Below are 57,347 nucleotides of genomic sequence, written 5' to 3' on the forward strand. Positions count from 1 at the left end.
GTAGCTATGTCGGGAGCGGATAAGCGCTGAAAGCATCTAAGCGCGAAACCGACCCAAAGATGAGACTTCCCACTACGATAAGTAGGTAAGACCCCAGGAAGATGACCTGGTCGATCGGCCCGAGATGTACACGCCGTGAGGCGTTCAGTCGACGGGTACGAATCGGTCGAGGACTTGACCTTAATCATGCGCAATGACTATAGTCCAGAAAGTTTAATTTGATGCAGCGGGACTGGGCGACCCCAGTCGTCGGCGGCTCTGCCGTCGGTAACGACGTGGGAACCGTCCGTAGCGGAAGCAAATCAAATTTTCTCCTCTGTGTAGTTTTTAAGGAACGAAGAAAGTTCATGGCAATAGCTATGGACTTTTTGATTTTTAAATCTAAAAAAGGAAAAAGACTGAAAGCGGCGGAGAAATCTTCACTTAGATGCTTAAAATACCTACATAACTGTTTCTCGAACGAGACAACTTACTTACGGGATAGTCCACAGGTATACACCATGAAAGCCTCAGGAATGCTTGTGGATAATCTCCGAACTCGTTACGCTCGTTACTCGTTAGAAGTTAATCTAGCTTAAAATGGAGGGTGATGTGGGTATGACAGTCGGTTCGCAAGTCAAACAAACGGTGGCTGGTTTGAAAAGTGCTGTTGGCAGCTTGGAAAACTTCGCTATCCAGACCCAAAACCAAAACGCAAAACAGGTGTACAGCCAAGCAGCTCAACAAACCCAGAATATCGTCAATCAACTAGAATCGCGGGTAAAAGAGATCGAAAAAGAAGAACCCCAATACAAAGGTTTCTAATAGGGGATACTTTTTAACACCGATATAGGCCGGATCGAAGGATCCGGTCTTCACTATATTCGGATACAAAATATTGGCAAAACGTTACCTTAACCATGTGTTTAGGTAAGCATGTGTTTAGATAACTATGTCATTAGATTAGTTTCACTCGAGGGGAAGGAATATTATGACGGTTGCAAGTCAAGTGAAAGGAACGATAGCTAGCCTTAAGGGAGCGAGAGCCACCCTGGAAACCTTTACAATCATAGAAGAAAATCAAGAAGCGAAAGATAGATATGGTCGTAATTTAAACCGTTTAGACCGAGTGATTGGAGACATGGAAAAACGGCTTCAAGTGCTGGAATTTGAAGAGCCGCAATACAAGGGCTTTTAAGGACATTCTGAGGTAAGGAGTTTTTTCCATGCCGGAATGGTTGATGATTCTGATTCGATCAGTCCTCTTATTCGGATTGACGCTGGTGGGTGCTCGCCTGCTTGGCAAGCGCCAGTCTGGGCAGCTAACCTTTTTCGATGTGGTGACCGGAATCGCCATCGGTGTCATTGTGGCCCTTTTATCGCTGAATCTGATGAGGAACATGCTTGGTGGGATTATAGCCTTGGTGGTCTGGGCTGGTTTTCCGATTGCCCTTCATTACCTATCGATGAAGTCCAAAACAGTCCGAGATTTTGTGCTAGGGAAAGAAACGATCCTCATTAATCACGGGAAGGTCCTTGACGATAAACTGATGGAGGTCCGACTTACTCCCGAAGATTTACTGAGCCAACTTCGCCGGAAGAATGTTTTCAGTTTCGCTGATGTGGAATTCGCCGTAATGGAGCCTACGGGCGACATCAGTGTGTTGCTCAATAAAGAAAAACAACCCATCACCCCGAAAACCCTGGAGCTGGATGTAGGGCGAGAAAGCGTCCCTCAGACTGTGATCCTGGATGGCGTCATGATGGATGAAGCATTAACGGCGATGGGATTCAACCGGGGATGGTTACACACAGAGTTAGAAAAAGTCGGCGTCGCACCAGAAAACGTTTTTATCGCTCAAGTAGATTCAACAGGCCAACTTTACCTGGATTTGTTTGATGATGCGATCATACTTCCTAAACCGAAGACAAAAGAACTGCTTTACGCAACCTTGAAAAAAAGTCAGGCCGACTGTGAACTCTTTGCGTTAAGCACACAACAACCCCGTGCCAAGCAAATGTACTCCGATTCGTCGCAGATATTGAACGAAGTGGTTCAAGACCTCGAACCATTGCTGAAACGATAACTAGTCCGTTGAAATTATTATCGTTGTGACGGTTAGCATTGACGGGTAAGGGGAGCAAAGATGTCCAACAAAAAGAAGAAAAAAATGACGCCTGTCCAACAGGAATACCACGATTTCTCTAAAGTACGGGAACCCAAACGACCGGTTCTTCGCAACTGCCTATGGGCCTTTTTTGTGGGCGGCTTTATTTGTTTGCTCGGCCAGTTTATTCAGGACTTTTTTCTCTGGAACTTCGAGTTCACCGAGAAAACAGCGGGAAACCCAACGGTGGCGATTATGGTCCTTCTGTCCACCTTGCTGACCGGTATTGGTGTCTATGATCACATCGCCCAACATGCAGGTGCCGGGACAGCCGTACCGGTAACTGGCTTTGCTAACTCCGTTGCCTCGGCTGCCATCGAACACCGTACCGAAGGCTATGTGCTGGGGGTTGGGGGAAATATGTTTAAACTCGCCGGTTCTGTGATCGTTTTTGGTACCTTTGCCGCTTTTGTCGTCGCGCTGGTTCGAACGACACTGGCGCTTCTGGGAGGGAGCTGACATGCTGCAAGGTCATCAGAGTTGGGTTTTTCCCAACCGTCCGGTAATCCGAAGTGTCGCAACCGTTGGCGGTCCATTTGAGGCGCAGGGACCTTTGGCGGAGGATTTTGATCTGCTGCACGGTGATCTGTGGCTCGGTCAAGATAGTTTTGAAAAAGCCGGTAAGAAGATGATGGAGGAAGCTTGTGAAATCGCCGTTCAGAAAGCCGGCCTTCAAAAGCAGGATATACAATTTTTTTTAGCCGGCGATTTGTTGAACCAAATCACACCCAGCAGTTTTGCTGCTCGCACACTGGCTATCCCCTACTTCGGTCTGTACGGAGCTTGTTCCACGGCTATGGAAAGCCTGGCTTTAGCCGCCCTGTTTGTGGACAGTAAATCGGCACAGTATGTGCTGGCCGGTACCAGCAGTCATAATGCGGCCGTAGAAAAACAGTTTCGCTATCCCACCGAGTACGGCGGTCAAAAGCCGCCAACGGCACAGTGGACAGTGACTGGCGCTGGCGTAGCCATAGTATCGGATAAAGGGGAAGGGCCGGTTATCACCAGGGCTACCATCGGACGGATCGTCGACATGGGCATTTCCGATCCCTTCAACATGGGGGCTGCGATGGCACCGGCAGCGGCAGATACGATCACAGCTCACTTTCGGGATTTTGATGTGGGCCATCAAGAATACGACCTTATCGCCACCGGGGATTTAGGCAAAGTTGGCTACCGCATTTGTGTCGATCTGATGCAAAAGCATGGTGTCGAACTTCCTGAAGATAAGTATACCGACTGCGGCTTGCTGATCTACGATATGGAGAGACAAAAGGATGTCCTGGCTGGCGGCAGTGGCTGTGGCTGCTCGGCCACAGTGACCTACGGACATATTCTAAACCGGTTGAAACGCGGTGAGTTGAATAAGGTGCTTATCGTGGCTACAGGCGCCTTGCTTTCTCCCTTGTCGTTTCAGCAGAAGGAATCCATTCCCTGTATTGCTCATGCGGTAGCCATTGAGAATGTGCAATAGGAGGGACCGTCGTTGCAAGTATATTTATGGGCTTTTGTCGTCGGCGGCCTGATCTGTGTCATCGGACAATTGATGCTGGATGTGGGTAAACTTACGCCAGCCCATACGATGAGTACGCTCGTTGTCGCCGGTGCCGTTCTTTCAGGTTTAGGCCTCTACCAGCCGCTCATCGATTTTGCCGGTGCGGGGGCGACTGTTCCGATCACCAGCTTTGGAAATGCGCTCGTCCATGGCGCGATGGTGGAAGCAAACGCTGTAGGGATTATCGGTATCTTAACAGGTATCTTTGAGGTGACGAGCGCCGGCATTTCGTCGGCCATCATCTTTGGCTTCCTCGCGTCACTTTTATTTAAACCTAAGGGATAAGGAGATCAAGATTGAGTATAGTTCCGGGTATTGATACTCGTTTGGTGGTTGAAATGAGGTTAACATCGTGCGAATATCTGAACGTCTGACAACAGTCAGGATAAGGATGTGCCTTTCGCTAGTCATTTTTGTAATGGCCGTAACAGTCGGTTGTGCCCCGCAGCAACAACGGCTGCTTACGCCGCCATCCATCTCGAGTCAGAAGCCGATGATATATCCCGCTGTGGCGGCGGAAATCAAAGAGGCTGTGAAAACCGTGGATGGTGTGGAGGATAGCACAGCCGTTGTCATTGATAAGGACATATCGACAGCCCTTAAGGTTACCGGCTTTGACCGGTTACGCTTAAAGACAATCCGTGGAAGCATCGAAAAAAAGCTGAAGGAATCCTATCCGGGGTATGAAGTCCACGTCACAACAGACAAAAAAATGTTCAAGCAATTGCAGCAGATAGAAAAGCAGGAAGGCGGCTCTCCGAAAGAAGTGCCGCCGGAGATCATCGAGAATTACAAAAAGATTTTGAAAGAGATGGCTGTACCATAGATGACTACCATAGGGTAAGCCCAAATCAGGCGAGAGCCTTGAGGCTTCTAAAATGAAAAACTCCCCAGACTTCAAAAGTCTGGGGAGTATGTTAGCTGTACGAATAAGTTCAATTACCAGTTGCTGCGACGGGAAGAGAAGCAATCGCGGCAGTATACAGGCTTGTCACCACGGGGTTGGAAAGGAACGGTGGTTTCAACGCCGCAGGAAGCGCAAGTAGCGGGGTACATTTGACGCTCTTGACGACCATAACCGCTGTTGTTGCTGCTACCACCCATACGGGCTTTGCGGGCAGCGCGGCACTCGGGGCAACGGCCAGGTTCGTTGGTGAAACCTTTTTCAGCGTAGAATTCTTGCTCGGAAGCAGTGAATTCGAATTCACGACCGCATTCTTTGCAGGCTAATACTTTGTCTTGAAACATGAGAAATCCTCCTCGATATTCTTTCGCCCGTGCTAAGGAAGTGACCAGACCTAAACTTCCCTTAGCCACTGGGCAATCGAGAAGGGTTGTCGTTCCGTAAGCAAAACCGAGCCATGTATAAGTATAACCGAATCATTGGAAAATAGCAAAGAGAAAATGTAACGAAAGTTACGAAATAAACGATAAAAAGGCTAGACTCTAAAGCGGTCCACTTCTTGCTGCATGCTTCCTGCCATTTGGCTTAAATTATCCGCGTAGGTAGCGGCCTGTTGCGTCGATGACAGTTGTTTGTGCATGACTGTAACGGCTTGTTGCGCGCCTATGGACGTTTCTTCAGCGCTCGCTGCCATCGTGGAAAAGATATCGAGAATATTGTCTTTCTCTAACTTCATTTTAGTAAAATCCTGTTGTACCTCTTCGGTTTTCTGGATTACGGCAGCGATAGCCGGAAGGACATCGTGAAAGAGTGTTTCTGTTTCCTGCACCGTTTTTGTCTGAACCGTATTGACGGAATAAGCCTGCTGGAGAGCTTCATCCATGGCTTCCACGGCCAGTTTGGACTGATTTTGCACGTTTCCAATCAACACTTTGATATCGTTCGCCGCTTTGACCGATTCTTCGGCAAGCTTTCGCACTTCTTCGGCGACGACGGCAAATCCTCGGCCATGTTCGCCGGCTCGAGCAGCCTCGATGGAGGCGTTCAGGGCAAGCAAATTCGTTTGGCTTGCGATCTGTGTAATCGTTTCTGTGATCGAACCGATCTCGCGGGACATGGCGTTCATGGCGCCGATCACGTTAGAGACACGATGACCGGAACGAGTCCTGTCTTCTGAACGGGCCGTCAATGTCCGCACTGTATCCAACACCTGATTGCCGAGATGGTGCATGGTAACGGCTACCTCGCTCATCTGATGAGTATATTCCCAAACAACGTCAATCGTCTTCGAGAGGTCGCCCAGTCGAATGACACCTGTTTCTAAGTCTTTGGCTTGTGTATCTGCATTCGCCGCGATGGAATGGATCGTTTCGGTGGTTTCATTCACATTATCGCTTGTATCGGCGGTAATCTGGGCGAGTGCTGTAGATGATTCGAAGACCGTTAAAGAGGCTTGTTTAATTTGCTCCACCAGCGCTTTTACACCGGCTTGCATCGTCATCACGGCATGGGCTAATTTGCCGATTTCGTCTTTTCGCGTGAACAGGTGCGCAGGGAGCTTTTGTGTAAAATCACCGGAACCGATTCGTTCCATTTGTTCCATGACGAGCACGAGGGGACGGCTGAACTGGGTGGCCACAGTGACGGCAAGGGCTAACGCGAGGAGCGAAAATCCGAGAACCACCGTTGTGATCGTGGTTTGCATGGACGTGGCGCTATGAAGCAATTCATCTTTTTCAATCACGGCAATATATCTCCAGCCCAAATCGGGTGTAGTCTGTATGTTAGCGATGAAAGTCTTGCCGTCTTGATTAAATTCGAAGTGCCGGTTATCGGTGCGGTCCGGTAAATCAATGAACGCCTCGACGTTCATTTCCGTGATCGGTTTAAAATTTAGCTCCGGTTTTTTAGGATGGGCCAGAATGGTCCCTTTTTTATCGGTCAGAATCACATAGCCTGTTTCTTTGACTTTTATGTTTTTTACAATATCGGTAAGCCCCTTCAAACTTACGTCTAAGCCTACAACACCCCTAGCATTATGGTGGTCATCCTGTAAGGCAGTGACGATGCTGAAAACCACATCTTCTCCTGTGGAAAGTAGGTATGGATCGGTGACTACTACTTTACCCTTATTCTCCATCGCCTTTTTGTACCAGGAACGACTGCGGGCATCGTAACCAGCTTTGCGGTTGGATGGAGGCCATTGCACATAGCCGCCATTCGCTTCACTGCCCAGGTAGGCGGCCGTTGTCTTGGGATGAGATTTGGCGAATTGCTCGAGAAGGCGATATATCATCGCCTCTAAAGGATCATTTTCGAGGGGGTTCATTTTCACCAAGCCGTTGGCATCGCCTTGTTTATCGATGTAACTGGTGATGCGCTGCTCGGTCTGCTTAAGCAGGGGATCCGTCGAGAGGAAGTATGTATCATCTTTGATGCTGTCAATAAAGAGATTGACGGCATTTTCAACTTGCTGCATTTCCCCTGATGTAGCCGCAAGGAATTCTTCTTCCACCTGCTTCGTCAATGTACTTTTCACGATATAACCTACGGAGAAGAGGGGGGTGAGAGTGACGAGGAGAAAGGCGACGATCAGTTTGGTTCGAATCCCCCAGGACGGACGCTGAATTTCCACCATAAAACCTCCTTTACCAGCCCTTGTTTATTCTCACCCTTGACACAATCCTATTGGCAAATGCGTATATTGCACCGAATAATCCTGAGGGACGGTGCATGCATGAAGGCGACTCAAGGTAACTTGGAATCAGTCATCCGCATTGGCATGAAAGCGCCAGACTTTACGGCGGTAACAACCTTCGGAACGCTTCGATTTTCTGACCTTGCAGGTAAATGGGTGGTCTTCTTCTCCCATCCCGGCGATTTCACACCTGTCTGTACGACGGAATTTATCGCTTTTGCCAAGTACAGTCCCTATTTCAGCCAGAGAAATGTACAGCTTTTAGGGTTGAGCATCGATAGCAATCCAGCCCATCTGGCTTGGGTACACAACATCTACCAAAACACAGGTGTTCAAATTCCCTTCCCCGTCATCGCTGATCGTTCCGGTGAGATCGCCCGGCTCTATGGGATGATTGCGCCGGATGTGAGCGCTACGGAGACGGTACGGAATACGTTTATCATCGACGATCGCCAAAACATTCGAGCCAATCTGGCTTACCCTCTTACCAACGGCCGAAACATTCCGGAAATCCTCCGCCTTGTCGATGCCTTGCAGACAAGCGATCGCGAGGGAATAGTTACACCGGCGAACTGGGTACCCGGACAGTCGGCACTGGTACCGCCGCCCCGAACCTATAGGGAACTGTCGGAAAGAGAGAAAGGTTCCCCAGGGTTGCAGTGTGTGGATTGGTACTGGTGTTACAGGCAACCGGCTTCCCATCCAGTTCCTTGCGCAGAGAGGGACCGAGCAGATAGTTCATTAAAGAAGGAAGGGTAATAGTCAAGCACCATTGCCTTGAAAAATCCACTCATATAAACTGGATTGGCGGCAAGAAAGTGTTCTTAGGAGGTTCCTACGGGCCTCACAAGGACATTTTCTTTTTGGTTACAGTGAATTCGGATTTCATGGACAACCTGTTCCACGAGAAGGGGTAAGGCGGCTGCTACCGGCGGGGATAGCCCGATGCTTGGGTGGCAATCAAGGGGCTCCGCACCGATGATGGTCACTTGGGAGGGAAAGCCCGTATGTGAACGGGCTAGTGCGATGACATCGGAAAGGGCGATGCCGTGGGCTGTGCGAAAACTATCGGTGCCTTCGGATATGTCATCCAAGTCTATACGATATAAGCTACCCGGTGGTTCGTTTCCTAAGAGCGCATCGATGACCAGTAAACGGCGGGACCGGCTGATCTGTTCCAGGTAGAACAGGAGGGAGGTGCCTCCATCGACGATGTCGATTTTCGGTGGATGGCGAAAAGGGAGCAGCTTTTCTGCGGCGTAAACGCCCAATCCGTCATCGCCCATCAAGAGATTTCCTAGGCCGAGAATCAATAACTCACTTTCCGGCGCTGGCTGACATCTTCTGCTCATGGCTTCACTCCCGTCCCTATCGAAATCGCAGTATCGTTTCCCGCCATGCACCGCCGAGTGGTGAGACTCCCCTAGCCGAATTGTCTTGGTATTTTTATATACGATCCAAACATAAAAATACCGAGAGCCCGGAAAAAAGGGAGTGCGATGATGGGATGCGAAAAGAAGAATTCGTCCACTTATGCCGTAACTGGCCTGTTCAAGGCGGCTATTCGCTGGCCGGAGCTGTAGTTCCCTTGGTTCGGACGTACCTGTTCGGAAACCACCGGCGAAAACTGCCCGTGATCTGGCTGGAGATGAACGACAGCGGTGACAATAACATCTCTTTTTTGAATGCCACTTCGCCCTACGTGGGACAAGTTTTTACATATATGATCGACCTCTTATACAGCAACCCCTTTATGGCTGCTCAAGGACCGGACGCTCTACAACTGCTCACGAATGCAGCGCGAGAATACAGCGGAAAATTCACCCTTGTTGTGGAAGGAGCCGTGCCGACCAAAGCGGACGGCTTATATACAGTCATCGCCAGGACGCCGGAACGGCCCCTCACTGCCTGGGAGATCCTGCGATGGTTGGGCCCATTGGCGGAATACGTCCTCGCTGTCGGTACCTGTGCCAGCTTCGGCGGCCCCTCGGCCGCCCGGCCCAACTTGACCGGAAGCCGGCCGATCCAGGATGTGCTGCAGCGGCCAGTCATCCGGGTGAGCGGTTGCCCCGTCAACTCTGATTGGTTCGTGGGAACCTTGGCCCACTTGATCCTCTACGGTATGCCTGAAGTAGATGACCAGGGGAGACCGACGTTGTTTTATAGGGATACAGTTCACCGCCATTGCCAGCGCCGTTCTTACTTTGGCCAAAAAGTCTTCGCGGAAAAATTGGGCGATAAGGAATGCATGTATTCCGTCGGCTGCATGGGACCGGCCACATTGGCCGATTGTCCCTACCGGCAATGGGTCGATCATGTGAGTTGGCCTGTCAAAGCGAATACCCCTTGTATCGGCTGTACAAATCGAGACTTTCCTGATGGCTCAACTCCCTTTTACCAGTCCTTGGCCCAAAAACGTCCCAAAGAAGGAGGGCGCTCATGAGCCGGCAGCGCATCATGTTTAGTCCTGTCACCCGTTTAAGCGGTTTGCTCTCGGTGGAAGTTTTTTTAGAGGGAAGATGGGTCGCTGAGGCCAATGCCAGCGCTACCTTGTTTCGGGGATTCGAGTGGATCATGCGCGAACGCCATGTGACCGATGCAGTCTACCTGACCCAACGGGTCTGTGGGATCTGCTCGACCTCCCATGGGGCGGTGGCCAGTTACTTGCTTGACGATCTGTTAGACAACAGCATCCCTGAGCAGGGACAGTATTTACGCAATATCATGTTCGGTGCCGACTTCCTGCAGAACCACATTCGGCATTTTTATCTCTTCAGCTTGCCAGACTTTGTTCGCATGCCCGACCACCCTCCGTTTCAACAGCAAAACCTGGCAGACGCCCGTTTTGACAGTGTGACCACTCGACAAATGGTGGCCCATTACTTCGAGGGGATCAAAGCGTCCCAGAAATGCCATCAGATCCTGGCCCTCTTCGGCGGTAAGGCACCTCATCAACACAGCTTTGTTCACGGCGGCGTGTCCGTAGCCCCCACGGCCGATAAGGTGGCGACCGCCTTAGCGTTGCTTCAAGAAGTGAACGACTTTGTACAAGGCTGCATGGTTCCAGATACGGAACGAATCGCCCAGACTTATGGCGATTACTTTCACATCGGGGAAACGCCCCGGCGGATGCTATCCTTCGGGCTCTTTCGCTTCGGTGAAAAAAATGAACAGGTGCTCTGGCGCAGCGGCCTGATCAAGGAACAGCAAGTAACCGTTCCCCAGATCCCCTTCATCAAAGAAGAGGTCACGCATAGTTGGTATAACCGCAGTCCTGAGGTCAGCCACACGCCGGAAGTCTACTCAGTACCTCAAAGCTCGGAAAACAACGGCAGTTCTGAAACGCATGAGATGATCCCGGATCCTTATAAAGGGCAGGCCTATTCCTTTGTCAAATCGGTGCAGTACGCCGGCGAGACTTATCAAGTAGGACCGCTGGCGAGGATGCTCATCAACGGATTCTATCGCGGTGGGACGTCCACGATGGACCGCATATATGCCCGTACGCTGGAAACGGTCTTAATCGTCGAACAGATGAAAGAGTGGTTAGGCCGCCTTATACCAGGACCCCCGCCCATCCAGCAGAATCGAGAGCCTGTGAAAAAAGAAGTGGTGGCGGTGACCGATGCCATGCGGGGCGCCTTGCTCCATCGTGCTCAGGTGAAGGGCGAGCAAGTGAGCCGCTATGACATCATCACGCCGACCGTATGGAACTTTTCCCCGAAAGATGGGCGGGGCCAACGAGGGCCTGTGGAAAGCGCTCTTGTTGGTACCGAAATTCCCCGGCCCGATATGTTATTTACGGTGTTAGGGCGGATCGTTCGATCCTTTGATCCCTGTTTGAACTGTGCCACCCATGTCATGGACATAAAAAATGGATCCCCTTTCATTAGGGAATCCAAGATGGTTGAAATGTTCCGTTAGTAGGGTCATGGGCTTACTGCAGAGAGCGTTTTCGACTCGGAGCGAAAAAGTGCTCTTTTTTCTTGGCGGTAACATGGAAAAACAGGTACAATGAGACTAGATCCAATAAGGAGGTGAATTCCCCGATTTTCCGTGTGAATTGGGGAGAAAATGCGCTTATTGACCCGTTCGGATTTTGACGGTTTGGCTTGTGCTGCGCTGTTGATTGAACTCGGAATGGTAGACTCCTTTAAGTTTGTTCATCCGAAAGATGTTCAAGACGGCTTGGTTGAGGCGAATGAAAATGACATCGTAGCCAATGTGCCCTATGCGCCCGGCTGCGGCCTCTGGTTTGATCACCACGCCTCCGAAGAAGAGCGCGGTAGCTTACAACAACAATACAAAGGGATGTCTCGTCCGGCTCCCTCCTGTGCCCGGGTCATCTATGATTACTACGGCGGTCGGGACAAGTTTGGCCCCGATTTTGACGCTCTCATGGCGGCGGTGGACAAGGCCGATTCGGCTCAGTTCGCCATCGACGAAGTGCTCGATCCTTCTGGATGGGTTCTCCTTTCTTTCATCATGGATCCCCGAACCGGTCTCGGTCGTTTTCGCAACTTCACCATCAGCAACTATCAGTTGATGGAGAAACTGGCCCATGATATCCGGCATAAAACCATCGAAGAGATTATCGAAGATCCGGATGTGCAGGAACGGATCGGCTTGTACTTTGAGCAGACCGAACTGTTCAAGAATATGGTGACGGCACACTCCAAGGTACATAAGAATGTGCTCGTGACCGACCTGCGTAACGCCGATCCGATCTATTCCGGCAACCGTTTTATTCCGTACGCATTGTTCCCGGAGGCCAACATCAGCGTTTGGATCGTCAACGGAAAGCTCGGCAACTGCGTCTTTACCTGCGGGAAGTCGATCTTCGACAAGTCTTCGCCGGTGAACATCGGTTCGATCATGTTGAAATACGGCGGCGGAGGCCATTTCAACGTCGGTACCTGTCAGGTGCAGAATGAAGAGGCCGAAGAGACGCTAACGAACATCATGGAACTGTTTTCGGACCGGTAAAAAGCTAGGTGGTAAAAAATCTAGTACACAAAATAGCCTCTTGATGAGTGCCTATGCTCATCAAGGGGCTATTTTTTATCGATGTTGCCATAGCCATGCGGTTTCGACAATCGTAGACAAATCAGTAAACTTGGGCTTCCAGCCGAGTTCGGCGACGGCCTTAGCGTTAGAGGCGACCAAAACGGCGGGATCTCCAGGACGACGGGGTTCTATACGTACGGGAATAGGATGCCCAGTGACGCGGCGAGCGCTTTCTATGACAGACAGAACGGAAAAGCCCTGGCCATTACCGAGGTTACAGACGCCAGAGGGTTTCCCGGAGAATAGCGCTTCGATAGCCAGCACATGGGCATCGGCCAGATCGGATACGTGGATATAGTCGCGGATACAAGTGCCGTCTTCGGTAGGATAGTCATTTCCAAAGACGGATACAAAGTCCCGATGACCTTGAGCGACTTTTAGGATGTTTGGAATGAGATGCGTTTCCGGGTCGTGACTCTCACCGCTTCGTCCTTGCGGATCAGCCCCGGCTACATTGAAATAACGTAGGGCCATCCACTTCATCCTGTGGACCTTTTCAAACCAAGGCAGCATCTGCTCGATAAGATGTTTGGACAAGCCGTACGGATTGGTGGGCCGGATCGGATGCGATTCCGGGATCGGCACATCTTGAGGTTCGCCGTAAACGGCCGCCGTCGATGATAACACGAAATAGGGGATCTTATGTTTCGCCATCGCAGATAGCAGGACCGCCGACTGACTGGTGTTGGCCAAGAAGTATTTCCCCGGATCTTGCATCGACTCGCCGACGAGGCTTTTTGCAGCAAAATGCAACACGCCGTCGATGGGATAGTCATGAAAAATCTTTTCGAGCAATGAGGAATCTCCTACGTCTCCCTGATAAAAGGGAACTCCATCAGGAACCAGATAAGCATGACCTGTCGTCAGGTTGTCCAAAATGACGACGTCATGGCCTGCGGCTTGTAAAGCGAGGACCGTATGGCTGCCGATGTAGCCGGCACCGCCGGTAACGAGAAAACGCATAAAAAACCCCCACTATAATTCAGATGGATGATCGTTCACCATCATTATTGCTTATTTCACACATCATAAAAAGTAATTTTACAGCCTTCGCTCAAAGGGGATAGGATAAACCCAAAGAACGGAGGTAGTTTTACATGAATCAAAGTCGATTTATCGGCGGTCTGCTTTTGACCGCCTTGCTTGCCGCCGCCGCGCAGATGATGGCCCGTCTCCCTTTGCTCAGCATCTTCGGGGTCATGGTGACAGCCATCCTCCTTGGATTAGCTCTGCGGGCGATCGGCGAAGCCGTGGTCACACCGCTTAGCCCCGGAATTTCTTTCTCCGCCAAGTATGTGCTTCGAGTGGGCATCATCCTGATGGGGGTACGGCTCAACATCGGCGACATCGTGGCAGCAGGTTGGAAGACCATCGTACTCGATGTGATGGTCATCTTGTTCGCGATTTCAGTCATCCTTTACCTAGGCCGGAAGATGTGCCTGGAACCGAAATTGACCGCTCTCATCGCTGCAGGGACAGGCGTTTGTGGCGCCGCAGCCATTGGTGCTGTTGGGCCGGTGATCAAAGCCAAAGACGAAGAAGTGGCCCTTTCTGTAGCCATCATCGCACTGCTCGGTACACTATTTACCGTGATTTATACGGCTCTGCTGCCCATTTTAAACTGGTCGCCTCATGAGTATGGCCTATTCGCCGGAGCGACCTTGCATGAAATCGCCCATGTGGTGGCGGCGTCAGCCCCGGGCGGCCCCGTGAGCAGTGACACGGCCTTATTGGTCAAGTTAGGGAGGGTTGTCCTCCTGGCGCCGGTGGTGATGGTTATGGACTGGCTGTACAACAAGCGCTCCCAGAACCCCAGCCTTGCGAATCCAGGCAAACGGGTGATACCCTGGTTCGTCCTCGGCTTTCTCGGCATGGCTCTGTTAAACACCTATCATGTATTCACTGCGGACACGGCCCAAAAGATCATCTCAACGAGTGTCTTCTTGCTGGCCATGGCCATGGCCGGCATGGGACTGAATGTGCATATCGCCGATATTCGACGAGTGGGCCTGATGCCGATGGTCGTGGGGATAACGGGCTCAGTCTTACTCAGCCTTTTTGGACGAGGGCTCATCGTCCTCCTCGGCTTGTAAACGAGCGGGATGAAGGGATGGCGGGGGCGATAGCTTTTCAGCGACGAAAGCGAGGAAGCGGTCGACGGCGAGGGTCGTAAACTTTTCCTTGTGGTAGAACATGGTGAAGGACCGTAGAATGGGGCCTTCTTGGACAGGCAGGAGTTGGAGATCTCCCCGGCATACTTCATCAGTCACTGCCAATTTAGAAATGACCGAAATCCCCAGGCCTGCCTTGACGGCTTCCTTGACCGCTTGGGTGCTGCCGAGTTCCATGACCACATCCAGCGTTGCCCGAGAGTGCCCGTGCATTTCTAAGAACTGTTCAAAAAAACGACGTGTACCCGACAGGGGTTCTCGCAGGACCCACCGGGCCCGCAGTAGTTCGGCCAAAGAAATGGCTTTGTCCCCTGACTGCTCGCCCCCGGCGGGAGCGATGACGACCAGTTCATCGCCGCTGCAAGGTAGACTGACGAGCAGCCCGGGTAGTGGGTCCGGTCCCTCGATAAAGCCGATATCCAACTGACCTGCCATAACCATGGCAGTAATCTGTTCGGAATTATAGACGTCCATAGCGATGTTCACTTTGGGATAGGCCTGGCGAAACTGCACGAGCAGTGCTGGGAGAACGTATTCGCCGATCGTTAAACTGGCACCGACACGTAAACGGCCGCTCACTTCGCCGGTCAGGTCTTGCATGGTATGGTTTACTTTTGTATAGAGCTGGTCCAACTCGACGGCGAAGGGATATAAAACCTTTCCCGCGGTAGTGGCCATGATGCGGCGGTGAAGCCGGTCAAAGAGCTTAACATCGAAGTGGGCTTCCAGATTTTGAATCTGCTGGCTGACGGCCGACTGGGTCATATGCAGTTCCTGGGCAGCGCTGGATATACTGTTTTTCTCCATCACTGTCTTGAAGATAAAAAGTTGCGTGTCGAGCACGGTCATTTCCTCCCTACGGTAAAACCAAAAGACCGGAAACTAATGAATCTTCGTAAAATCGTTTGCCAAATCGAGCTTGCCCCCAAAAGGGATCGGTAAGCTTTGATATTTTCGACATAGGTCGACAACAAATCTTTACTTGCAGTAAAGAACAACGTATCATCAAACCAAAACGGCTTTTTCTAGCAGAAGGCGCCTGGCAGAAGGGCGATGGAGGCCGATGGGTTTGAAGGCGAATCTCTCATGGGGGCAGTTTCTCCCCCAACAGATCACGAAACGTATTTTATATTCCATGGTCGTTTTAGTAGTCCTGCACACCGTGATTTTAACAGGCATCGTCCATTTAGGTTTTTTGAAAAAAGAACGCTTCGAACGGATGAAAGACCTGCAAACGGTGACGGCTGAACTGGATCAACGCCTTTCTGAACAGGTGATCCACCCGGAAAGCATAAGAGGAGATTGGGAAGAACGCTCCTTAATTCTTGAAAAAACACTGCGGCCAGAAACGGAAGCGCTTTCGCAAATGTACCCGGGATTAGTTATTGGATACTATTCCAATGCGCTAGGGCGAACCGTAGCGTATAGCGAACGTCATGAGTATCATATCCGCGTCATCGATTACACCTTGGGTTTACATCCCTTATCTTTTTTAAACAATTTGAGGATGGTGAGGGAACTGCCCGGCTTTGACCTGGAAACGGTCAAACCGGATATACCTGTATTTGATAATTGGCGTAACGATCCGATGATCTACATCTCCCATTCCGTATACCGGGAGGGCTGGCTGGTCGGCTACTGTTGGGCAGTCGTGAAGCCTGATGATTTTCATACGGCCGTGCTGCTGCGGACTGCCGAGATCATCTCCATTGAATTGGTACTGGCGATATTGTTGATTTTTGAAGCCTGGCGGTTCTTTACCCGTTTTAAAGGGGAAATCGAAGGGTTCGGTCAAGCGGTAGTTCTAGATACGCAAAAGCTGCCGCGAGAGTTGCTTCCTGAGCTAAACCCGCTCTTGGAAAAACTAGAATCGGATACACGCAGCATAAAACTGGTTCAATCAAGTTTATCCAAGGAGATCGCTAAGCGTGTCCGTGCGGAGAAAGAGTTAAACCGTTTCTTCGACGTTTCTGTCGATATTCTCATCCTCATAGACCTCTCTGGTCATCTGCGCCGGTGGAATCCCGCCTTGGAGCATCGTTTCGGATATAGCGAAGAAGAGTTGGCCGACGTCCCCTTCACTGATTTTGTCCATCCCGATGACATAGAGGCCGTAGAAACGGAATTTCGCTGGCTCTTATCGGGTGAGCCAACGGTGGGAGAGGAGATCCGTTTTCGCAGTAAAGACGGCAACTATCGTTGGATGGCATGGAACGCCGTCCCGGATCTGGTTGACGGAACGATCTACGCCGTCGGACGGGATATGACCGCCCGGAGACAATCGGTAGAAGATCTGCGCGTCTCAGAGGAGCGTTTTTCCAAGGCCTTCTACGCCAATCCAAACCCGATGTACATTTACTGTATAGACAAGGATTGTCTCTTTGAAGTGAATGAGAGCTTCCTGCGGATCACTGGATGGAGACGGGAAGAGGTGATCGGCCGAAGCCTTCAAGAACTGCATCTATCGAAACCATCACCCCGGGAAAAAGTCATCCGAAACCGGGAGACATACTTTAATACGCAAAACGGGGAAAAACGTATATGGCTCCTGTCGGCCGAACAGATTGAACTGGGAAGCCGTCCTTGTTATCTTTATGCGATCAACGATATCACCGAATTGCGGTGGCTGGAAAAGGAAATGGCTCGGTTGGATCGCCTCAATCTGGTGGCCCAGATGGCCGCCGGTATCGGCCACGAGATCCGTAACCCCATGACGACGGTTCGTGGTTTTCTGCAAATTCTCGCTGCAAAAGATGAAAGTATACATAATAAAAACTACTACGACTTGATGATCGAGGAATTGGATCGAGCCAATTCGATCATCACTGAATTTCTCTCTCTGGCCAAAAGCAAGGTTGACGACCCGAAAATACAAAGTCTGAATCAAATCATTAAGACACTATACCCGATGATGGAAGCGAACGCCTCTTTGGGTAAGCAGTTCTTGCGGTTAGAATTGGGTCAAATCCCCGATCTCCTTCTCGGTGAAAAGGAAATAAGGCAGCTGCTGTTGAATTTAGTCCGCAACGGGTTGGAAGCGATGACGGCCGGACAAACATTGACCATCAAAACATACCTTGACAGTGACAGTGTCGTACTGGCCGTTCAAGATGAAGGCCCAGGTATTGAATCGTCCTTGCTGGAAAAGCTCGGTACCCCCTTTTTTACCACCAAAGATCAAGGAACCGGTCTTGGCTTGGCGATTTGCCACAATATCGCCGCACGGCACCAGGCCGTCATTATTGTGGAGTCGGGGAACCAAGGGACCACGTTCTATGTCCGGTTTCCCTTCACCCCGTCGACAGAAACGAAGGGTTACCCGAAAAAAGAGACGGAATAAGCAGGTATTGATGGAGATGGAGGAAAGATGGCACGGATTATTATCGGGGAGGACAATGAGGCCAACTGTGAACTCTTAAAAAAGATATTGAGTCGGAACGGCCATCGAGTCTTTGTGGCCCACAACGGGCGGGATGTCGTAGAAATGGCCAAACGATTGCAACCACAGACGGAGATCATCCTGCTAGATATCATGATGCCGATCATGGATGGCTTTCAAACGATCGCAGAACTGCAGCGGGACTGGCGGACCCAGTCCATTCCTGTCATCATGATCACCGGCAGCAACGATCTGAAAAATGTGCTTCGTTCCAAATCAGCCGGTGTAGTTGGCTATGTGCTTAAACCTTTTGAACCAGCCGATCTGCTGGAACGCATCGATCGGGCCTTAGGCAAAGAAATTGCGCCCAAAGACCAACCCCTGGTCAAAATCTTTTCGGCAGGGGAGTTGTCCTCGAAGGCGGCGCTTGGCACCGGCGATGAAAATCAGTCGGAGTAAACTTCACCCTGGCCATTCGTAAAGGGGAAGCCTCGAACATAAGAAAGCCCGTTTCCCCATGATGTAAGGGGAAACGGGCTTTAACACGTACCTACTTTAATGGATAAAGGCGCCGATCTTATAGCGGTTCCCGAACGATGACCGACCAGGCTTTTCCCCGATAGGCGTTATAGCCGCGCGTATGGGCATAACCGAAAATCTGCATCTTCCCAGAGTTGTCCTTCTCCAGGGTATAACCGTAGGCTTCACCAGAGGTAGCCTTTTTCACCGCCTGAAGATGGTTGAGGTTTTTCTCCAAGATGCCTGAGCGGTCTCGGGAGCCGATAACAACCCCGGCTTTGTTCACCACAAAGATGTCGCCGGTGCTGCCAATGCGAGCGTTATCGATAATATCATAAATAAAGTTCCAGTTAAACCGGGTCGTAAAAACGCCGAGGACCGTTCCGTCTTCGGCACGAACGGGACAAGAATAGGCGATAGTGTGACCGCCAACCGCTGCAGAGTAATACATGTCCGTGACATAGACATCATTTTTGGCAACGGTTTCTTTAAACCACTCGCGGTCAGACATGTCTTGCCCCACCAAGTTTTGGTGTACCGCCGTTGCGACGATTTTTCCTTGCCGGTCCGTCAGGTAGAGGTCGAAGTATACTTCATAAATATCCACGATTTTCTTCATGAGTGCCGTCGCTTGTTCCTTGGTATGGCTGTTCCCATTGACCAGACAAGCACGGATTTTATCGAAGGTAGCCCAAGCTTGTACGTCGCAATTTCGTTCGAAGAGGTTGCGGTCAATCTTGTCAATCGTATCGTAAGCTACATCAGCCGTCCGAACGGCGATGACGTCATTGGCTTTCGACTGGATGTTGTTGATAAGTTCCTGACTCTCTTTCGTGGCCGAAAAACTGCGATCGGCCAGTTTTTTTATCTCATCGGCCACAACCCGGAAACCTCGGCCGGCTTCCCCTGCCCGAGCGGCTTCAATGGCGGAGTTCAGGGCCAAAAGGTTGGTCTGTTTGGTGATATGATCGATCGTCTTGACCACTTGACCCATTTGGCTGTTCGCTTGTTTTAACTGATGGAGCAATACGGAGACATCCAACGTATCTGCTTGCTCGTTCGCCATTTACACCATTCCTCTCTTCCTCAAACCATACACTTTTTATTATGCCATAATCCGAAAAGCCCGGGAATAAGAAAAATCGCGAAAAAAAACCACCACCGATGATTCTTGACACTATGGCAATAGGAATTAGATAATCATGCTGTTATAATAAAAATAATACTTTGGCATGGGGAGACTGAGGATGGAGATAAAATCAATTAAAAAGCTGAAACTGTACGGGTTTAACAATCTGACGAAAACCCTCAGTTTCAACATGTACGACATTTGTTATGCGAAGACGCCGGAACACCGAAAAGCCTACATCGAATATATCGACGAAGAATACAATTCGGATCGACTGACGAGCATCTTGACGGAAGTCTCAAACATCATCGGCGCTAACATCCTCAATATTGCTAAGCAAGACTACGATCCCCAGGGCGCCAGCGTCACCATCCTGATCTCTGAGGGCAAGATCGAATCGGAACCCGCCGATGAGAATGACGGAAACGAAGGTACCAGTGAAGTCGACAATGATAATGATATCGAGATGTACAACCTCGGACCGGACGCTGTCGTCGCCCATCTCGATAAGAGCCACATTACCGTACACACTTATCCCGAAAGCCACCCTGACAAAGGGATCAGCACCTTCCGGGCCGACATCGACGTATCCACATGCGGTCAGATTTCACCTTTAAAAGCGCTCAACTACCTCATTAACAGCTTCAGTCCGGACATTGTCATCGCCGACTACCGGGTGCGAGGTTTTACCCGGGACGTAAATGGGAAGAAATATTATATTGATCATAAAATCAACTCCATCCAAAACTATATCGCCAAGGATATCCGTGAACTCTATCAGATGATCGATGTGAACGTCTATCAGGACAACATCTTTCACACGAAAATGCTGCTGAAAGAGTTTGATTTAGACAATTACCTCTTCGGGACGGCCAAGAAAGATCTCCTGCCTGGTGAGAAGAAAAAGATCAAACAACGGGTCAAAAAAGAAATGACGGAAATTTTCCACGGCCGGAACATTCCGAAAGTGTAAATCCCTTTCACCCAAGGATGGTCTCTCCGATAGAAGGAGGCGGTAGACATGGGCAAGTGGGAACGCCTCAAGTCGGTGGGAGTCTTCACAGTACTCAACGAGGAAATCCTACAGTCCCTGGCCCCCCTGATCAGCGAACGGACCCTGAAAAAACGGCAGCCCCTCTTGCAGGAAGGGGAACCGGTCGAAGATGTCTACTTTCTGCATCAGGGAAAAGTCCGTTTAGCGAAAATGAACGCCGATGGACAGGAAAAAGTGGTGTCCATCGTCAATCCCGGTGAGATCTTCGGCGAGATTGCAGCTTTTGACAATGGGCCAAGCCCCTATACGGCAGAAACCATGGAAGAGGTCACCGTGAGCCGGATGGGACTCGACGATTTTCGAGCCCTCGTCAGAGCCCATCCGTCCTTAGCCATGGCTTGCCTGCAGGTAGAAGCCCGACGGCTGCGCCAAGCGTACCGGCACATGAAAAACTTAGCCCTCTTAGATACGTACGGACGAGTCTCCGCTCGCCTGTACAAACTGACTAAGGACTATGGGGTTCCCGAAAAAGGGGGGACCCGCATCGACTGCAGTCTCACCCGCCAGGAGCTTGCCCAACTGGTCGGCACATCCCGGGAGACCGTATCGCGCATCCTGGCGGAGTTCGAACGGCTCGGTATCGTTGAAGTGGACCGGCATACGATCACCGTCAAAAACCTGGAAGAATTAAAACAGTGGGCCACCGGATCAAGGGAAAGGGACGGATCTTCATAGTCCGGCCCTTTTAATGTTCTTAAAATCACAACAATAGGGGAAAAATGGTCTTAGGAAGGAAGGAAACGGAGGTTCATTCACGAATTGTTAAGGCATCTTCATAGGAAAGAGGGCGTTTCGGGATGAAGAAAGACGTTCTGGTTTCGGTCCTCGGCACACAGACGAACGACGTCGGCGAAAAAGATACGATCCATCTCATCACCGAAGGAAAGATGTTCAAAAAGCCCACCTCCTATTATATTGTGTATAACGAATCAGAAATCTCCGGAATGGAAGGGACGACCACCACGCTGAAGGTGGAACCTCACCGGGTGACCTTAAACCGCATGGGAAGTTCCGAATTCAAACAAACCTTTGAAGAAGGGGTACTCCATCAAGGCGTTTACCACACCCCCTTCGGGAGCATGCACTTAGGTGTCATCCCTTCGAAAGTGGATGTGGCCTTGGATGATCAGGGAGGTTCCATCAACCTGATCTACGAACTCCAAGCCGATCAGCGCAAGCTGAGCGATAACTCCTTGTTGATTACCGTAAAGGAGGAAAAAAGATTCCAGTGAACTTTGTTGAAAACATTCGCCGCCACATCACCGGTGCTATCGGAGCAGCCCTCGAAGCGGCCCGCAACACCGGCGAGATAAATTTTGAACACCTGCCTACGGTCGCTTTAGAAGTGCCTCGAGAAAAACAACATGGTGATTTTGCGACCAACGTGGCTATGACCATGGCCAAACAAGCCCGCATGAACCCGCGTCAACTGGCCGAAAAGATCGTCGCCCACATCGACCGGGGAGACTGGCTGAAAGATGTGCAGATCGCCGGTCCCGGCTTTATCAACTTCACCTTGCACCATCACTGGCTCTACCCGGTGCTGCCGGCCGTTCAACAGACCGACGACCGCTACGGCGCCTCGCAAGCGGGTGCCGGAAAACGGGTGCAAGTGGAATTCGTCAGTGCCAACCCGACCGGGTTGCTCCATATGGGCAACGCCCGCGGCGCCGCCCTCGGCGACACCTTGGCCAACCTGCTTCGCTTGGCCGGCTTTGATGTGACCAAAGAATTTTACATCAACGATGCCGGCAACCAGATCGAGAACTTCGCCAAGTCCCTCGAAGCCCGCTACCTGCAACTGCTTGGCCAAGATGTCCCCTTCCCGGAAGAAGGCTATCACGGGGAAGACGTGGCTGAGACGATGCGCGGCCTTATCGCCAAAGACGGCGACAAGTATGTGCCCATGGAGACGACCCTCCGCCGGGAGCTGCTCGTCAAATATGCCTTGCAAGAAAAACTGAGTGGTATTCGGGAATCGCTGGCGCGCTTTGGCGTCGACTATGACATCTGGTTCTCCGAGCAGTCCCTCCACGACTCCGGAGCCATCCGGGAGACCTTGGAGACCCTCCGGGCCAACGGCTACATCTATGAAAACGAAGGTGCGCTCTGGTTCAAAGCGACATCCTTGGGCGAAGAGAAGGACGAAGTCCTTGTCCGTTCCAACGGCATTCCCACCTACTTTGCCGCCGACATCGCCTATCACAAAAACAAGTTTGACCGCGGTTTTGATTGGGTGATCAACATCTGGGGCGCTGACCACCATGGCCACGTGTCCCGGATCAAAAACGCTGTCAAAGCTGTCGGATATAACTCGGAAAACCTGGACGTCATCCTCATGCAGTTGGTGCGCCTCTTCAAAGGCGGCGAAATCGTCCGCATGTCCAAGCGAACCGGCCAGTACATCACCCTCGACGAGTTGGTCGAAGAAGTCGGCAAAGACGCGGCCCGGTTCTTCTTCGTCATGCGCGGTGCCGACTCGCACCTCGATTTTGACCTTGACCTGGCTAAAAGCCAATCCTCGGAAAACCCCGTCTACTACGTCCAGTACGCTCACGCCCGCATCTGTTCGATTTTGCGCACGGCCAAAGACGCTGGTTACGAAGTGCCTTCCGTAGACGGAGTGGACTACAGCGTCCTCGACCATCCTGCCGAACTGTCCCTGATTCGCAAAATCGCCGACCTGCCCGATGAAATCGCCCGGGCCGCCACCCAAATGGAACCGCACCGCATGGCCCGCTACGCGATGGATCTGGCCGCCCTCTTCCACAGCTTCTATACCCATTGCCGTGTGTTGACCGACGAAAAAGCCTTGCGCGATGCTCGCCTCGTCCTCGTCGACGATTCCCGCATCGTCCTGCGCAATGTTCTTTCCAGCATGGGTTTGACAGCACCGGAGCGGATGTAGTATAATTTCGTTTTGAAATATGTGGTAGCCGTGAACACAAGGAGTGTATGTAGTGTCGCCGACAACCACCCCGACAACAGGGCGAAAAGCCTCGGAAATTGAAGTCCTTCATCAGCTTCTGCGGGAAAAAGGTGAAAACACCTTTTACAAAGATCTGATTGTGCAAGTCCTCAGCCGGATGGGATACGAAGATCCGGAAGACGCCAAAGCCATCGCCGCTGTGTACACCCAGATGAATCTCGACATGCGTTTCATCCATTTTGGCAACGGCATGTGGGGCCTTCGCAACTGGGCGCCAGCGAAATCGACCCGCCGCATCCCCACCATCTCTCTATTGAACAAAACCGTTGAATACGAAGATGGCGAAGGCGGAGACGACGACGATTATGATGATCGGGACCACGATTATGGTCGCGGTCGTGACGACGACTGGGAGCGAGCCGAATAGGCTCGCTTTTTCACGTTCATCATGCGGCCCGGGTGCTTTCCGTTTTCCTTGATCCTCACCCGGAGTTTGGGTAGAATAGAAAAAGTATTAGAGTGGACGAGCCATCAATATTATCAAAGAACTGGAGTTAATGGTCTTGAAGAAAGCAGGCATCGATATGCAAACTAAGTTCATTTTCGTTACTGGCGGCGTCGTGTCGTCTCTGGGTAAAGGCATCACCGCCGCTTCCCTCGGCCGCCTGCTCAAAAGCCGCGGCCTCAAAGTGGCCATTCAAAAATTCGACCCCTACATCAATATCGACCCGGGAACGATGAGCCCCTACCAGCATGGCGAGGTCTTCGTCACCGACGACGGCGCCGAAACGGACCTGGACTTGGGTCACTACGAACGCTTTGTCGACGTCAACTTGTCCAAGGCGTCCAACGTCACCACCGGTAAGATCTACTGGTCGGTCATCTCCAAAGAGAGAAAAGGCGAATACCTGGGCGGCACCGTACAGGTCATCCCGCACATCACCAACGAGATCAAAGAACGGGTGCTCCGTGTCGCTCGTGAATCGAGCCCGGATGTGGTCATCACCGAGATCGGCGGTACCGTCGGCGATATCGAATCCCTGCCGTTCCTGGAAGCCATCCGGCAGATGAAGTCCGATGTGGGCCGAGATCGGGTCATCTACATCCATGTCACCTTGATGCCTTTCATCTCCGCCGCCGGAGAACTGAAGACGAAACCGACCCAGCACTCGGTGAAGGAACTGCGCAGCATCGGCATCCAGCCGGACATCATCGTCTGCCGTACCGAAAAAGCCTTCCCGCAAGAGCTGGAAGAAAAAATTGCCCTCTTCTGCGACATCGACCCTGCGGCCGTCATCCAGATGGTCGATGCCGAGACGATCTATGAAGTACCTTTGCTCCTCAAAAAAGAGGAACTGGACGATATCGTCATTGAAAAGCTGAAACTGACCTGTGGCGAACCGGATCTGAAAGATTGGGAAGCCTTAGTTCATAAGATAAAAAACCCGAAACAGCAGGTGACCATCGGCCTCGTCGGCAAATATGTCGCCTTGCCGGACGCCTACATGAGTGTCGCCGAATCCCTACGCCATGCTGGCATTCATCACAATGCCTCTGTGAAAATCAAGTGGATCTATTCGGCAGACCTCGAAGGCGCCCCGCCGGAAGATTTTCTCTCCGACGTGGACGGCATTCTCGTTCCCGGCGGATTCGGTGACCGGGGGATCGAAGGAAAGATCTCGGCCTTGCGTTACGCCCGGGAAAACAAAATTCCTCTCTTGGGAATTTGTCTGGGCATGCAGCTGGCCGTGGTGGAATACGGCCGCAACGTCCTCGGTTGGGAAGATGCCAACTCGAGCGAATTCTCCGAGACGACGACGCATCCCGTCATCGATCTGCTTCCAGAACAAAAAGACGTGGAAGAAAAAGGTGGCACCATGCGCCTGGGCATCTGGGCCTGTCGGGTCAACAAAGGCACGAAGACCTGGGACGCTTATCAAGACGAAGTCATCTACGAGCGTCATCGCCACCGCTATGAGTTCAACAACAATTACCGCGAAGCGATCGAAAAAGCGGGCATGATCATTTCCGGTACGTCACCCGATGGACGACTCGTCGAAGTGGTAGAACTCCGTGACCACCCCTGGTTTGTCGCTTCCCAGTTCCACCCGGAATTCAAATCCCGACCGAACCGTCCCCATCCGCTGTTCCGGGATTTTGTCGGTGCGAGCTTGAATAGGGTTAAAGGCGAGAACTAGAAAACAGATCTTAAATCAAGGTGTATTGGCGGAGTGAGCGTTTTGGGCGTAGCGGCGTCGTGAACGAAAGTTGCGTAGCGGATAGGCGCGCCATGGTTTACATGCAGGAGAGCCCAGAGGTTTGGCGTGCCCGCGAAGCAACCGAGTGAACAGCCGCGAAGCCCTTAGCGAACGGCGCCAATACACCCGATTAGCGTTTTTCTAGTTGAACATCAGCCAGAATAGACCTTTCCCGCAAACGGAGAGGTCTTTCTTGGTTTATCGGCGGTTATGCTTTATTTATGGGGAACTGAAAGGGGGAGGCCGTCCGTGGAAACACGGGAATTGACGATAAATGATAAGGAGCGGTTCAATCGCTTCTTAGCGGAGCATCCTAAGGGACATGTCCTGCAATCTTGGGAATGGGGAGATATCAAAGCGAAAACGGGATGGCAGCCCCATCGCCTCATGATCGAGGACAAGGGGACGCCGGTAGCGGCTATCTCTATCCTCAAGCGCCGCATCCCGGGCATCGGCAAACATATCTTCTATGCGCCTCGGGGGCCTGTGTTTGACCCGGCCCAGCCAGAGATCGCCGATCGTCTCCTCCAGGCTGTCGAAGACTTGGCACGACGTGAGAATGCTGTTTTTCTAAAAATCGATCCCGATATCCATGCACCTTCTCCCCTTTGGAGCGATTATTTAGCGACTCGCGGCTTTCGGCTGGTCGATAAAGGGGAGGGCTTTGAAGGTGTGCAGCCCCGCCATGTGTTTCGCCTGGACATATCCGATGACCTGGACAAGGTCTTCGGCCGATTTCACCAAAAGACCCGCTACAACATACGGCTGGCGGAGCGAAAAGGCGTCGTCATCGATGAAAGCTGCACCAAAGCCGATCTACCCGTCTTTTACGAAGTCCTTAAGGAGACGACGGAGCGGGATAATTTCCTCGTCCGGGCTTACTCCTATTTTGAGGACATGTACGACTATCTCGTACCGGCTGGCTTAGCCAAACTTTTTGTCGCCCGCTACGAAGGAGAAGTCATCGCCGGTACCTTGGCCCTTATTCTCGGGAACAAGGCCTGGTATCTCTATGGTGCCTCATCGAACCGCCATCGCAACGTCATGCCCAACTACCTGATCCAATGGAAGATGATCTGTTGGGCGAAAGCCAACGGCTGTACCCTTTATGATTTCCGGGGTGTACCGGGGGATGTCGGGGAAGATCACCCGCTCTACGGGCTGGTTCGCTTCAAACGCGGTTTTAACGGGGACTATGTTCACTTCATCGGCGAATATGATCGAGTGTATCAGCCCTTTTTCTATAATTTCTGGAACGTGGCAGAACCACTGTATCAAAACACGGTCCGCAAACTCCTGGCATCGCGCAAGCGGTCCTGATGGAACGAGGAGGGTTGAGGACCGATGGACCAACTACATCTACCGGAAATTCTTACACCTCGAAGTCGATTGGATGAAGCTACCGGTGGCTTAGGCTGTTGGGTTCAGGTGGATTTGGATGCGCTCGCCCATAACGCCCGTGCTATCCGTAAGACTCTCGGTCATGAGTTGATCATCTATGGGGTGGTCAAAGCGAATGCCTATGGCTGCGGCGCTGTCGAGTCAGCCCGCTGTCTGATGGAAAACGGTGTCGACCGGCTGGCCGTGACCCATGTGTCGGAGGGAATTCAACTCCGGCAGAACGGTATCAAGGCGCCTATCCTGGTCATGGGACCGGCTTTTCCGGAAGAAATCGCTGCCTTGATTCACCACAAACTGACACCTGCGGTAGCCACCGTCGAGTTGGCTCAACGCATCGCTGATGAAGCGGGACGCTCCGGAAAGAGCAGCTATCCCATCCACGTGAAGATAGAAACAGGCCTCGGCCGCACCGGCGTATTTGCCGCTGCTGCCCCCGAACTGGCCGCTGCGATCGCCAGCCGGCCGGAATTGCAGCTTGAAGGTGCCTTTACACACCTGGCTACGGCGGCGACGGGCGATCGGCGGTTTGTTCATGACCAAGTGGCGAGATTCCAGGCGGCTGTGGCGGCCATGGAATCGGGGATCGGATCTCCGATCCCCATCAAACATGCCGCCAACTCGGCGGCTGCCCTCGCTTTTCCGCAGTACCGTTTTGATGCCGTCCGTCTTGGCACGGTCCTCTACGGTCAACCTCCCCTCTCCGCCGGGGAGCGGCTCGACTTGCGGGAAGTATGGGGACTGAAAGCCCGGATCGCCCATGTGTCCCTCTTGCCGGCGGACCATGGCGTCGGCTATGGTCGTGCCTTCATCACTCGCCGGCCGACGAAAGTAGCTGTTCTTCCCGTGGGGTATGTAGACGGATTTCAACTGGAGCCGGCCAGTGTGCCTACGGGCTTATGGGACTTGACGAAGGTGCTCATCAAAACGGCGGCAGCGTACTTCGGTGTCGGACCTTCATCGCGGTTTATCCGTATCGGAAAAGCAAAAGCGCCGGTCCTCGGCAAAGTGGCCATGCAGTTTACCATGGTCGATGTGACAGCGATACCGGATGTTCAGCCCGGCCACATCGCCGAAGTGCCTGCTCGGCGTACGGTGGTGGCCTTGAACGTACCGAGGGTCTATATCAGCGCCGATGAGCAGGAACGGCTCAATCAAGAGGTATCCTTAGCCAATTAGGCTACACGTTTAAACGTCAATGGTGAGCGCGTTTCGCATGCGAGTCTATAACCCCGTCGTACGGCGGGATAATCTCTAACTGGAAAACTCCTGGTATACGAAGGAGGGTTAAAGTTGGCGAAAGCGAAGAATTGGGTCATCGGCACCATTATCGGCCTCGTGATCCTTTCCCTGCTGGTCGTCGTCATCCGCGTCGGTGCTCACCGTCCAGAGGGCGGCATGAAGACGGGCGCGGGAGCCAACCGGGTGGCTGTCGTTCGACTCGAAGGGACGATCATGGACTCGGGAAGCTCCGGCGGATTGCTGGGAGGTAAAGGCGGGAGTGCTGATTTACTGGAGACGCTGCGGGAGATCCAGGAGGACAAAGAGCTGAAAGCGGTTGTTCTGCGAATCAACTCCCCTGGTGGCACATCGGCGGCGTCCCAGGAAATCGGGCAAGAGATACAGCGCGTACGGGAATCGGGTAAAGTGGTCGTCACCTCCATGGGCGATGTGGCTGCATCGGGAGGCTACTGGATCGCAGCGAAGTCTGATAAGATCGTAGCCAACCCAGCGACAACGACCGGCTCGATCGGAGTCATCATGGATCTGGCCAACTTGAAGGAATTGTACGATAAAATCGGCTATCGTCCGGAAGTGATCAAAAGCGGACCCCATAAAGATATCGCCTCATCGTCACGGGAAATGACACCGGAAGAGCGGCAAATCCTGCAGACGATGGTCAACGATATTTACGATCAGTTCGTCGATGTCGTAGCGGAAGGGCGGAAGCTGCCGAAGGAAACCGTTCGAACCTTGGCAGACGGCCGGGTCTATACGGGGCGGCAGGCGAAAGATCTAGGTCTCGTCGACGAGCTGGGCAACTTCTATGACGCCGTTCAACTCGCCGCCACCATGGCCGGCATGCAAGAAAAACCGGAGATCGTCGAATACGGACGACGGAGCCCCTTAGACGAAATCCTGGGCATGGAAAGTCGCTGGAAGGGAGCATCCGTAAGGGATACACTGTCGGGACTATCGGCAGAAGACTTGGTTCGCTTAATGGAACTTCTCAAAGGGAAACAGCCCTTGCCCTAGGGAGCACTCTTGCCGTCGGGGATACATTTGAAAGCACCCTTATAAGCCTGTGCGATTTCAATCCCTCGGACTGTATGTGCCCATTTTGCCAACCTGAAAATACCCCTGTAACCCGAGGCGGATACCTAAAAAGGAGGGCTTTCATGAGCGAAGAGAAACTCTCCGGAACTGAATTGACGGAAGGCCAATCGTCTGACCTTCAAGTCCCAGCACAAGGGGTGGCCACCGAGCCTGCTCAACCGAAACCGACGGTCGGACCCCAGCTTGCTCCTCTTCCTGAGAGCGAAGGCTACGCAGCTCCCTTGTCGAGCGGAGAAGACGTATACGCCGGGTGGAACCCCCAAACTGGTGAATACAGACCGAACGGGGGAACAGATCACCCCGATAAGGAAAGAGTAAGGCGCGATTGGTCCGTCACAGACTACCTCTATCAAGTGCTGGTCAATCCCAGTTTAGCCTTTTCCGCTGCCGCAGAACGTAAGCCGCTCGGGCTGGCCCTTTCCGTCGTCCTCGGAACATCGGTTATCAACTTGATCGTCAACATGAGTTTGGCCGATCGTACCGCTCTCTTTCACCCGCCTGGGGTCGCCAACGACGTGTTCGGCAACATCGTCGCCGGCATGAGCCTCTTTGCCGTCTTGATCGGCATCATCATGTGGTTTGTCATGGCCGGCTTCTTCAACCTCGTCGGTGAACTTTTGGGCGGGCGAGGGAATGCCAAAGGTCTGTTGACGGCCTTAGGATTGGCCTATTGGCCCTCGATTCTGCTCGCCCCTGTGAACCTGGCCGGTCAATACCTGCCGGGAGGGAAAGTCATTCAATCGCTCGGTCTGCTTGGCGTGACTTTATGGGGGTTTGTACTGCAAGTGTTGGCGATCCGCGAGAGTCTTGGCCTCTCGACAGGCCGGTCCCTGTTGGTCATCTTTTTCCCCCTCATCGTCATCATTTTGTTCATCGCCCTGATGGCGGGGGTGATGATATCCTTAATTCCCTTCGCGAACCACTTTCCGGTCATGTAAAAGCACTTCTAAAACGTCACAGCAAAAGCAAGAATGTTAAGAATTAGCAAAAAAATCCTGTTTCATAAAAAATGAGGCAGGATTTTCTTTTTTTGCTTCGAAATAAATATGAATCATTTTTGAATCGGTAAACGGATTAATCCGACAGGAGAACAAGGAAGGAATGACATCAGTGTGTGAACGTGTTCTAGTCGTGGACGACCAAAAGGGCGTTCGGCAATTGCTGCGGGAAGCATTGCGCATCGTAGACGTAACGGCGGAACTGGCTTCCGATGGACAACAAGCACTGGACCGTCTCAGCCAAGAAAGCTTCGGGCTCGTTCTTCTGGATATGAAAATGCCCGGCATGTCGGGACTGGAAGTGCTCACGGAAATGCGAAAACGAGGTGATCCGACCCCCGTCTGGATGATGACCGCTTATGAAGAAGTAAAACTGTACGAGGAGGCCCAGCGGCTCGGTGCCGAACAGTACGTGATCAAACCGTTCGACGTGATGGACCTAGCCCAAAAGATCAATATGTGGCTAAGATCCCCTGTGTAATCTGGGTGCGCAAAAAAGGATTTTGCTTTTCGGTGTGGAATATTGGGGGTAGAAAGGGGGTTCTTCCACATGATCTTGTCCACCATGACGGTCATCGCTCTCCGTTGTCCCGCCTGTGGTCGCATGGATTTTCATGCCTTGTCTCTCTTTTCCTTTGCGGGACGAAAAGTGAAAAAAATCCAATGTTCCTGCGGAGCGGCGTTAATGACGGTGGGCAGCAAGGACCGGAAACGCTTCTGGATTCAGACTCACTGTATCATGTGCGAAACCCAACACCTGCAATGGTTCACCCGAGAGCGCCTTTGGTCGCAACAACTGACGGAACTACGATGCACAGAGACGATGGTCGAAGTAGGGTTTATCGGACCTCGCGAAAAAGTGAAGACAGCCATACTCAGTCAAGACAAGTCTCTCTATGAGATGGCCGAAAACTTAGGACTCGCCGATTACTTTGAAAACCCTGAAGTCATGTACGCGATTTTGGAACGCCTGCACAAACTGGCTGAAGAGGGATCCCTTTCTTGTGAGTGCGGCAGTTTTCAAATTAATGTAGAAGTATATCCCGATCGGGTGGAACTTCGCTGTGAGCTCTGCGACAGTACCTATGTATGTTACGCTGAGTCAGACAATGACCTGCAATCCCTGTCGCGGTGTGCAGAGTTGCAAATCCAAGGATCTTCCCCCATAGCTCCTGAAAGCCGAAGAGCCCGTCGGCGTCGTACCAAAAAAAGCACATAATCGGTAAACAATCCGCCGCGGCGTTCCGAAAAACCGGTTCCGCGGTCTTTTCCTGTTTGTCTATCAAAGTGGGGCATAATAACCGGAAGGGAATATCGCCGACATGGCGAACCTTTACAGATGGACACATATCAAGGAGGAGATGTTTCACATGCCTTTGGTTTCAATGGCCCCCCTGTTGGCAAAAGCCGAAGAGGGCAAATACGCCGTCGGCGCATTCAATTGCAACAACATGGAGATTGTCCAAGCGATCATCGCCGCTGCGGAAGCGGAGCGATCGCCCGTCATCATCCAGGCTTCGCAAGGGGCTATTAAGTATGCTGGTATCGACTACATCGTCGCCCTAACGAAAATTGCTGCCGAAAACACCTTCGTCCCGGTGGCCTTGCACCTCGACCATGGCACCAGCTTTGACCAGTGCATGCAATGCATTCGCAGCGGCTTTTCCTCGGTCATGATCGACGGTTCTAAATATGCTTTGGAAGAAAACATCGCCATCACCAACCGTGTCCTCGCGGTGGCACGGGCCGTCGGTGTATCGGTGGAAGCGGAACTCGGAAAAATCGGCGGAACGGAAGACGACATCCACGTTGATGAGCGCGACGCCCTGTTCACCGACCCGAACGATGCCAAACGGTTCGTGGAAGAAACAGGCGTAGATGCCTTAGCTATCGCCATCGGAACGGCTCATGGGCAATACAAAGGCCGTCCGGAGCTGGACTTCGAACGCCTGAAAAAAATCAAATCCCTCGTCGACATGCCCATTGTCCTACATGGATCGTCCGGTGTACCGGAAGAAGATATCCGCAAAGCCATCGATCTGGGCGTCCGCAAGGTGAACATCGACACGAACCTGCGGGAAGCCTTTGTCGAAGGCGTCAAAGAAGCCATCGCCAAGAACCCAAATGAGATCGATCCGCGCAAACTCTTAGGCCCGGCCAAGACGAAAATGAGCGAAGTCATCCGGGAGAAAATCCGTATTTTCGGGTCTAACGGTAAAGTATAAGAAGAGTTAACGTATGGATGAGGAATATTTCTTTGAGGTGAGTTGGAACGATGAGGTTTTTTCTGGACAGCGCCAACATCGATGAAATCCGGGAAGCGAATGCCCTCGGTGTCATCAGTGGCGTAACGACCAACCCGTCACTCATTGCCAAGGAAGGCCGTAACTTCCGTCAGGTCGTGGAAGAAATCGTGGCGATTGTCGACGGGCCCATCTCGGCAGAAGTGATCAGCACCGATGCAGAGGGCATGGTCGCCGAAGCCCGAGAGCTGGCCCAGATCCACAAGAACATCGTCATTAAGATTCCCATGTGCGCCGAAGGATTAAAAGCCACCTCCCGCCTGTCCCGAGAAAAGATTCGCACCAACGTAACACTCATCTTTTCGGCGAACCAAGGCCTGCTGGCGGCGAACGCCGGTGCCACCTTCGTAAGCCCCTTTGTGGGACGGCTCGATGACGTAGGTCACGACGGGCTGGACGTCATCCGTGAAATGGTGGAGATCTTCGACATTCACGGCCTGGCTACGGAGATCATCGCCGCCAGTGTCCGCCATCCCCTCCATGTCACCGCTGCCGCCCGCGCCGGAGCGCCGATTGCGACCATCCCCTACAAAGTGCTCATGCAGATGGTGAAACATCCGCTGACCGATAAAGGGATTGAACAGTTTCTGAAGGACTGGGAAACGGTCAAAAATAAATAGGTCAAAGGCGACGCGGAACGCAAAATTTCACTTGGTAAGCGAAATATACTTATAAAACAAAACGTAACCCTGTAAGGCAAAAGGCAAACCTGCGGGCTGGGATGCTCATTGTGCCAACCCTGCCCGCTTTTTATTTTTGGGAGGAATACATAATGTACAGAGAACTGGCGCTCGAATTTGCCCGTGTCACCGAAGCGGCCGCCCTGGCTTCGGCCCGCTGGATGGGCCGAGGCGACAAAAACGCTGCCGATGATGCGGCGACCGAAGCCATGCGTGCCATGTTCGATACGATCAACATCCGGGGCACCGTCGTCATCGGCGAGGGTGAAATGGATGAAGCGCCGATGCTCTACATCGGTGAGAAAGTCGGTTTAGGGAACGGCGGAATCGAGCTGGATATCGCTGTCGATCCGCTGGAAGGAACGAACATCGTCGCCAAAGGGTTAAGTGGGGCTATCGCCGTGCTGGCGGCCGCTCATAAAGGCTGCCTGCTCCATGCCCCGGACATGTATATGAATAAGATCGTCGTCGGTCCCGAAGCGGCCGGATGCATCCACATCGACGCTCCGGTCGAGGAAAACCTCAATAATGTGGCTAAGGCGCTCGGAAAAGAAGTGGAACAACTCAGCGTCGTCATCCTGGATCGTCCCCGCCATCATGACCTGATCAGCCGCTGTCGAACAGCCGGAGCTCGGATTCAACTGATCACCGACGGCGACGTCGCTCCCGCTGTGGCTACCGCTTTTCCCGATTCCGGGGTGGACATCATGATGGGAATCGGCGGCGCTCCGGAAGGGGTTATCGCTGCGGCTGCTATTCGCTGCCTCGGTGGGGAGATGCAAGGACGCCTCGTTCCGGAGACGGAGGAAGAAGAAGCGCGCTGCCGGGCCATGGGTTTAGAAGATCCCCGCAAGATCCTTTTGCTCGATGATATGGTTCGGGGAGACGGAGTCATCTTCGCGGCGACGGGCATCACCGACGGGAGCCTGCTCAAAGGGGTTAAGTTCACCTCCCAAGGCGCCCGGACCCATACCGTCGTCATTCGCGGACGAACCGGAACGATTCGATTTATCGATGCGCTGCATAGACTGGATAAAAAGCCGAACTTCGGAAGAGGTCGATGCAGTCAAAAATAGCCCTTTTTAGAAGTCGCCACAAAAATAGATGTGACCATGAGGCAAGTGGTTCGCCAAACTGGCTTTTTCTATCGTAGGCTGTTACAATAGAGGTGACGGATGTATTGACAGAAAAATTCAGGGGGAAATCACCTTGACCTATTGGGTGAACTTCAAACGGTATATGCGCCTCAACTATCTGCGCCTGCTCCGGGTCAAAGACCAGCCGGAAGCACTGGCGCGAGGCATCGCCTTCGGTTTTGCCTCAGGATTTGGCCCCTTTATCGGGTTCGGCGTCTTCGCGGCCTGGGCTTTTGCGGCGCTGTTTCGAGGCAACCGGCTGGCAGCGGTGATCACTGCCCTCCTCTTCAAGTGGGCCATCCCGATCTTTGTCACCTCGAACATCTTCGTCGGGTCCTTGATCTGGGGCGAATCGGTCACCTTTCACGGAGGGCACCATCACTTGTTCACGCTGGATTTCTGGCGGCAGACGGGCGCTGTGTTTCTCACCGGCAGTGCTATCGACTCGGTGGCCGCCTATTTCCTAGCCTATTTTCCTCTATTGCAATGGGCGCAACGGCGCCGTGCACAGCGCCGAGTGGGCAAACGAGTATTGCAACATCACCTCGAATAACATTTACGGATTTTGGTGAAAATACCAAATGGACCGTAAATGATTCTGAGGTGATTTTTTTTACCATGTCTAATCCAGAAAGAGGCGGCAACCGCCCACGGGGGATTACCCGTCTCTTCGTTCTGTCTTCAATTGCCTTAACCTTGATCGTTCCCTTGCCAGCGTATAGCGACGAGGGAGAGGACGGGCTTTTCCGCCTGTTCAAAGGAGATAGTCTGACGACTGTAGCCTCGGAAGCAGTGCCGGCGGAACAAGAGGTAAGCCCGGAAGATTTGGCCACCCATCGGGTCGCTGAAGGGGAGACCTTATACGGTATTGCCCGTTCCTACGGCCTAAAAATCTCCGAGTTGTGCACCCTTAACCAGTTAAATCCGAACCAGGTGCTCGCCGTCGGCCGGACCCTGATCATCCCGGGATCGGTCGAGATGTTGGAGCCTGCTGCCGATTCGACGGCAGTACTTCCCACAGATCAAGCAACCGCGCCGAGTGAGAAAAAGGACGCCGTAACTCCTCGTTTCGCATCGCGCGGTGCATTGCTCTCTTCGATGCGGTTTCCCCTGGAAGGAGTCATCACCTCCGGCTTTGGCCCTCGCCATCAATCTTTCCACCACGGTGTCGATATCGCCGCCGATACGGGGAAAACGATTCGGGTTGCCCAAAGCGGACAGGTGACGTACGCCGGCTGGCTGCCGATCTACGGCAACACGGTCATCGTCGACCATGCCTTTGGCGTGTCGACGCTCTATGGCCATGCCTCCAAACTGCTCGTTGAAAAGGGAGATAAACTAGATAAGGGCGATTCATTGGCATTGGTGGGTTCGTCAGGTGTCGCCACCGGCCCCCACCTGCACTTCGAAGTGCGCCTCGACCGCCAGGCTGTCAATCCGCTGGCTTATATACGTAGTGCCAGTAAAAAAGTATAATTTTGCAACTCCACAGGGAGACGAATAAATCTGACTCTTGCACCATAGCTTGGGCTATGGTATAATCTCGGATGTTGACTGAGAGGCCAGAGTCCGGATCGATCCCGAAAAAGGACCGATCCTTGAGAAAGAGGTGAACCCTGTGAAGGAAGGCATCCATCCGAAATTTGACCGGACAACGGTAAGCTGCGCTTGTGGCGAAACCTTTGAAACCGGCTCGACCCGTAAGGAAATCAAAGTGGACGTTTGCTCCAAGTGCCATCCTTTCTTTACCGGCAAGACGCGCGCGATTGAAGCCGGTGGACGGGTTGATAAGTTCAAGAAAAAGTACGGTCTATAAGTCTTAAGTAGCAGAGCCTGCACAAAGCTCTGCTATTTTTCTATGGGGGAGAAGTGACATGGGGAAATTTCAATACGGCGGCCAAGCCGTCATTGAGGGCGTCATGATGCGAGGCCCTCAAGAAATGGCCATCGCTGTCCGCTGCCCCAATGACGAGATCGTGGTGAATAAGCAGTCGGTGGCATCCTGGATGAACGGCGCCCTCATGAAGACCCCCGTCATTCGGGGGACTGGGGCGCTGCTCGATGCCCTGATCCTCGGCGTTAAGGCGCTGTCTTTCTCGGCGAACAAAGCAGCCGATGAAGAGGAAGAGGAACTGTCGGCCTGGGAAATCACGGTGACCATCTCCATGGCTATGATTTTTGGGGCCGGTCTATTCATCTTTTTGCCGACGGCGGCGGCCCACCTGACCCGCCAAGTGATTTCCAGCCTTTTCGTCCAAAATGTCATCGAAGGGGCGGTCCGGATTGCCCTTTTCTTTGGCTATATCGCGGCCATTGCGCGCATGCCTGACATCCAGCGGGTCTTTCAATATCATGGCGCCGAGCACAAGACGATCCATGCCCATGAGGCAGGCGAAGAACTGTCTGTCGCTAATGTACAGCGCCACACGACCTTACACCCGCGCTGCGGCACCAGTTTTCTGCTCTTCGTGATGGTCATTAAGATCTTCGTCTTTTCTTTATTACCGGATGCGACCCTCTTTTGGAAGACGGCCTATCGGCTCGCCCTCGTTCCCTTTGTCGCGGGGATCAGTTATGAGATCATCAAACTCTCCGGACGCTATCCTCGGTTTTGGCTGATGAAGCTCTTTATTCTGCCGGGGCTGTGGCTGCAGAACATGACCACACAAGAGCCTGATGACAAGCAAGTGGAAGTGGCCATCCGCGCTCTACAAGCGGTTTTGCCGCAACCGGAGACGTCCGAAGCGAAAGAAACGACCACGGAAACAGAACCGATCTACCCTAAGGTATGTACCACTCTTGCCGATGCAGGTGAAGCGATATGATCGATAAGCTAGAAATTATTGAACAAAAATATGAAGAACTGACCCAGCTGTTGAGTGACCCCGATATCATCAGCGATCAGACGACATGGCAGCGCCACGCCAAAGCCCAAGCGGGCATGACGGAGATCGTCGAGGCCTTTCGGGAATACAAGAACGTCCTCGCCGGCATCGATGATGCGAAGGCCATGCTCGAAGAATCGGACCCGGAGCTCCGAGAGATGGCTTCGATGGAACTGGACGAACTTACGGAACGACAAGAGGAGCTGGAACAGCGGCTCAAGATCTTGCTCCTGCCGAAAGATCCGAACGACGACAAGAACGTCATCGTCGAAATCCGGGCCGGCACCGGCGGTGAAGAGGCCGGCCTCTTTGCGGGCGACCTCTATCGGATGTACAACCGTTACGCCGACCGGCAAGGATGGAAGACGGAGGTCCTTTCGGCGAACTACACCGACATCGGCGGGTTCAAAGAAGTGATCGTCCTGATCGAAGGGCAAGGGGCTTTTTCGAAATTGAAGTTTGAGTCGGGCGTTCACCGGGTCCAACGGGTCCCGGCGACCGAGTCGAGCGGCCGGATTCACACCTCAGCCGCTACCGTGGCTGTCCTTCCGGAAGCGGAAGAGGTGGAGATCGACATCAATCCGAACGAATTGCGCATCGACGTCTTCTGTTCCTCCGGCGCTGGCGGTCAGCACGTCAACAAGACCGAATCGGCTGTCCGCATCACCCACTTGCCCACAGGCATCGTTGTCTCTTGCCAAGACGAAAAGTCGCAGTTGAAAAACCGGGAAAAAGCGATGCGGGTACTGCGGGCTCGTCTGTTGGAAAAAGCCGAAGAAGAACAGCACGGCGAAATGGCCAGCGTCCGCAAGTCCATGGTGGGCTCTGGAGACCGGTCCGAACGCATTCGCACGTACAACTTCCCTCAAGGACGGGTCACAGACCACCGCATCGGCCTCACCTTACATCGTTTGGAAGCGATCCTCGACGGAGATATTCAAGAGATCATCGACGGGTTGATCGCCACAGATCAGGCGGAAAAGATGAAAAACATGCAGTAGATTCCGCAGGCTGCCTGGAGTCTTTAGTCTATTTATCATCACTCATCGGCGCAAAGTCTCTGCCAAGGGGATCTCAATAGTGCATAGGCATCACGCTATCATCATTCGGGAAGGCTGTGGTGTCTATGCGCTTTTCCGATTCTACCGGTTATCTCTGGGTGTCGAAAGAGCAATGTTGGAAGAAACGTAAGGTGATTCACGATGGGAATCTGGGAAAAGAAGCCGGCGACTGTTGGGGAAGCTCTGCAGGCGACGGTTTTTTTGTTTAAACATATGGAACTCTCGTCACTGCGGCTGGAGGCGGAGGTACTCTTCGCGTACGGAATGGAGAAGAGCCGGGCCGGTTTGCTGGCATCCTTGCGAGATCCGCTCACTGTGGAAATGGCGGAAAAGCTTGAAAGGCTCGTGATGGAGCGGTCCAAGGGTTGCCCGTTGCAGTATATTACGGGACGTCAAGAATTCTGGGGGATGGAACTTCAGGTGAATCCGGCTGTGCTGATCCCTCGAGCCGATACGGAACTGCTTGTAGAAGCGGCCCTAACGTCTCTGAAAGAGAAAATGGCCGGGTTCCCGAAGAGGCAGGACAAAGGATGCGACGATTCACCACCAGCTCAAGGTAGCGTTGCCGGGAAAGAGATCTGGCTGGCCGACGTGGGAACCGGTTCGGGAGCGATTGCACTCGCCATGGCCAAAGAGTTGCGCTGCGTCAATGTGATCGCGACCGATCTTTCTCCGGAAGCGTTGGCGACAGCCCGGGGGAATGCGGAGCGAAACGGTCTGGGCCATCGAATTACCTTCTGGGAAGGCGATCTGCTCGAACCGGTGATCGCGGCGGGGCTACCGTTGCAGGCGGTGTTGTCCAACCCGCCGTACATCCCCACAGAAGATATCGGCGGGCTTCAGCGGGAAGTGGCCCAGTTTGAACCTCGCCTGGCCTTGGACGGCGGCGGTGACGGTCTCCACCTGTACCGTCGCCTAATTCCCCAAGCCCGTAAGGTATTGGTGCCGGGAGGGCTGATCGCTTTGGAGATCGGCTTTGACCAAGGATCTTCCGTGGCTGAACTGATGGTTCAGCACGGCTTTGTTGAGGTCCGTGTCCTTCCGGATTTTCAAGGCCATGACCGTGTGGTCATGGGAAAGCTCGCCGAGAGAATCCCCTAGATGGACTCCCGTAAGAATCTATGTTGCATGAAACAGAACCGGATGGATAAAGTTAATCTGGGTTACGGTCCCTGTTAGTGCTATTCCAACCATATGCAATGCATTGCATATGGTTTCTCATGTGTTTTCTTTAGTTACAATCATCTTGCCGTAGCTTGAGCTAGATAGGGTCGTTGGATTTCAAAGGGGGGACTGAGGTGACTGCTCAAACACAAGTGATCGTAGCCGTCGCCATATTTTTGTTGACTTATGCCTTTATCATCTCCGAAAAGATCCACCGCATGGTCGTGGCTATGCTCGGTGCGGTGGTCTTCTTGCTCTTAGGCATTATGTCGCAAGAAGATGCTATCCATGCCATCGACTTCAATACACTGGGCCTATTGATCGGGATGATGATCATCGTCGGCATCACCCGCCGGACCGGTGTCTTCGAGTTTATCGCGGTCAAAGCAGCCAAGGTGGCCAAAGGGGATCCGTTGCGCATACTCGTGTTGCTAAGTTTGATTACGGCCTTTGCGTCAGCCTTTTTAGACAATGTAACAACGGTGCTCCTCGTGGTACCGGTGACCTTTTCCATCGCCCAGGAGATGGATGTCAACCCCATGCCCTTTTTAATCAGCGAAATCCTGGCCTCCAACATTGGCGGGACGGCCACGCTCATCGGCGATCCGCCGAACATCATGATCGGATCGGCCACAGGATTAAGTTTCAACGATTTTATTCTCAATTTGACGTTGCCGATTGTCATCATCCTGATCGTGACGGTGATGATTTTACGCCGTCTTTACCGGGACGACTTAGTGGCCGATGAGGAACGTAAGGCTCGTGTGATGGCCTTTGATGAGCGTGAGCAGATCAAAGATTGGGCGCTGCTGAAAAAATCACTTTTAGTGCTTGCATTGACGATCCTGGGCTTTATCCTTCACGGGCTGCTCAACCTAGAGTCGGCCACTATCGCCCTAGCTGGTGCCATCTTGCTCTTAGCCATCACCCGGGAGGAACCGGAGGACATTTTGCTTCATGTGGAATGGCCGACCATTTTCTTCTTCGTCGGGCTCTTCGTGCTCGTCGGCGGCTTGGAGCATTTGGGGGTCATCCGCTGGATTGCCCAAGAGGGGTTGAAACTGACAGGCGGTCTTCTTGGGCCGACAGCCATGTTTGTGCTTTGGATTTCGGCCATCGCCTCGGCCTTTGTGGACAACATTCCCTTCGTGGCCACCATGATCCCCATGATCAAGGCGATGGGTGAGATGAGCGGGATGGATTTGAATCCGCTCTGGTGGAGTTTAGCCTTAGGCGCTTGTCTCGGCGGCAACGGTACTTTAATCGGAGCCTCGGCTAACGTCATCGTCGCCGGTCTCGCTGAGAAGAACGGATTTCCTATCTCTTTCATGGGGTTTATGAAAGTCGCCTTCCCACTGATGCTGGTCAGCATCGTCATTTCCACGATCTATGTGGGCGTTCGCTATCTGGGATGGCTCTTCTAACGTAGAACCTGCCCCGGGATGAACTTACTGGCATCATGAGTAAAAATAAAAGGCTGCAGATAAATACGGACCGCACATGAGCAAATAACAACAAGGTTAGACAGGATATAAAAGCGGTTAAAGTGATGATATGGTGTGATGAAGCGATGACAGAAACAAAAATCTGGCGGGTCGACCCGCACAACTTTCACCTGGGCGAAATACAGGAAGCGGCTCTTCTACTGCGGGCAGGTAAGCTGGTCGCCTTTCCGACGGAGACGGTATACGGTTTAGGGGCAAACGCCCTGGACGTGCAAGCCGTTCAAGGCATCTTTCGGGCGAAAGGCCGGCCTTCCGATAACCCATTGATCGTACATATTACCGGACTGGATGAACTGGCGCCGCTCGTCTCTGATTTCCCGCCGATGGCACAGAAAATGGCGGAACTGTTCTGGCCCGGTCCGCTGACGATAATCTTACCGGCGTCGAAGCAGGTTCCTGCGGAAGTGACAGCAGGACTGTCGACAGTGGCTATTCGTATGCCTTCCCATCCGGTGGCCCGGGAACTGATCCGGAGCGCCAAGGTTCCCGTCGCTGCACCATCGGCGAACCGTTCGGGAAAACCGAGCCCCACCACAGCCGATCATGTGCGGCAGGATCTCTGGGGACGAGTCGATGGTCTCGTCGACGGGGGAGAGTGTACGGTAGGGTTGGAATCGACGGTCGTCGATGTGACTGGTGATCATCCTGTTATTCTGCGCCCTGGCGGAATCACTCGAGAGATGTTGTCAATGCATTTCGAAGGCGTTGAAGTGGACGGGGAACCCGGTGTAACCAAAGCAATTGCGGAGCGGCCTTCAGAAGTAACGGCTGAACATTCCTTCCCGACTGAGGAGCATGTCCCTGTAGAGAATCGCCTCTCTGTAGAAAATCGTCTCCCTGCGGAGAAGCGTCTCGGAGAAGCGAACGGTGAGGCTGCCTCGCCAGCTAATCCGGCCCCTCGTTCACCGGGGATGAAATATACTCACTATGCTCCCAAGGCGCCTGTTTACTTGCTTACAGGGCCGTGGAAAGAGCAGGTAAAAGCGATAACGGTACTTCTGGAGAAAGAAACAGACCCACTCGGTCTACTGATCTCTGAAGAAACCTACGAGCACATTAAGGAACTCTTACCCCAAGAGTGCGGCTCAAAATACCTGATTCGTTTAGCCGGTTCCCGGGAAGACTTACGGTCAGTGGCCTATCGCTTGTTTGGATCCTTGCGGTCCTTTGATGAGACGTCGGTAACGGCCATCATTGCGGAGAGTTATCCTCGAGAAGGCATCGGCATGGCGCTGATGAACCGGCTGACGAAAGCGGCTGGCGGGCGGATTTGGCGCGAATAGTCCTTCTTGCTTGTCTAACGCCTGCATATACCTGTAGCGTAGTCGATGCAGCTCGACGCAGCGGCCCAAGGCGAACGAAGGCCATCGGACGATGTGGCTAAAGTGGGGGTTTGGGGATGAGCTATTGGGCTCTGGGTATTTTGGCAGTTGGATTAGGTGCCGATGCTTTTTCCATGGCCATCGGCATCGGCCTGGAAGGGGTTCGGCGGAGGGACGCCTTTTTGCTGGGGCTGGTTGTAGCCCTCTTTCACGTCTTCATGCCTTGGATCGGGATTGTCCTGGGCACCACATTGGGGCATTTTATCGGCCAATTGGCCACCTATATCGGTGCAGCGGTGCTCTTTTTTCTCGGGGGCCGCATGCTCTTTCACGCCTGGAAGAAAGAGCCGGAAGACCCTCTCCACGGGCGGAACCTGCCGGGGCAAGGGATGAGACTGCCCGGATCAAACCGGACCTGGGGAAATCATCAAGGGGCTGCGGCGACTGCAGGAACCGCTATAGCCGGACGCCCCTTTACGCCGACCTTGTGGGGATTGATCGTCGTCGGTGCCGCTGTGAGCATGGACGCCTTAAGTGTGGGATTTTCTCTGGGCACCGTCGGCGCCCAACTGGTTCCGACGATCCTGACCTTCGGCGTCGTGGCGGGCATCATGACCGTCGCCGGCGCACTCATCGGTCGACAAGTGAGTCAACTCTTAGGCAGCACGGCCCAGATCGTCGGAGGGTTGATTTTATTAGGCATTGGTATTAAGCTTTTGATAGGATAATCCGGCTCGAACAGGGCTGGTGTGGAATTGCCGGAGGGATCGACCTGTTTACGCTGCTCTTCGTATGTACAGGCAATACCTGTCGCAGTCCGATGGCACAGGTGCTGGCCCAAAAAGGGATCGCTCAGCGAGGATGGAAGGATCAAGTGAAGGTAGCTTCCGCCGGTACGATGGCTTGGCCGGGAGCGCCCGCGTCGGCCCATGCCCAAAAAGTGATGGCTGACCGGAACCTCGACTTGTCCCAACACGCTTCGCAACCGCTCGATGAAGACCTCCTGCGAGAGGCCGATCTCATTCTCACGATGACGGGAAGTCACCGGGACATGGTGCTGCAAGCGGTGCCGGGGAACGAAGGAAAAGTCTATGCTATCAGAGAGTATATTGGTAAAGAAGGAGACATCGCCGATCCCTTTGGCCAGAGTGAACGGGCTTATGCCCGTTGTGCTGCTGAAATCGAGGAAGTCATCGAAAAAGCAATGGATCGGATCGAGCAGTCCTTGAAGAGGGGAAGCCAAGACATCGTTTGACGCCCTGTCAACCGATGTTTTTTTATAGGGTTGCTCGCGGTGCAAAAGGGAAACGATACTTTCTGTCGAATAAACACACATTTAGGGTTAACATAGGGGTTATATTTGAATTAAACTAACCTTGGGATTACCCGTTCATAGAGCGAAAGGGTTACAGGCGGTAACTCGCTTCGGGTTACCCATTCGAACGGTAGTTAAGAATCTGGAGTGAAATGCATGAAAATCGCGATCGGCAGTGACCACGGCGGCTTTCGCCTGAAAGAGGAGATCAAATCCTATTTTGCGAAAGAAGCCGGTAACCAACAGATCACCCTGGACGATCTGGGAACCCACTCAGAAGAATCGGTGGACTATCCGGACTTCGGCGCCAAAGTCGCCCGGGCCGTAGCTGCCGGAGAATACGATTTTGGCATCGTCATCTGTGGGACGGGCATCGGCATCTCCATCGCCGCCAACAAAGTACCTGGTATCCGCTGTGCCTTATGTTCCGATACCTTCTCGGCGAAAATGGCCCGGGAGCATAATGACGCCAACGTGCTCGCCATGGGCGAACGGGTCATCGGACCGGGACTCGCTCGAGAAATCGTGGCCGCCTTCTTCTCCAGCGACTTTGCCGGAGGGCGCCATGCTCGCCGTGTCGAAAAACTGCGTGCCTTGGAACAGTAGGGGGACGTCGAAGATGAACGACATCGGGGCTCAAGTGACCACGGCCGCGACAGAACTGGTCCAGATGGCTGGTTTGGAGCCGGAACAGATTCTCGTCGTAGGCTGCAGCACCTCGGAAGTGCTTGGGGCCATGATCGGAACCGGCGGTTCTGAAGAGGTGGCCCAGGAGATTCTTAAAGCGCTGCTGTCGGTGACCCAAAGCCGCCGTATCTTCCTGGCCATTCAATGCTGTGAACATTTAAACCGTGCCCTGGTGGTCGAGCGGGAAATGTTGAAACTCTACCGTGAGTTGGAGCCGGTGAGCGTCAAACCGGTGGCCAAAGCCGGCGGCTCACTCGCGGCGCAGGCGATGAACGGTTTTGCCGAGCCGGCGGTGGTGGAAAGCATCCGAGCCCATGCGGGGTTGGACATCGGCGAGACCTTGATCGGCATGCACCTAAAGCCCGTCGCGGTGCCTGTCCGTCTCAGCCTTCGTCACATCGGACATGCCCGCCTGAATGCCGCCCGTACCCGGCCGAAACTCATCGGCGGAGAAAGAGCCTGCTACATGTAACACTCAATTGTATCCCCTGAGGATATATTGAGGCATAAGAACATGTTCGCATATTCAAAATGAAAAACAGGGGGCCTTTTTTGTGAGCGACTGGAAGTACCTGAGTCACGTCGACCCTGACGTGGCCGCAGCCATGGACCGGGAGAAGAACCGGCAGAAAAACAACATCGAACTGATCGCATCCGAAAACTTCGTCAGTGAAGCTGTCCTGGAAGCAGCCGGCAGCGTCCTGACCAACAAATACGCCGAAGGCTATCCCGGCAAGCGCTACTACGGCGGCTGCGAATTCGTCGACGAAGTGGAAGCCATCGCTATCGCCCGGGCCAAAGAACTCTTCGGTGCCGAACATGCCAACGTACAGCCCCACTCGGGCGCCAATGCCAACCTGGGCGTCTACTTCGCCTGCTTAGAGCCGGGCGATACGGTCCTAGGCATGAACCTGGCCCACGGCGGTCACTTGACCCATGGATCGCCTGTAAACATCTCCGGTAAATACTACAACTTCGTCGCCTACGGTGTCGACAAAGAGACAGGCATGATCGATTATGACGAAGTGGCCCGGATCGCTCGGGAAGCCAAGCCGAAGCTGATCGTCGCCGGCGCCAGCGCCTATCCGCGTACCCTCGACTTTGCTCGCTTCCGGGCGATCGCCGACGAAGTAGGAGCCCTCTTCATGGTCGACATGGCCCACATCGCCGGTCTCGTCGCCGCCGGTCTGCATCCGTCGCCGGTTCCTTATGCCGACTTTGTGACGACGACGACCCACAAAACCCTCCGGGGACCTCGCGGCGGCATGATTCTCTGCAAACAGGAATGGGCCGCTAAGATCGACAAAGCCATCTTCCCAGGCATGCAGGGCGGACCGCTCATGCACATCATCGCGGCCAAAGCGGTGGCATTCAAAGAAGCCTTAGCGCCGGAATTTAAGACCTATCAGGCGCAAATCGTCAAAAACGCGAAAGCGCTCTCGGAAAGCCTGATGGAGCGGGGCTTCCAGCTCGTTTCGGGCGGTACCGATAACCATCTGATGCTGCTCGACCTGCGCAACAAAGACCTGACCGGTAAGGTGGCCGAAAAACGCCTTGACGAGACGAACATCACCGTCAACAAAAACGCTATTCCCTTCGACCCGCAAAGCCCCTTTGTCACCAGCGGTGTTCGCATCGGTACGCCGGCTGCCACATCTCGGGGCATGGACGAAGCGGCTATGGTCAAAATCGCCGAAGCGATCGACCTCTGCCTCAGCGACGGCAGCGAGGCCGCTTTGGATAAAGCCCGTGCCATCGTAAAAGAACTCTGTCAGCAATTCCCCTTATACGCCTAAACGTAAGGGCGAAGAAGAACCGTAAAGTTTTTTGCGGTGATTGGCCCTTCAGGGTAGTCGGCCTTCTCGATATCCGGGATGGCTTTCGCCCCTCGAGGTTACCCTAAGATCGGCCCGAGAACACTCTGACATCGACATCGATCTGGCATCACGTTGACATCATCGTAATGACGCTACTCCCGATGATTCACGAACATATATGAATTCAAGCTTCGGTTTATATGTAAAAGGCAACTTGCAAGACGGTTTTGAACAAACGGGGGTAATAATTACATGGCCAAAGTCTTTATCATGGATCACCCGCTGATCCAGCACAAACTCACCTTTATCCGTTCTAAGTCGACCGGTGCCAAAGAGTTTCGGGAACTGGTCGAAGAAGTCGCCATGCTGATGGCCTATGAAGTGACTCGGGACCTGCCGCTGGCCGAAGCGGAAGTCGAAACCCCTATCGCCGTGACCAAGACGAAAGTGCTCGCCGGCAAAAAGCTCGGCGTTGTCGCCATCCTCCGGGCAGGGCTGGGCATGATCAACGGATTTGTCAAACTCATCCCGGCAGCCAAGGTGGGCCATGTGGGCCTCTACCGCGATCCGGAAACACTGGAACCGGTTGAATACTACTGCAAACTGCCGCAAGATGTGGCCGAACGGGAAATGATCGTCATTGACCCGATGCTGGCTACAGGCGGTTCGGCTTCGGCGGCGTTGACATTGCTCAAGAAAAAAGGTGCCCGCAACCTCAAACTGGTCGTCCTCATCGCCGCTCCCGAAGGGGTGGCTCGCGTAGAGAAGGATCATCCCGATGTGAACATCTTTACGGCTGCCCTCGATCCCCGGTTGAATGAACACGCCTACATCGTTCCCGGACTCGGCGATGCGGGAGATCGGCTGTTCGGCACGAAATAAAAAAACACCCCCATCGTCCTAATCGGACAGGGGTGCCACTGTGCCACCGGTGATGTTTACCAGCGAGTAAACATCACCGGTGGCATATGTTCTTTTACATGCCTGGAAAAACCTAATCAAGGTTATAGAAGGCTTAAAAAAAACCTCCCGATGCGACGCCTCCAACGATGGCACCGACGACAGCGCCAACCACAGCGCCTGCGACGGCTCCGATGATCACCATAGCCATTTGTTTCACTCCATTTGCTGTAACGTTATCGAGAATCGGTGGGAAATAAAGAAGCAAAAAGTGCGGCAAGAGAGACTGTGAAGGAGAAACCAAAGGCGGGAAAATTTCCTAGACGGTATTATCACCCAAAACAGGCATGTAAATACGGCAATCTTTTCTGATAAGGAATTTTCTGACACCGGCAGCGGTGAGTTACGACTTTTCTTATGGTAATGGGTACACAAAGATACGTAAATGTTTTTACAAGAAATAGCGCAAGTTAGAATAATTAATAAAAACAAAAACATAAAATTTCAAAAATAAAGTAATGAGATTGAGAAATTACTCTAAATAATTAGATTCAGAATAGGTAGGGTTTTCCGCGAAAGGGCCGAATTTCTTGCTCTTACGGGATGATTCTTATATCATAATGACGTAACATCATTCGTCCATTGAGTTATCCTTTTTGAAGGGGACTGCCATGCGAAAAGATTGGGACAGTTACTTTTTAGACATCGCCTTCGAAGTGGCCAGTCGCAGCACCTGCCCGAGAAGAAGCGTCGGTGCGGTCATTGTCAAAGACAAACGCATCAAAGCGACAGGATACAACGGCAGCCCTGCCCGACTGCCTCACTGTGCTGACGAAGGCTGTTACATGTTGAACCATCATTGCATCCGTACGATCCATGCGGAGGTCAATGCGCTGCTCGAGTGTGCGCCCGATGATCGCAAGGGCGCCACCGTCTATGTTACAGACAGGCCCTGCGCAGAGTGCTCGAAACTGCTCATCTCCACAGGGATTTCCAGAGTCGTCTTTGCCCGGGACTATCACACCGACTGTGACTGGTTCGCCCTTGCCCCTTGGATGGAAGTCGTTCATAAACCGACGCGGGAAAAGGGAGACGAATAAATGGCGGAACTCGTAAAACAGTTGGAAAAAGTGTTCCCCCGTTTAGCCCTCACGCCGACCATCGAAAGCACCATGATCAAGCTCGTCGAAGAGGCGGGAGAACTGGCGGAAATCTGCGGGAAAGTCCGGCAGCTCAATGGAGAAGAGCGGCAGACGGTCGTGCGGAAACTGCGTGCCCGGGAATTAACGCGCCTGTTGGAACGGTTCTTAGAGCCGGGAAAAGCCGTGCCGGCGTCCGATTTGGCGTCCTGCCTGGCTGCACTGCAGCCCGATGAGGTTGAAGCCCAATTGGCTCCGAAAGAGATCGATAAGCTCATCGCCCGGGAACTGCTCGACGTGATGCAGACCTGCGCCACCTTTATGTATCAGTTGGACGTCGATTTGGACAGCCTGATCGCGGAACACCGGGAAAAGCTCACCTTTCGAGGTTATTTAGCCTCGAATTCTGTTGAAAGGCAGTGAACGAAATGCCTACACCAATTAAAGTTCTATCTATCTTCGGCACCCGTCCGGAAGCCATCAAAATGGCACCGGTCGTCAAAGCCCTCGAAAGATGCCCGGAACAGATCATCTCCAAAGTGGCCGTCACGGCTCAGCACCGGGAAATGCTCGACCAAGTGCTGAAACTGTTCCAGATCACGCCGGATTACGACTTGAACATCATGGCGCCGGAACAGACCCTGTACGATGTGACATCGAAAGCACTGCTGGGGCTGAAACCGGTTTTGGAAGCAGAGCGGCCCGATGTGGTCCTCGTCCATGGCGACACGACGACGACCTTTGTGGCGTCCCTCGCGGCCTACTACCAGCAGATCGCCGTCGGCCATGTGGAAGCGGGGTTACGGACCCATAACAAATACTCCCCCTTCCCGGAAGAAATGAACCGGAAACTGACCGGAGCCATTGCCACCCTTCATTTCGCACCGACCTCCACATCCCAACAAAATCTTCGCCAAGAAGGCGTTTCAGAAGATAACATCTACATCACGGGCAACACGGTCATCGATGCTTTATTAGCGACGGTCCGTCCAGATTATGAATTTATTGACCCCGCCTTGAATAAAATTGATTTTAAAAACCGGGAAATTCTGCTGGTGACGACGCACCGCCGGGAAAACCTAGGTGAACCGATGCGCCAAGTCTACCGGGCGCTCTATACCGTATTAGAATCCCGTCCCCAGGCGGAAATCATCTTCCCGGTCCACAAAAACCCGGCAGTCCGCCGTGTCGTCAGCGAAGTCCTCGGCGAACACCCCCGCGTTCACCTGGTAGAACCGATGGACTATGAGCCCTTCGTCAACCTGATGGCACGGGCCACCCTTGTCCTCACCGACTCGGGCGGCATGCAAGAAGAAGCGCCGTCCTTAGGCAAACCGGTACTCGTTCTGCGGGACACCACCGAGCGGCCGGAAGCGGTCGTCGCCGGCACGGTGAAACTCGTCGGCACCGACGCCGAGACCATCATCCGGGAAACCCTTTCCTTGTTGGAAGACCGGAGCGCCTACGACTCCATGGCCAACGCCGTCAATCCCTACGGCGATGGAAAGGCCAGCGAGCGCACCGTTCAAGCGATCTTACATCATTTTGGCCGAAGCGAAGCAAAGCCGGAGGAATTTAATCCAGTCAAGTAAGCAGTGAAGTAAATCCGGAAAATCTTTGTATTCTTCGGATCCTCGAACGCTGATCTGTGCTTATGTGAAATCTGGGGTGCATTTACGGAGTGAGCGTTTTGGGCGCAGCGGCGTCAGCGAGCGCAGGATGCTGAGCGTTTAGGGCGCCATGGTTCACATGCAGAAAGCCCAGAGGTTTTGGCGCCCAGCGAAGCGTCCAAGCGAGTAGCCGCGAAGCCCTTAGCGAACGGAGTAAATGAACCCCGATTCAGACACGAAGCTTTTCAAAATCAATGAAAAGCGATTGGATTCATGGATCATGTATACATCAAAGACGAAGCAGATTCTTTTTGGATCAAAGTAGGATTTTTGCCATTGAACGCGAATACTTATTGTTGGCTTCTAGAGCGTAAGAGGTTTGCCGAATTGCTGTTGAAGAAACGAAGCAGGTATAGAGTGGAATGAGGCCATTCCATCCAGGGCATGCTAGCTTTGGCTGATATTTCAGGGGGGAAAGGTTTGGCCAATTTCGAATTACCCTCCAAGCGAGTTTTGAGAGCGTTCGCGTTAACTTCGACCATTGGCGCCGAATTTGCGGCTGCAGTGTACATCGGCTATCTAGCAGGCCGCTACGCCGATAGTGTTTGGGGGACAGACCCGTGGCTGATGCTCACTGGTGTTTTAGTGGGTGTCGCTGGCGGGTTTTTCGGTGTCTACTACCTTGTCGCAACATTTTTCAAGGAAGATAAAGGGAAGAAGACCGAAGATGACCTCTCGGAGTGAAGCCGTCCGTGACACGCCTGGTAGGGTGGGAAACGGGAGTGGACAAAGAACCATGGAATTGCAACAGCTTCTTTCGCGGTTGTGGCGCACAGGTCTCCTTGGGGTGGGAGCTTGCCTGGCGTTCATCCCATTCGTCGATAGGCCGGAGCTCCCTGCAGGCGTAGCCCTCGGGTGGGCATCCGGTATCGCAGCATCGCGGCTTCTCTACATGCGGCTCGCCCGCATGGACGATCAAGACCCCGACCAGGCTGTGCGCAACATCCAGTTCAGCTCATTCGCTCGCCTGAGCTTGAGCGTACTGGCCTTGCTCATCGCCTACAAAACCCCCGGCGTCTTCGATCTCATGGCTACCGGTTTCGGCCTCCTCCTGACACCGGCGATCTCGCTGATGTTTGGGATGGTGGAGGCACAAAGATCCACATCATCGTGGGAAAAGACTAAATGAAAGGGGTGAATCAGAAAGTTTATGGGAGAACACACACGGCAGGTGTGGCACTTTATGGGGATGAGCTTCTGGGCTGATACGCTGTTGATGACCTGGATCGTCATGGCCTTCCTGCTTGTTTTCGGGTACATAGCGGGAAGACGGGCGACCACCGGAGTTCCTGACCGTCTCGTCGCTATCTGGGAGTACGTCATTGACTTCGTCAGTGGACTGATCACAGAGAACACCGACTACAAGAAACTGGCCGGATTGCTCAGCTACCTGTGCACGTTAATCATGTTCATCTTTTTCGCCAACATGCTCGGTCTGTTCCCGAACTTCACCTTCGGCGTCGGTCATATTCATATGAATCCGAACATGATGTCTCCGACGGCAGACTTGAACACGACAATGGCCTTGGCGACATTGACCATTATTTTGGTGCAGTATTACGGGATCAAGTTCAACGGCAGCCACTATTTCGGTCACTTTTTTACTCCAAACTGGGTGTTTTTCCCCATACACGCCGTAGAATTGGTCACCAAACCAGTTACGCTGGCCTTCCGTCTTTACGGGAACATCTATGCTGGTGAAGTTTTGATCTCCGTCTTGCTCACCTTCCTGCCCTTTGGAGTGGCTTACGCGGCAGGCGGGTTCATACCCCATCTAATCTGGTTGTCGTTCTCCGTCTTCGTCGGAGCCATCCAATCCTTCGTCTTCACCGTCTTGACCATTGTGTACATCGCCCAAGCCATCGGCTCTGCCGATGCTCACTAAATCACCAAAAAAGAAATGCGAAATGTTCCAGCCAGTTTGCTGGAAAACATGAAAGGAGAGGTTTTTTCGTGGATGTCAAAGCTTTAGCTCTCTTGGGTGCCGGTCTTTCTGTAGGTCTCGCCGCTCTCGGCGCCGGTATCGGTAACGGTCTCGTCACCTCCAAAACGGTTGAAGGTATCGCTCGTCAACCCCAAGCTCGTGGCGCTCTGCAAACGACCATGTTCATTTCCGTCGGTCTGATCGAAGCGCTCCCCATCATCACCGTCGTTATCGCCTTCTTGCTCTACAACATCGGCAGCAAGTAATTCACCCAGCTCTTTTTTACATCGGTCATCCTAAAATCAAAAACTTAGAAAACAGCGAAGCGTTTTCTCCGATAAGGAGGTTCAGCGGTGCTTGAGGCTTTGAACCTAAATGGGACATTCCTGGCAATGCTGGTCAGCTTCCTGCTGTTGGTTGCGCTGCTGAAACAGGTCGCCTTCAAACCTTTGTTAAATGCGCTCGATGACCGTCGCCGCAAAATCGACGAATCGATCAAGCGGGCGGAAAGCGACCTTGAGGAAGCCTCCAATTTGCGGGCCGAATATGCAGCTGAACTGCAAAAAGCCCGTCAGGAAGCTCATGAACTGATTGTCAACGCCACCAAAGTGGGCGAGGAAAAAGCCCAGGAAATCATTGCGGCGGCCCAAGCGGACGCCCTGCGGCTGAAAGAAAAAGCCGTTACCGACATCAAACGGGAAAAAGAAAAAGCCCTCGAAGAGCTGCGCGCCCATGTGGTCGGTCTCTCCGTCCTTGCCGCGCAGAAGATCATTGAAAAGAACCTGGATGAGAACACCCAGCGTCAGTTGGTCGATGAAGTCATCGGCGAAGTGGGGAAACTGCCATGCTAAATGGTGCTGTCGCTCGCCGCTACGCCCAGGCTCTGCTGGAGATCGGCATCGAGACCAACAGCCTGAACGAAATGGAACAGTACCTCGGCCGATTTGTGAACATGTTGGACAACCAAGATGACCTTCGCCGGGTACTCTATCATCCCTCCGTCGTCATGGCCGAGAAAAAGGAGCTCGTCAACGCCGTACTCAAAGCGGATCAATTCCCTGAGACGGTACGGGCCTTCATCCTTCTCGTTATTGAACGGCGCCGGGAGAACTATTTCATCGAACTCTACCAGGAATTCGTCCGCCTGGCCAACCAAATCCGCAACATCGTCGAAGCGCGGGTGACCAGCGCCGTCGAACTGTCGGAGGCACAGGTGGAACGCCTCAAGGAACAACTCCGTACCACCACCGGAAAACAGGTGGTACTCCATCGCCAAGTCGACCCCAGCCTGCTCGGCGGACTGGTCGTAGCCTTCGGCGACCGGATCATTGACGGTTCTGTAGCCGGAAAAATCCGGAGCCTAAAAGAAAGCCTGCAGCAGATTCCTCTGCCGTCGCTTCCATAACTGGTAACTCTCACAAGAGAATAGGGGTGAAGAACCGTCCATGAGTTTACGTCCTGAAGAGATTAGCGCCATTATCAAGCAACAGATCGAGCGTTACGAAAAACCCCTGGAGGCCGCCGAATCTGGCACCGTTATTCAGGTCGGTGATGGTATTGCCCGTATCTATGGCTTGGAAAAGGCCATGGCCGGTGAACTGTTGGAGTTCCCCGGACAGGTTTACGGCATGGTGCTGAACCTCGAAGAAGATAACATCGGTTGCGTTATTCTCGGTCCCTACACCGACATCAAAGAAGGGGACACGGTCAAACGGACGGGCCGCATCGTGGAGGTTCCCGTAGGTCCCGAGCTCGTCGGTCGGGTTGTCAACCCGCTCGGCATGCCGCTCGACGGGAAAGGTCCCATCAATGCGAAACAGTTCCGTCCCATCGAATCGCAAGCCCCTGGGGTCATCAAACGGAAATCCGTTCATGAACCCCTGCAGACCGGCCTCAAGGCCATCGACGCCATGGTTCCCATCGGCCGTGGCCAGCGGGAATTGATCATCGGCGACCGTCAGACCGGTAAAACGGCTGTCGCTGTCGACACGATCATCAACCAAAAAGGGCAAGGCGTGACCTGTATCTATGTGGCCGTCGGGCAAAAAGCTTCGACTGTTGCCGGTGTCGTGAAGACCCTCGAAGAGCATGGCGCGATGGATTACACCATCATCGTCACCGCAACGGCTTCCGAGCCGGCTCCGCTGCTCTACATCGCTCCCTACTCCGGTTGCGCCATGGGCGAATACTTCCTCTACAACGGACAGCACGCCCTGGTCATCTATGATGACCTGTCCAAACAGGCTGTCGCGTACCGGGAACTCTCCCTGCTCCTCCGCCGTCCGCCCGGCCGCGAAGCGTACCCTGGCGACGTCTTCTACCTGCACTCCCGCCTGCTGGAACGGGCTGCGAAGCTCTCCGATGAATACGGCGCCGGATCTCTGACGGCTCTGCCTATCATCGAAACCCAGGCCGGTGACGTGTCGGCCTACATCCCGACGAACGTCATCTCCATCACCGACGGCCAGATCTTCCTGGAGTCGGACCTCTTCAACTCGGGCATCCGTCCCGCTATCAACGCCGGTATCTCCGTATCCCGGGTCGGTGGCGCCGCCCAGATCAAAGCGATGAAACAGGTCGCCGGCCGCCTCCGTCTGGAACTGGCCCAATACCGCGAACTGGCCGCTTTCGCCCAGTTCGGCTCCGACCTGGACAAAGCGACCCAAGCCCGCCTCAACCGCGGTCAACGACTCGTGGAAATCCTCAAACAGAATCAGTATGTCCCCAAGGTTGTTGAAGAACAAGTGGCCATCATCTTCTCGGCGGTTAACGGCTACCTGGACGACATCGAAGTGGCGGACGTGCTGAAGTTCGAAGAAGGATTTATCAAAGTCCTGCGCACCCAGAAGGCCGACATTCTCAAGGATATCCGCGAGAAGAAAGCCCTCAACGACGATATCACCGAGCGGCTCAAAAAAGCCATCGAAGAGTTCAAAAAGACCTTCGTGGCTTAGTCTCGAAGTCTGACGCAATGAAAAGACTCCGAGAGGATAGCGAGGTGAAATAAATGGCTGGAATGCGCGATATTAAGCGCCGCATTCGTTCGATTAAAAGCACCCAGCAGATCACCAAAGCCATGAAAATGGTGGCGGCGGCCAAACTACGCCGGGCCCAGGAGAAAGTCACCCAAGCCCGCCCCTATGCCAAGCGCGTGCAGGGGGTCCTCTCGCGACTGGTGGCCGCTGTCCAGGATGTGAACCATCCCTTATTGGAGACGCGGGACGTCAAACATACCGGATACGTCGTCGTCACCGCTGACCGCGGTTTGTGCGGCGGCTACAACGGCAACATCATCCGGAAAGTCCATCAGGATGTGAAAGGCCGCAACGACGTATCCCTGGTCTGTGTCGGCCGGAAAGGCCGGGACTTTTTCCGGCGGACCGGCAAAAAGATCGAAGCCGAATATGTCGGCTTGGGCGAAGACATCACCTATGCCATGGCGAAAGAGATCGCCGGTAAGGTGATGGGGCTCTACCAAGAAGGCGTATTCGACAAGGTCGAACTGGTCTTCACCGAGTTCTTCTCGGCGTTGACCCAAAAACCAGTGCAGATGCAACTTCTGCCGATCCCCTCGCCGTCCGGTGAAGGTGCCGGCGACGATGGAAACGGCGTAGGTCCTCTGTATGAGTTCGAACCGAGCGCTGAAGCCGTATTAAGTGAACTGCTTCCCCGCTACGTGGAGAACCAAATCTACCGGGCGCTGCTCGAATCGAAAGCGTCCGAACAAGGCGCCCGGATGACCGCCATGGGTTCGGCCACCGACAACGCCAAAGAAATGATCGACAAGCTCACCTTGTCCTTCAACCGGGCCCGTCAGGCCGCCATCACCAAGGAAATCTCCGAGGTCGTCGGCGGTGCCGCGGCCCTGGGCTAAACAATGTATCGTGACTCCTACCAGGGGAGGTAAAAGCATTCGATGAACTTCGGAAAAGTAATCCAGGTCATCGGGCCGGTCGTGGACATTCAGTTCCCGCCCGGTCAGATGCCTGAGATTTATAACGCAATCAAGATCCGCAAGGCCGATCAGGAAAACTACGAGGGCACCGTCGACATCGACATCACCCTCGAAGCGATGCAGCACCTCGGCAACAACTCCGTCCGCTGCGTCGCCATGTCCACCACTGACGGCCTGACCCGGGGCATGCGCGCCCTCGATACCGGCGCCGCTATCTCCGTTCCTGTCGGCAATGAAATCCTGGGCCGCATGTTCAACGTTCTCGGCAACCCCATCGACGAAGCCGGTGAAGTGGACGCCAAGGAATTCTGGCCCATTCACCGCAAAGCACCGAGCTTTGAAAGTCTCGAACCGTCCACCCAAGTTCTTGAAACGGGGATTAAAGTCGTTGACTTGCTGGCTCCCTACGCCAAAGGCGGTAAAGTCGGCCTCTTCGGCGGCGCCGGTGTCGGCAAAACCGTTTTGATTCAGGAACTGATCAACAACATCGCCATGGAATACTCGGGCTTCTCCGTCTTCGCTGGTGTCGGCGAGCGAACCCGGGAAGGTAACGACCTCTACCACGAATTTAAAGATTCCGGCATCCTGAAAAACGTTGCCATGGTCTTCGGTCAGATGAACGAGCCCCCCGGTGCCCGTATGCGCGTGGCCCTCTCCGGTCTCGTCATGGCCGAATACTTCCGTGACGTGCAGAACCAGGACGTTCTCCTCTTCGTCGATAACATCTTCCGTTTCACCCAGGCCGGCTCGGAAGTGTCGGCGCTCCTCGGCCGGATGCCCTCCGCCGTTGGTTACCAGCCCACACTGTCCACCGAAATGGGTCAATTGCAAGAACGGATCACCTCCACCAAGAACGGTTCCATCACCTCCGTTCAGGCCATCTACGTGCCTGCTGACGACTTGACGGACCCGGCGCCTGCCACGGCCTTCGCCCACTTGGACGCCACCACCGTTCTTTCCCGGGCCATCGCCGAGATCGGGATCTACCCCGCCGTGGACCCCCTCGACTCGACCTCCCGGATTCTGGACCCCAACGTTGTTGGCGAAGAGCACTACAGCGTCGCCCGGGGCGTCCAAAAAATGCTGCAGCGCTACAAAGAACTGCAGGACATCATCGCCATCTTGGGGATGGACGAACTGTCGGACGACGACAAACTGGTTGTGGCCCGGGCCCGGAAGATTCAGCGCTTCCTGTCCCAGCCCTTCTTCGTCGCCGAAGCCTTTACCGGCATGCCCGGCAAATTCGTTCCCCTCAAAGAATCCATCCGTGGCTTCAAAGAAATTCTCGAAGGCAAACACGACGATCTTCCGGAAAGTGCCTTCCTCATGGTCGGCACCATC

The 57,347-nt window shown here is 53.3% G+C and carries 61 protein-coding genes and 1 rRNA gene (1 of these 62 running past the window's edge); 56 read left to right on the plus strand and 6 right to left on the minus strand.

Annotation, left to right across the window (positions count from 1 at the left end):
• The 8 genes from GJ688_RS11090 to GJ688_RS11125 form a co-directional block, all read left to right on the plus strand.
• Positions 1-182, plus strand: a 23S ribosomal RNA gene (locus GJ688_RS11090); the annotation flags it as partial.
• A 415-nt stretch (positions 183-597) separates the two neighbouring features.
• Entirely contained in the window at positions 598-804 is a 207-nt protein-coding gene (locus GJ688_RS11095) for a DUF1657 domain-containing protein (RefSeq protein ID WP_155476626.1), read from the plus strand.
• A gap of 166 nt (positions 805-970) precedes the next feature.
• Positions 971-1,177 (plus strand): DUF1657 domain-containing protein, encoded by a 207-nt coding sequence (locus GJ688_RS11100; protein ID WP_155476627.1) that lies wholly within the window; start codon positions 971-973, stop codon positions 1,175-1,177.
• 28 nt (positions 1,178-1,205) lie between these two features.
• Entirely contained in the window at positions 1,206-2,066 is an 861-nt protein-coding gene (locus GJ688_RS11105) for a DUF421 domain-containing protein (RefSeq protein WP_155476628.1), read from the plus strand.
• A gap of 60 nt (positions 2,067-2,126) precedes the next feature.
• Positions 2,127-2,606: a stage V sporulation protein AC gene (gene spoVAC, locus GJ688_RS11110; RefSeq protein ID WP_155476629.1), complete on the plus strand. Its 480-nt coding sequence runs from the start codon at positions 2,127-2,129 to the stop codon at positions 2,604-2,606.
• A 1-nt stretch (position 2,607) separates the two neighbouring features.
• Positions 2,608-3,621: a stage V sporulation protein AD gene (gene spoVAD, locus GJ688_RS11115; RefSeq protein WP_155476630.1), complete on the plus strand. Its 1,014-nt coding sequence runs from the start codon at positions 2,608-2,610 to the stop codon at positions 3,619-3,621.
• Positions 3,622-3,633: 12 nt separating this feature from the next.
• The gene (gene spoVAE, locus GJ688_RS11120; RefSeq protein ID WP_155476631.1) at positions 3,634-3,987 is read left to right on the plus strand and encodes a stage V sporulation protein AE; all 354 of its coding nucleotides are present in this window, start codon (positions 3,634-3,636) and stop codon (positions 3,985-3,987) included.
• A 67-nt stretch (positions 3,988-4,054) separates the two neighbouring features.
• Positions 4,055-4,528 carry a YhcN/YlaJ family sporulation lipoprotein gene (locus GJ688_RS11125; RefSeq protein ID WP_155476632.1) on the plus strand — a complete coding sequence of 158 codons (474 nt, stop codon included), beginning with the start codon at positions 4,055-4,057 and terminating at the stop codon, positions 4,526-4,528.
• Positions 4,529-4,641: 113 nt separating this feature from the next.
• Here the strand turns inward: GJ688_RS11125 and GJ688_RS11130 are convergent, their stop codons facing one another.
• Both GJ688_RS11130 and GJ688_RS11135 read right to left on the minus strand, forming a co-directional pair.
• Positions 4,642-4,950: a zinc-ribbon domain containing protein gene (locus GJ688_RS11130; protein WP_155476633.1), complete on the minus strand. Its 309-nt coding sequence runs from the start codon at positions 4,948-4,950 to the stop codon at positions 4,642-4,644.
• Between the two features lie 191 nt (positions 4,951-5,141).
• A complete protein-coding gene (locus tag GJ688_RS11135) occupies positions 5,142-7,241 on the minus strand; it encodes a methyl-accepting chemotaxis protein (protein ID WP_170291895.1) in 2,100 nt (699 codons plus the stop codon).
• Between the two features lie 102 nt (positions 7,242-7,343).
• On the opposite strand from GJ688_RS11135, the gene GJ688_RS11140 reads away from it, so the two are divergent.
• Positions 7,344-8,063, plus strand: coding sequence for a peroxiredoxin (locus GJ688_RS11140; RefSeq protein ID WP_155476635.1), 720 nt, complete (start codon positions 7,344-7,346; stop codon positions 8,061-8,063).
• A gap of 65 nt (positions 8,064-8,128) precedes the next feature.
• Here GJ688_RS11140 and GJ688_RS11145 read toward each other — a convergent pair whose 3' ends face one another.
• Complete coding sequence (locus GJ688_RS11145; RefSeq protein WP_155476636.1) at positions 8,129-8,656, minus strand: hydrogenase maturation protease; 528 nt, start codon at positions 8,654-8,656, stop codon at positions 8,129-8,131.
• A 155-nt stretch (positions 8,657-8,811) separates the two neighbouring features.
• Here GJ688_RS11145 and GJ688_RS11150 point away from each other — a divergent pair, with 155 nt between their 5' ends.
• The 3 genes from GJ688_RS11150 to GJ688_RS11160 all read left to right on the plus strand — a co-directional run bounded on the left by GJ688_RS11150 (position 8,812) and on the right by GJ688_RS11160 (position 12,290).
• Positions 8,812-9,747, plus strand: coding sequence for a hydrogenase small subunit (locus GJ688_RS11150; protein ID WP_155476637.1), 936 nt, complete (start codon positions 8,812-8,814; stop codon positions 9,745-9,747).
• Positions 9,744-11,228 carry a nickel-dependent hydrogenase large subunit gene (locus GJ688_RS11155; RefSeq protein WP_155476638.1) on the plus strand — a complete coding sequence of 495 codons (1,485 nt, stop codon included), beginning with the start codon at positions 9,744-9,746 and terminating at the stop codon, positions 11,226-11,228. Before GJ688_RS11150 ends, GJ688_RS11155 begins: the two co-directional genes overlap by 4 nt.
• A 150-nt stretch (positions 11,229-11,378) precedes the next feature.
• Complete coding sequence (locus GJ688_RS11160; RefSeq protein WP_155476639.1) at positions 11,379-12,290, plus strand: DHH family phosphoesterase; 912 nt, start codon at positions 11,379-11,381, stop codon at positions 12,288-12,290.
• A gap of 75 nt (positions 12,291-12,365) precedes the next feature.
• On the opposite strand, the gene galE is transcribed toward GJ688_RS11160, so the two are convergent.
• Positions 12,366-13,334 (minus strand): UDP-glucose 4-epimerase GalE, encoded by a 969-nt coding sequence (galE, locus tag GJ688_RS11165; RefSeq protein WP_155476640.1) that lies wholly within the window; start codon positions 13,332-13,334, stop codon positions 12,366-12,368.
• A 134-nt stretch (positions 13,335-13,468) separates the two neighbouring features.
• Here galE and GJ688_RS11170 point away from each other — a divergent pair, with 134 nt between their 5' ends.
• On the plus strand, positions 13,469-14,464 hold the full coding sequence (locus GJ688_RS11170; RefSeq protein ID WP_155476641.1) for a YeiH family protein: 996 nt from the start codon (positions 13,469-13,471) through the stop codon (positions 14,462-14,464).
• On the opposite strand, the gene GJ688_RS11175 is transcribed toward GJ688_RS11170, so the two are convergent.
• Complete coding sequence (locus GJ688_RS11175; protein WP_170291896.1) at positions 14,417-15,385, minus strand: LysR family transcriptional regulator; 969 nt, start codon at positions 15,383-15,385, stop codon at positions 14,417-14,419. The two genes, GJ688_RS11170 and GJ688_RS11175, sit on opposite strands and share 48 nt — an antisense overlap.
• Positions 15,386-15,611: 226 nt before the next feature.
• On the opposite strand from GJ688_RS11175, the gene GJ688_RS11180 reads away from it, so the two are divergent.
• Together GJ688_RS11180 and GJ688_RS11185 are read left to right on the plus strand one after the other, a co-directional pair.
• Positions 15,612-17,882 carry a PAS domain S-box protein gene (locus GJ688_RS11180; RefSeq protein ID WP_170291897.1) on the plus strand — a complete coding sequence of 757 codons (2,271 nt, stop codon included), beginning with the start codon at positions 15,612-15,614 and terminating at the stop codon, positions 17,880-17,882.
• A gap of 27 nt (positions 17,883-17,909) precedes the next feature.
• Complete coding sequence (locus tag GJ688_RS11185) at positions 17,910-18,380, plus strand: response regulator (protein ID WP_155476644.1); 471 nt, start codon at positions 17,910-17,912, stop codon at positions 18,378-18,380.
• 118 nt (positions 18,381-18,498) lie between these two features.
• On the opposite strand, the gene GJ688_RS11190 is transcribed toward GJ688_RS11185, so the two are convergent.
• Positions 18,499-19,506, minus strand: a complete 1,008-nt coding sequence (locus GJ688_RS11190; RefSeq protein ID WP_155476645.1) for a methyl-accepting chemotaxis protein — start codon at positions 19,504-19,506, stop codon at positions 18,499-18,501.
• Positions 19,507-19,687: 181 nt separating this feature from the next.
• On the opposite strand from GJ688_RS11190, the gene speD reads away from it, so the two are divergent.
• The 41 genes from speD to atpD all read left to right on the plus strand — a co-directional run.
• Positions 19,688-20,542 (plus strand): adenosylmethionine decarboxylase, encoded by an 855-nt coding sequence (gene speD, locus GJ688_RS11195; protein ID WP_155476646.1) that lies wholly within the window; start codon positions 19,688-19,690, stop codon positions 20,540-20,542.
• 48 nt (positions 20,543-20,590) lie between these two features.
• Complete coding sequence (locus GJ688_RS11200; protein WP_155476647.1) at positions 20,591-21,298, plus strand: Crp/Fnr family transcriptional regulator; 708 nt, start codon at positions 20,591-20,593, stop codon at positions 21,296-21,298.
• 122 nt (positions 21,299-21,420) lie between these two features.
• A complete protein-coding gene (locus tag GJ688_RS11205) occupies positions 21,421-21,855 on the plus strand; it encodes a DUF1934 domain-containing protein (RefSeq protein ID WP_155476648.1) in 435 nt (144 codons plus the stop codon).
• A complete protein-coding gene (argS, locus tag GJ688_RS11210; RefSeq protein WP_170291898.1) occupies positions 21,852-23,531 on the plus strand; it encodes an arginine--tRNA ligase in 1,680 nt (559 codons plus the stop codon). Before GJ688_RS11205 ends, argS begins: the two co-directional genes overlap by 4 nt.
• A gap of 52 nt (positions 23,532-23,583) precedes the next feature.
• The gene (gene rpoE / locus GJ688_RS11215) at positions 23,584-23,979 is read left to right on the plus strand and encodes a DNA-directed RNA polymerase subunit delta (RefSeq protein ID WP_155476649.1); all 396 of its coding nucleotides are present in this window, start codon (positions 23,584-23,586) and stop codon (positions 23,977-23,979) included.
• Positions 23,980-24,136: 157 nt separating this feature from the next.
• Positions 24,137-25,750, plus strand: a complete 1,614-nt coding sequence (locus GJ688_RS11220) for a CTP synthase (RefSeq protein ID WP_155476716.1) — start codon at positions 24,137-24,139, stop codon at positions 25,748-25,750.
• Positions 25,751-26,059: 309 nt separating this feature from the next.
• Positions 26,060-27,130, plus strand: coding sequence for a lipid II:glycine glycyltransferase FemX (locus tag GJ688_RS11225; RefSeq protein ID WP_328597359.1), 1,071 nt, complete (start codon positions 26,060-26,062; stop codon positions 27,128-27,130).
• A 24-nt stretch (positions 27,131-27,154) separates the two neighbouring features.
• On the plus strand, positions 27,155-28,387 hold the full coding sequence (alr, locus tag GJ688_RS11230) for an alanine racemase (RefSeq protein WP_155476651.1): 1,233 nt from the start codon (positions 27,155-27,157) through the stop codon (positions 28,385-28,387).
• Between the two features lie 114 nt (positions 28,388-28,501).
• Entirely contained in the window at positions 28,502-29,464 is a 963-nt protein-coding gene (gene sppA, locus GJ688_RS11235; protein ID WP_155476652.1) for a signal peptide peptidase SppA, read from the plus strand.
• Between the two features lie 143 nt (positions 29,465-29,607).
• A complete protein-coding gene (locus GJ688_RS11240) occupies positions 29,608-30,483 on the plus strand; it encodes a Yip1 family protein (RefSeq protein WP_170291899.1) in 876 nt (291 codons plus the stop codon).
• 163 nt (positions 30,484-30,646) lie between these two features.
• Positions 30,647-31,024 carry a response regulator gene (locus GJ688_RS11245; protein WP_155476654.1) on the plus strand — a complete coding sequence of 126 codons (378 nt, stop codon included), beginning with the start codon at positions 30,647-30,649 and terminating at the stop codon, positions 31,022-31,024.
• Between the two features lie 69 nt (positions 31,025-31,093).
• The gene (locus tag GJ688_RS11250; RefSeq protein WP_155476655.1) at positions 31,094-31,762 is read left to right on the plus strand and encodes a hypothetical protein; all 669 of its coding nucleotides are present in this window, start codon (positions 31,094-31,096) and stop codon (positions 31,760-31,762) included.
• Between the two features lie 151 nt (positions 31,763-31,913).
• Positions 31,914-32,768: a class II fructose-1,6-bisphosphate aldolase gene (locus GJ688_RS11255; protein WP_155476656.1), complete on the plus strand. Its 855-nt coding sequence runs from the start codon at positions 31,914-31,916 to the stop codon at positions 32,766-32,768.
• 50 nt (positions 32,769-32,818) lie between these two features.
• A complete protein-coding gene (gene fsa, locus GJ688_RS11260; RefSeq protein WP_155476657.1) occupies positions 32,819-33,466 on the plus strand; it encodes a fructose-6-phosphate aldolase in 648 nt (215 codons plus the stop codon).
• Positions 33,467-33,618: 152 nt separating this feature from the next.
• Entirely contained in the window at positions 33,619-34,602 is a 984-nt protein-coding gene (glpX, locus tag GJ688_RS11265; RefSeq protein ID WP_155476658.1) for a class II fructose-bisphosphatase, read from the plus strand.
• Positions 34,603-34,735: 133 nt separating this feature from the next.
• Positions 34,736-35,215: a DUF2062 domain-containing protein gene (locus GJ688_RS11270; protein ID WP_155476659.1), complete on the plus strand. Its 480-nt coding sequence runs from the start codon at positions 34,736-34,738 to the stop codon at positions 35,213-35,215.
• Positions 35,216-35,280: 65 nt separating this feature from the next.
• Entirely contained in the window at positions 35,281-36,138 is an 858-nt protein-coding gene (locus tag GJ688_RS11275; RefSeq protein ID WP_170291900.1) for a peptidoglycan DD-metalloendopeptidase family protein, read from the plus strand.
• A 142-nt stretch (positions 36,139-36,280) separates the two neighbouring features.
• Positions 36,281-36,478 (plus strand): 50S ribosomal protein L31, encoded by a 198-nt coding sequence (rpmE, locus tag GJ688_RS11280; protein WP_170291901.1) that lies wholly within the window; start codon positions 36,281-36,283, stop codon positions 36,476-36,478.
• Between the two features lie 58 nt (positions 36,479-36,536).
• Complete coding sequence (locus tag GJ688_RS11285; protein ID WP_155476661.1) at positions 36,537-37,487, plus strand: DUF1385 domain-containing protein; 951 nt, start codon at positions 36,537-36,539, stop codon at positions 37,485-37,487.
• Positions 37,484-38,548, plus strand: a complete 1,065-nt coding sequence (prfA, locus tag GJ688_RS11290; protein WP_155476662.1) for a peptide chain release factor 1 — start codon at positions 37,484-37,486, stop codon at positions 38,546-38,548. Before GJ688_RS11285 ends, prfA begins: the two co-directional genes overlap by 4 nt.
• A 201-nt stretch (positions 38,549-38,749) precedes the next feature.
• A complete protein-coding gene (prmC, locus tag GJ688_RS11295; RefSeq protein WP_155476663.1) occupies positions 38,750-39,709 on the plus strand; it encodes a peptide chain release factor N(5)-glutamine methyltransferase in 960 nt (319 codons plus the stop codon).
• A gap of 197 nt (positions 39,710-39,906) precedes the next feature.
• Positions 39,907-41,196 carry an ArsB/NhaD family transporter gene (locus GJ688_RS11300; protein WP_170291902.1) on the plus strand — a complete coding sequence of 430 codons (1,290 nt, stop codon included), beginning with the start codon at positions 39,907-39,909 and terminating at the stop codon, positions 41,194-41,196.
• Between the two features lie 125 nt (positions 41,197-41,321).
• Positions 41,322-42,560 (plus strand): L-threonylcarbamoyladenylate synthase, encoded by a 1,239-nt coding sequence (locus tag GJ688_RS11305; RefSeq protein WP_207708804.1) that lies wholly within the window; start codon positions 41,322-41,324, stop codon positions 42,558-42,560.
• Between the two features lie 116 nt (positions 42,561-42,676).
• Positions 42,677-43,327: a manganese efflux pump MntP gene (locus GJ688_RS11310; protein WP_155476665.1), complete on the plus strand. Its 651-nt coding sequence runs from the start codon at positions 42,677-42,679 to the stop codon at positions 43,325-43,327.
• A 53-nt stretch (positions 43,328-43,380) separates the two neighbouring features.
• On the plus strand, positions 43,381-43,854 hold the full coding sequence (locus GJ688_RS11315) for a low molecular weight protein arginine phosphatase (RefSeq protein ID WP_268892066.1): 474 nt from the start codon (positions 43,381-43,383) through the stop codon (positions 43,852-43,854).
• Positions 43,855-44,070: 216 nt separating this feature from the next.
• Positions 44,071-44,520, plus strand: coding sequence for a ribose 5-phosphate isomerase B (gene rpiB, locus GJ688_RS11320; RefSeq protein WP_155476667.1), 450 nt, complete (start codon positions 44,071-44,073; stop codon positions 44,518-44,520).
• Positions 44,521-44,533: 13 nt separating this feature from the next.
• Positions 44,534-45,073 carry a TIGR01440 family protein gene (locus tag GJ688_RS11325; protein ID WP_155476668.1) on the plus strand — a complete coding sequence of 180 codons (540 nt, stop codon included), beginning with the start codon at positions 44,534-44,536 and terminating at the stop codon, positions 45,071-45,073.
• 52 nt (positions 45,074-45,125) lie between these two features.
• Complete coding sequence (locus GJ688_RS11330; protein ID WP_407928952.1) at positions 45,126-46,397, plus strand: serine hydroxymethyltransferase; 1,272 nt, start codon at positions 45,126-45,128, stop codon at positions 46,395-46,397.
• 273 nt (positions 46,398-46,670) lie between these two features.
• Complete coding sequence (gene upp, locus GJ688_RS11335) at positions 46,671-47,300, plus strand: uracil phosphoribosyltransferase (protein WP_155476669.1); 630 nt, start codon at positions 46,671-46,673, stop codon at positions 47,298-47,300.
• Between the two features lie 689 nt (positions 47,301-47,989).
• Entirely contained in the window at positions 47,990-48,418 is a 429-nt protein-coding gene (locus GJ688_RS11345; protein WP_155476671.1) for a deoxycytidylate deaminase, read from the plus strand.
• Positions 48,419-48,880: a nucleoside triphosphate pyrophosphohydrolase family protein gene (locus tag GJ688_RS21560; RefSeq protein WP_155476672.1), complete on the plus strand. Its 462-nt coding sequence runs from the start codon at positions 48,419-48,421 to the stop codon at positions 48,878-48,880.
• Positions 48,881-48,885: 5 nt separating this feature from the next.
• Entirely contained in the window at positions 48,886-50,049 is a 1,164-nt protein-coding gene (gene wecB / locus GJ688_RS11355; RefSeq protein WP_155476673.1) for a non-hydrolyzing UDP-N-acetylglucosamine 2-epimerase, read from the plus strand.
• Positions 50,050-50,547: 498 nt separating this feature from the next.
• Positions 50,548-50,811, plus strand: coding sequence for an AtpZ/AtpI family protein (locus tag GJ688_RS11360; protein ID WP_235910932.1), 264 nt, complete (start codon positions 50,548-50,550; stop codon positions 50,809-50,811).
• Positions 50,795-51,256: an ATP synthase subunit I gene (locus GJ688_RS11365; RefSeq protein WP_155476675.1), complete on the plus strand. Its 462-nt coding sequence runs from the start codon at positions 50,795-50,797 to the stop codon at positions 51,254-51,256. Before GJ688_RS11360 ends, GJ688_RS11365 begins: the two co-directional genes overlap by 17 nt.
• 21 nt (positions 51,257-51,277) lie before the next feature.
• A complete protein-coding gene (atpB, locus tag GJ688_RS11370) occupies positions 51,278-52,012 on the plus strand; it encodes a F0F1 ATP synthase subunit A (RefSeq protein WP_155476676.1) in 735 nt (244 codons plus the stop codon).
• A gap of 68 nt (positions 52,013-52,080) precedes the next feature.
• A complete protein-coding gene (atpE, locus tag GJ688_RS20690; protein ID WP_170291904.1) occupies positions 52,081-52,317 on the plus strand; it encodes a F0F1 ATP synthase subunit C in 237 nt (78 codons plus the stop codon).
• Positions 52,318-52,404: 87 nt separating this feature from the next.
• Complete coding sequence (gene atpF, locus GJ688_RS11380; protein ID WP_328597360.1) at positions 52,405-52,902, plus strand: F0F1 ATP synthase subunit B; 498 nt, start codon at positions 52,405-52,407, stop codon at positions 52,900-52,902.
• Complete coding sequence (locus GJ688_RS11385; RefSeq protein ID WP_155476678.1) at positions 52,896-53,456, plus strand: F0F1 ATP synthase subunit delta; 561 nt, start codon at positions 52,896-52,898, stop codon at positions 53,454-53,456. The genes atpF and GJ688_RS11385 overlap by 7 nt, the downstream gene beginning before the upstream one ends.
• Before the next feature lie 40 nt (positions 53,457-53,496).
• Positions 53,497-55,005: a F0F1 ATP synthase subunit alpha gene (gene atpA, locus GJ688_RS11390; protein ID WP_155476679.1), complete on the plus strand. Its 1,509-nt coding sequence runs from the start codon at positions 53,497-53,499 to the stop codon at positions 55,003-55,005.
• Positions 55,006-55,058: 53 nt separating this feature from the next.
• Complete coding sequence (atpG, locus tag GJ688_RS11395; protein ID WP_155476680.1) at positions 55,059-55,925, plus strand: ATP synthase F1 subunit gamma; 867 nt, start codon at positions 55,059-55,061, stop codon at positions 55,923-55,925.
• Between the two features lie 42 nt (positions 55,926-55,967).
• Positions 55,968-57,347 carry the 5' portion of a F0F1 ATP synthase subunit beta gene (gene atpD / locus GJ688_RS11400; RefSeq protein WP_155476681.1) on the plus strand. Its footprint extends 36 nt past the window's final position, so 1,380 of the gene's 1,416 nt are visible here — the first part of the coding sequence; the start codon lies at positions 55,968-55,970; the stop codon falls past the right edge of the window.

Origin of the sequence: Heliobacterium mobile, assembly GCF_009720735.1 — a bacterium.
Classification (GTDB): domain Bacteria; phylum Bacillota; class Desulfitobacteriia; order Heliobacteriales; family Heliobacteriaceae; genus Heliobacterium; species Heliobacterium mobile.

Excerpts from the sequence above, each read along its gene's own strand:
- glpX (WP_155476658.1), top strand. The coding sequence starts at position 33,619 with ATGTACAGAGAACTGGCGCTCGAATTTGCCCGTGTCACCGAAGCGGCC.
- GJ688_RS11105 (WP_155476628.1), top strand. The coding sequence starts at position 1,206 with ATGCCGGAATGGTTGATGATTCTGATTCGATCAGTCCTCTTATTCGGA.
- GJ688_RS11150 (WP_155476637.1), top strand. The coding sequence starts at position 8,812 with ATGCGAAAAGAAGAATTCGTCCACTTATGCCGTAACTGGCCTGTTCAA.
- upp (WP_155476669.1), top strand. The coding sequence starts at position 46,671 with ATGGCCAAAGTCTTTATCATGGATCACCCGCTGATCCAGCACAAACTC.
- GJ688_RS11365 (WP_155476675.1), top strand. The coding sequence starts at position 50,795 with ATGACCTCTCGGAGTGAAGCCGTCCGTGACACGCCTGGTAGGGTGGGA.
- GJ688_RS11100 (WP_155476627.1), top strand. The coding sequence starts at position 971 with ATGACGGTTGCAAGTCAAGTGAAAGGAACGATAGCTAGCCTTAAGGGA.
- GJ688_RS11240 (WP_170291899.1), top strand. The coding sequence starts at position 29,608 with ATGAGCGAAGAGAAACTCTCCGGAACTGAATTGACGGAAGGCCAATCG.
- alr (WP_155476651.1), top strand. The coding sequence starts at position 27,155 with ATGGACCAACTACATCTACCGGAAATTCTTACACCTCGAAGTCGATTG.
- atpG (WP_155476680.1), top strand. The coding sequence starts at position 55,059 with ATGGCTGGAATGCGCGATATTAAGCGCCGCATTCGTTCGATTAAAAGC.
- GJ688_RS11130 (WP_155476633.1), bottom strand. The coding sequence starts at position 4,950 with ATGTTTCAAGACAAAGTATTAGCCTGCAAAGAATGCGGTCGTGAATTC.
- GJ688_RS11245 (WP_155476654.1), top strand. The coding sequence starts at position 30,647 with ATGACATCAGTGTGTGAACGTGTTCTAGTCGTGGACGACCAAAAGGGC.
- GJ688_RS11140 (WP_155476635.1), top strand. The coding sequence starts at position 7,344 with ATGAAGGCGACTCAAGGTAACTTGGAATCAGTCATCCGCATTGGCATG.
- GJ688_RS11190 (WP_155476645.1), bottom strand. The coding sequence starts at position 19,506 with ATGGCGAACGAGCAAGCAGATACGTTGGATGTCTCCGTATTGCTCCAT.
- prfA (WP_155476662.1), top strand. The coding sequence starts at position 37,484 with ATGATCGATAAGCTAGAAATTATTGAACAAAAATATGAAGAACTGACC.
- atpA (WP_155476679.1), top strand. The coding sequence starts at position 53,497 with ATGAGTTTACGTCCTGAAGAGATTAGCGCCATTATCAAGCAACAGATC.
- GJ688_RS11305 (WP_207708804.1), top strand. The coding sequence starts at position 41,322 with ATGATATGGTGTGATGAAGCGATGACAGAAACAAAAATCTGGCGGGTC.
- GJ688_RS11170 (WP_155476641.1), top strand. The coding sequence starts at position 13,469 with ATGAATCAAAGTCGATTTATCGGCGGTCTGCTTTTGACCGCCTTGCTT.
- GJ688_RS11310 (WP_155476665.1), top strand. The coding sequence starts at position 42,677 with ATGAGCTATTGGGCTCTGGGTATTTTGGCAGTTGGATTAGGTGCCGAT.
- galE (WP_155476640.1), bottom strand. The coding sequence starts at position 13,334 with ATGCGTTTTCTCGTTACCGGCGGTGCCGGCTACATCGGCAGCCATACG.
- GJ688_RS11385 (WP_155476678.1), top strand. The coding sequence starts at position 52,896 with ATGCTAAATGGTGCTGTCGCTCGCCGCTACGCCCAGGCTCTGCTGGAG.
- atpB (WP_155476676.1), top strand. The coding sequence starts at position 51,278 with ATGGGAGAACACACACGGCAGGTGTGGCACTTTATGGGGATGAGCTTC.
- GJ688_RS11160 (WP_155476639.1), top strand. The coding sequence starts at position 11,379 with ATGCGCTTATTGACCCGTTCGGATTTTGACGGTTTGGCTTGTGCTGCG.
- GJ688_RS11205 (WP_155476648.1), top strand. The coding sequence starts at position 21,421 with ATGAAGAAAGACGTTCTGGTTTCGGTCCTCGGCACACAGACGAACGAC.
- GJ688_RS11255 (WP_155476656.1), top strand. The coding sequence starts at position 31,914 with ATGCCTTTGGTTTCAATGGCCCCCCTGTTGGCAAAAGCCGAAGAGGGC.
- prmC (WP_155476663.1), top strand. The coding sequence starts at position 38,750 with ATGGGAATCTGGGAAAAGAAGCCGGCGACTGTTGGGGAAGCTCTGCAG.
- GJ688_RS11275 (WP_170291900.1), top strand. The coding sequence starts at position 35,281 with ATGTCTAATCCAGAAAGAGGCGGCAACCGCCCACGGGGGATTACCCGT.
- spoVAC (WP_155476629.1), top strand. The coding sequence starts at position 2,127 with ATGTCCAACAAAAAGAAGAAAAAAATGACGCCTGTCCAACAGGAATAC.
- GJ688_RS11345 (WP_155476671.1), top strand. The coding sequence starts at position 47,990 with ATGCGAAAAGATTGGGACAGTTACTTTTTAGACATCGCCTTCGAAGTG.
- GJ688_RS11145 (WP_155476636.1), bottom strand. The coding sequence starts at position 8,656 with ATGAGCAGAAGATGTCAGCCAGCGCCGGAAAGTGAGTTATTGATTCTC.
- GJ688_RS11250 (WP_155476655.1), top strand. The coding sequence starts at position 31,094 with ATGATCTTGTCCACCATGACGGTCATCGCTCTCCGTTGTCCCGCCTGT.
- GJ688_RS11220 (WP_155476716.1), top strand. The coding sequence starts at position 24,137 with ATGCAAACTAAGTTCATTTTCGTTACTGGCGGCGTCGTGTCGTCTCTG.
- GJ688_RS11155 (WP_155476638.1), top strand. The coding sequence starts at position 9,744 with ATGAGCCGGCAGCGCATCATGTTTAGTCCTGTCACCCGTTTAAGCGGT.
- GJ688_RS21560 (WP_155476672.1), top strand. The coding sequence starts at position 48,419 with ATGGCGGAACTCGTAAAACAGTTGGAAAAAGTGTTCCCCCGTTTAGCC.
- wecB (WP_155476673.1), top strand. The coding sequence starts at position 48,886 with ATGCCTACACCAATTAAAGTTCTATCTATCTTCGGCACCCGTCCGGAA.
- GJ688_RS11185 (WP_155476644.1), top strand. The coding sequence starts at position 17,910 with ATGGCACGGATTATTATCGGGGAGGACAATGAGGCCAACTGTGAACTC.
- rpiB (WP_155476667.1), top strand. The coding sequence starts at position 44,071 with ATGAAAATCGCGATCGGCAGTGACCACGGCGGCTTTCGCCTGAAAGAG.
- GJ688_RS11200 (WP_155476647.1), top strand. The coding sequence starts at position 20,591 with ATGGGCAAGTGGGAACGCCTCAAGTCGGTGGGAGTCTTCACAGTACTC.
- GJ688_RS11285 (WP_155476661.1), top strand. The coding sequence starts at position 36,537 with ATGGGGAAATTTCAATACGGCGGCCAAGCCGTCATTGAGGGCGTCATG.
- GJ688_RS11095 (WP_155476626.1), top strand. The coding sequence starts at position 598 with ATGACAGTCGGTTCGCAAGTCAAACAAACGGTGGCTGGTTTGAAAAGT.
- spoVAD (WP_155476630.1), top strand. The coding sequence starts at position 2,608 with ATGCTGCAAGGTCATCAGAGTTGGGTTTTTCCCAACCGTCCGGTAATC.
- fsa (WP_155476657.1), top strand. The coding sequence starts at position 32,819 with ATGAGGTTTTTTCTGGACAGCGCCAACATCGATGAAATCCGGGAAGCG.
- GJ688_RS11325 (WP_155476668.1), top strand. The coding sequence starts at position 44,534 with ATGAACGACATCGGGGCTCAAGTGACCACGGCCGCGACAGAACTGGTC.
- speD (WP_155476646.1), top strand. The coding sequence starts at position 19,688 with ATGGAGATAAAATCAATTAAAAAGCTGAAACTGTACGGGTTTAACAAT.